The organism is Actinomadura latina NBRC 106108 (assembly GCF_001552195.1).
Classification (GTDB): Bacteria; Actinomycetota; Actinomycetes; order Streptosporangiales; family Streptosporangiaceae; genus Spirillospora; species Spirillospora latina.
Genome location: NZ_BCQS01000028.1, coordinates 56577 through 111710 on the forward strand (window position 1 = coordinate 56577; position 55134 = coordinate 111710).

The 55134-nt window shown below is 72.3% G+C and carries 61 protein-coding genes (2 of these 61 running past the window's edge); 22 read left to right on the plus strand and 39 right to left on the minus strand.

The window, feature by feature from the left end; genetic code table 11:
• The 14 genes from secD to pgsA all read right to left on the minus strand — a co-directional run.
• A protein-coding gene (gene secD, locus AL2_RS29045; protein ID WP_210747908.1) for a protein translocase subunit SecD crosses the window boundary here: on the minus strand, positions 1-416 show its 5' end (the start). 1315 nt of this gene lie to the left of the window's left edge; 416 of the gene's 1731 nt are visible here — the first part of the coding sequence; the start codon lies at positions 414-416; its stop codon lies off the left edge, out of view.
• 86 nt (positions 417-502) lie between these two features.
• Positions 503-991 carry a preprotein translocase subunit YajC gene (gene yajC, locus AL2_RS29050; RefSeq protein WP_067639174.1) on the minus strand — a complete coding sequence of 163 codons (489 nt, stop codon included), beginning with the start codon at positions 989-991 and terminating at the stop codon, positions 503-505.
• A 177-nt stretch (positions 992-1168) separates the two neighbouring features.
• Positions 1169-2287, minus strand: a complete 1119-nt coding sequence (gene ruvB / locus AL2_RS29055) for a Holliday junction branch migration DNA helicase RuvB (RefSeq protein ID WP_067639176.1) — start codon at positions 2285-2287, stop codon at positions 1169-1171.
• Positions 2284-2886 carry a Holliday junction branch migration protein RuvA gene (gene ruvA / locus AL2_RS29060; protein WP_067639178.1) on the minus strand — a complete coding sequence of 201 codons (603 nt, stop codon included), beginning with the start codon at positions 2884-2886 and terminating at the stop codon, positions 2284-2286. The genes ruvB and ruvA overlap by 4 nt, the downstream gene beginning before the upstream one ends.
• The gene (gene ruvC / locus AL2_RS29065) at positions 2883-3476 is read right to left on the minus strand and encodes a crossover junction endodeoxyribonuclease RuvC (protein ID WP_245667016.1); all 594 of its coding nucleotides are present in this window, start codon (positions 3474-3476) and stop codon (positions 2883-2885) included. The genes ruvA and ruvC overlap by 4 nt, the downstream gene beginning before the upstream one ends.
• A 155-nt stretch (positions 3477-3631) precedes the next feature.
• Positions 3632-4387 carry a YebC/PmpR family DNA-binding transcriptional regulator gene (locus tag AL2_RS29070; protein ID WP_067639182.1) on the minus strand — a complete coding sequence of 252 codons (756 nt, stop codon included), beginning with the start codon at positions 4385-4387 and terminating at the stop codon, positions 3632-3634.
• Between the two features lie 3 nt (positions 4388-4390).
• Complete coding sequence (gene pdxT, locus AL2_RS29075; RefSeq protein ID WP_067639184.1) at positions 4391-5008, minus strand: pyridoxal 5'-phosphate synthase glutaminase subunit PdxT; 618 nt, start codon at positions 5006-5008, stop codon at positions 4391-4393.
• An 86-nt stretch (positions 5009-5094) separates the two neighbouring features.
• Positions 5095-5709, minus strand: coding sequence for a DUF6928 family protein (locus AL2_RS29080; RefSeq protein WP_067639186.1), 615 nt, complete (start codon positions 5707-5709; stop codon positions 5095-5097).
• Between the two features lie 93 nt (positions 5710-5802).
• Entirely contained in the window at positions 5803-6726 is a 924-nt protein-coding gene (gene pdxS / locus AL2_RS29085; protein WP_067639188.1) for a pyridoxal 5'-phosphate synthase lyase subunit PdxS, read from the minus strand.
• A gap of 133 nt (positions 6727-6859) precedes the next feature.
• Complete coding sequence (locus AL2_RS29090; protein ID WP_067639190.1) at positions 6860-7897, minus strand: DUF3048 domain-containing protein; 1038 nt, start codon at positions 7895-7897, stop codon at positions 6860-6862.
• 109 nt (positions 7898-8006) lie between these two features.
• Complete coding sequence (locus AL2_RS29095; protein WP_067639192.1) at positions 8007-8549, minus strand: LemA family protein; 543 nt, start codon at positions 8547-8549, stop codon at positions 8007-8009.
• Positions 8550-8560: 11 nt separating this feature from the next.
• Positions 8561-9718, minus strand: a complete 1158-nt coding sequence (locus tag AL2_RS29100) for a glycosyltransferase family 4 protein (protein WP_067639194.1) — start codon at positions 9716-9718, stop codon at positions 8561-8563.
• A 10-nt stretch (positions 9719-9728) separates the two neighbouring features.
• Entirely contained in the window at positions 9729-10670 is a 942-nt protein-coding gene (locus AL2_RS29105) for a phosphatidylinositol mannoside acyltransferase (RefSeq protein ID WP_067639196.1), read from the minus strand.
• The gene (gene pgsA / locus AL2_RS29110; RefSeq protein ID WP_067639198.1) at positions 10667-11320 is read right to left on the minus strand and encodes a phosphatidylinositol phosphate synthase; all 654 of its coding nucleotides are present in this window, start codon (positions 11318-11320) and stop codon (positions 10667-10669) included. Before pgsA ends, AL2_RS29105 begins: the two co-directional genes overlap by 4 nt.
• Positions 11321-11753: 433 nt before the next feature.
• Here pgsA and AL2_RS29115 point away from each other — a divergent pair, with 433 nt between their 5' ends.
• Genes AL2_RS29115 through AL2_RS29125 form a run of 3 tightly spaced genes read left to right on the plus strand, consistent with a single transcriptional unit; the run spans position 11754 to position 15360 of the window.
• Positions 11754-13919, plus strand: a complete 2166-nt coding sequence (locus tag AL2_RS29115) for an elongation factor G-like protein EF-G2 (protein WP_067639200.1) — start codon at positions 11754-11756, stop codon at positions 13917-13919.
• 59 nt (positions 13920-13978) lie between these two features.
• Positions 13979-14434: a hypothetical protein gene (locus AL2_RS29120; protein ID WP_067639202.1), complete on the plus strand. Its 456-nt coding sequence runs from the start codon at positions 13979-13981 to the stop codon at positions 14432-14434.
• Positions 14431-15360 carry a hypothetical protein gene (locus tag AL2_RS29125; protein WP_083947013.1) on the plus strand — a complete coding sequence of 310 codons (930 nt, stop codon included), beginning with the start codon at positions 14431-14433 and terminating at the stop codon, positions 15358-15360. The genes AL2_RS29120 and AL2_RS29125 overlap by 4 nt, the downstream gene beginning before the upstream one ends.
• Positions 15361-15366: 6 nt before the next feature.
• Here the strand turns inward: AL2_RS29125 and AL2_RS29130 are convergent, their stop codons facing one another.
• Together AL2_RS29130 and AL2_RS29135 are read right to left on the minus strand one after the other, a co-directional pair.
• On the minus strand, positions 15367-15780 hold the full coding sequence (locus tag AL2_RS29130) for a thiol-disulfide oxidoreductase DCC family protein (RefSeq protein WP_245667019.1): 414 nt from the start codon (positions 15778-15780) through the stop codon (positions 15367-15369).
• On the minus strand, positions 15765-16391 hold the full coding sequence (locus tag AL2_RS29135) for an HIT family protein (protein WP_067639204.1): 627 nt from the start codon (positions 16389-16391) through the stop codon (positions 15765-15767). Before AL2_RS29135 ends, AL2_RS29130 begins: the two co-directional genes overlap by 16 nt.
• A gap of 166 nt (positions 16392-16557) precedes the next feature.
• On the opposite strand from AL2_RS29135, the gene AL2_RS29140 reads away from it, so the two are divergent.
• A complete protein-coding gene (locus tag AL2_RS29140; RefSeq protein WP_067639206.1) occupies positions 16558-17100 on the plus strand; it encodes an Asp23/Gls24 family envelope stress response protein in 543 nt (180 codons plus the stop codon).
• On the opposite strand, the gene AL2_RS29145 is transcribed toward AL2_RS29140, so the two are convergent.
• From AL2_RS29145 to AL2_RS29160, 4 genes are all read right to left on the minus strand, one after another.
• Positions 17082-17681 carry a hypothetical protein gene (locus AL2_RS29145; RefSeq protein ID WP_067639208.1) on the minus strand — a complete coding sequence of 200 codons (600 nt, stop codon included), beginning with the start codon at positions 17679-17681 and terminating at the stop codon, positions 17082-17084. The two genes, AL2_RS29140 and AL2_RS29145, sit on opposite strands and share 19 nt — an antisense overlap.
• 212 nt (positions 17682-17893) lie before the next feature.
• On the minus strand, positions 17894-19879 hold the full coding sequence (gene thrS / locus AL2_RS29150) for a threonine--tRNA ligase (RefSeq protein ID WP_067639210.1): 1986 nt from the start codon (positions 19877-19879) through the stop codon (positions 17894-17896).
• A 289-nt stretch (positions 19880-20168) separates the two neighbouring features.
• On the minus strand, positions 20169-21641 hold the full coding sequence (locus tag AL2_RS29155; RefSeq protein ID WP_067639212.1) for a sugar porter family MFS transporter: 1473 nt from the start codon (positions 21639-21641) through the stop codon (positions 20169-20171).
• A gap of 52 nt (positions 21642-21693) precedes the next feature.
• On the minus strand, positions 21694-22326 hold the full coding sequence (locus tag AL2_RS29160) for a class I SAM-dependent methyltransferase (protein ID WP_067639215.1): 633 nt from the start codon (positions 22324-22326) through the stop codon (positions 21694-21696).
• A gap of 142 nt (positions 22327-22468) precedes the next feature.
• Here AL2_RS29160 and AL2_RS29165 point away from each other — a divergent pair, with 142 nt between their 5' ends.
• Entirely contained in the window at positions 22469-23719 is a 1251-nt protein-coding gene (locus AL2_RS29165; protein WP_067639217.1) for a sensor histidine kinase, read from the plus strand.
• Between the two features lie 25 nt (positions 23720-23744).
• Entirely contained in the window at positions 23745-24431 is a 687-nt protein-coding gene (locus AL2_RS29170) for a response regulator (RefSeq protein WP_083947014.1), read from the plus strand.
• Between the two features lie 9 nt (positions 24432-24440).
• Here AL2_RS29170 and AL2_RS29175 read toward each other — a convergent pair whose 3' ends face one another.
• Both AL2_RS29175 and AL2_RS29180 read right to left on the minus strand, forming a co-directional pair.
• Positions 24441-25397, minus strand: a complete 957-nt coding sequence (locus AL2_RS29175) for a quinone oxidoreductase family protein (protein ID WP_067639220.1) — start codon at positions 25395-25397, stop codon at positions 24441-24443.
• Positions 25398-25426: 29 nt separating this feature from the next.
• Entirely contained in the window at positions 25427-26188 is a 762-nt protein-coding gene (locus tag AL2_RS29180) for an SDR family oxidoreductase (protein ID WP_067639222.1), read from the minus strand.
• A 46-nt stretch (positions 26189-26234) separates the two neighbouring features.
• Between AL2_RS29180 and AL2_RS29185 the strand changes: the two genes are divergently transcribed.
• Positions 26235-27458: an acyl-CoA dehydrogenase family protein gene (locus AL2_RS29185; protein WP_067639224.1), complete on the plus strand. Its 1224-nt coding sequence runs from the start codon at positions 26235-26237 to the stop codon at positions 27456-27458.
• Complete coding sequence (locus AL2_RS29190; RefSeq protein ID WP_067639226.1) at positions 27455-28117, plus strand: TetR/AcrR family transcriptional regulator; 663 nt, start codon at positions 27455-27457, stop codon at positions 28115-28117. The genes AL2_RS29185 and AL2_RS29190 overlap by 4 nt, the downstream gene beginning before the upstream one ends.
• Before the next feature lie 104 nt (positions 28118-28221).
• On the opposite strand, the gene AL2_RS29195 is transcribed toward AL2_RS29190, so the two are convergent.
• The 8 genes from AL2_RS29195 to AL2_RS29230 all read right to left on the minus strand — a co-directional run bounded on the left by AL2_RS29195 (position 28222) and on the right by AL2_RS29230 (position 34939).
• On the minus strand, positions 28222-28425 hold the full coding sequence (locus AL2_RS29195; RefSeq protein WP_067639228.1) for a cold-shock protein: 204 nt from the start codon (positions 28423-28425) through the stop codon (positions 28222-28224).
• A 188-nt stretch (positions 28426-28613) separates the two neighbouring features.
• A complete protein-coding gene (gene kynU, locus AL2_RS29200) occupies positions 28614-29918 on the minus strand; it encodes a kynureninase (protein ID WP_245667020.1) in 1305 nt (434 codons plus the stop codon).
• The gene (locus tag AL2_RS29205) at positions 29915-30943 is read right to left on the minus strand and encodes an amidohydrolase family protein (protein ID WP_067639230.1); all 1029 of its coding nucleotides are present in this window, start codon (positions 30941-30943) and stop codon (positions 29915-29917) included. Before AL2_RS29205 ends, kynU begins: the two co-directional genes overlap by 4 nt.
• Position 30944: 1 nt before the next feature.
• The gene (locus AL2_RS29210) at positions 30945-31517 is read right to left on the minus strand and encodes a 3-hydroxyanthranilate 3,4-dioxygenase (RefSeq protein ID WP_067639232.1); all 573 of its coding nucleotides are present in this window, start codon (positions 31515-31517) and stop codon (positions 30945-30947) included.
• Positions 31514-31951 carry a RidA family protein gene (locus AL2_RS29215; protein WP_210747910.1) on the minus strand — a complete coding sequence of 146 codons (438 nt, stop codon included), beginning with the start codon at positions 31949-31951 and terminating at the stop codon, positions 31514-31516. Before AL2_RS29215 ends, AL2_RS29210 begins: the two co-directional genes overlap by 4 nt.
• Entirely contained in the window at positions 31948-32691 is a 744-nt protein-coding gene (locus tag AL2_RS29220; RefSeq protein WP_067639235.1) for a 2-keto-4-pentenoate hydratase, read from the minus strand. Before AL2_RS29220 ends, AL2_RS29215 begins: the two co-directional genes overlap by 4 nt.
• Positions 32691-33491, minus strand: coding sequence for a 2-keto-4-pentenoate hydratase (locus AL2_RS29225; protein ID WP_281181625.1), 801 nt, complete (start codon positions 33489-33491; stop codon positions 32691-32693). The genes AL2_RS29220 and AL2_RS29225 overlap by 1 nt, the downstream gene beginning before the upstream one ends.
• An 11-nt stretch (positions 33492-33502) precedes the next feature.
• Positions 33503-34939 carry a 2-hydroxymuconic semialdehyde dehydrogenase gene (locus AL2_RS29230; RefSeq protein ID WP_157438436.1) on the minus strand — a complete coding sequence of 479 codons (1437 nt, stop codon included), beginning with the start codon at positions 34937-34939 and terminating at the stop codon, positions 33503-33505.
• A gap of 84 nt (positions 34940-35023) precedes the next feature.
• Here AL2_RS29230 and AL2_RS29235 point away from each other — a divergent pair, with 84 nt between their 5' ends.
• Positions 35024-35950 (plus strand): LysR substrate-binding domain-containing protein, encoded by a 927-nt coding sequence (locus AL2_RS29235; protein WP_067639239.1) that lies wholly within the window; start codon positions 35024-35026, stop codon positions 35948-35950.
• On the opposite strand, the gene AL2_RS29240 is transcribed toward AL2_RS29235, so the two are convergent.
• The 5 genes from AL2_RS29240 to AL2_RS29260 all read right to left on the minus strand — a co-directional run bounded on the left by AL2_RS29240 (position 35940) and on the right by AL2_RS29260 (position 40113).
• Entirely contained in the window at positions 35940-36809 is an 870-nt protein-coding gene (locus AL2_RS29240) for an alpha/beta hydrolase (RefSeq protein WP_245667021.1), read from the minus strand. The two genes, AL2_RS29235 and AL2_RS29240, sit on opposite strands and share 11 nt — an antisense overlap.
• A gap of 68 nt (positions 36810-36877) precedes the next feature.
• Positions 36878-37090 (minus strand): ATP-binding protein, encoded by a 213-nt coding sequence (locus AL2_RS29245; protein ID WP_067639242.1) that lies wholly within the window; start codon positions 37088-37090, stop codon positions 36878-36880.
• A 101-nt stretch (positions 37091-37191) separates the two neighbouring features.
• Entirely contained in the window at positions 37192-38949 is a 1758-nt protein-coding gene (gene ltrA / locus AL2_RS29250; protein ID WP_067639244.1) for a group II intron reverse transcriptase/maturase, read from the minus strand.
• Positions 38950-39568: 619 nt separating this feature from the next.
• The gene (locus AL2_RS29255) at positions 39569-39799 is read right to left on the minus strand and encodes a hypothetical protein (RefSeq protein WP_067639246.1); all 231 of its coding nucleotides are present in this window, start codon (positions 39797-39799) and stop codon (positions 39569-39571) included.
• Positions 39796-40113, minus strand: coding sequence for a hypothetical protein (locus AL2_RS29260; RefSeq protein ID WP_067639248.1), 318 nt, complete (start codon positions 40111-40113; stop codon positions 39796-39798). Before AL2_RS29260 ends, AL2_RS29255 begins: the two co-directional genes overlap by 4 nt.
• 183 nt (positions 40114-40296) lie before the next feature.
• On the opposite strand from AL2_RS29260, the gene AL2_RS29265 reads away from it, so the two are divergent.
• The 3 genes from AL2_RS29265 (at position 40297) to AL2_RS36825 (ending at position 41662) form a co-directional block, all read left to right on the plus strand.
• On the plus strand, positions 40297-41166 hold the full coding sequence (locus AL2_RS29265; RefSeq protein WP_067639250.1) for a helix-turn-helix domain-containing protein: 870 nt from the start codon (positions 40297-40299) through the stop codon (positions 41164-41166).
• A 23-nt stretch (positions 41167-41189) separates the two neighbouring features.
• On the plus strand, positions 41190-41384 hold the full coding sequence (locus tag AL2_RS36820; RefSeq protein ID WP_083947018.1) for a DUF397 domain-containing protein: 195 nt from the start codon (positions 41190-41192) through the stop codon (positions 41382-41384).
• Positions 41385-41488: 104 nt separating this feature from the next.
• Positions 41489-41662 carry a DUF397 domain-containing protein gene (locus AL2_RS36825; protein ID WP_312032860.1) on the plus strand — a complete coding sequence of 58 codons (174 nt, stop codon included), beginning with the start codon at positions 41489-41491 and terminating at the stop codon, positions 41660-41662.
• An 18-nt stretch (positions 41663-41680) separates the two neighbouring features.
• Here the strand turns inward: AL2_RS36825 and AL2_RS29270 are convergent, their stop codons facing one another.
• Entirely contained in the window at positions 41681-42250 is a 570-nt protein-coding gene (locus AL2_RS29270; protein WP_067639252.1) for a hypothetical protein, read from the minus strand.
• Between the two features lie 98 nt (positions 42251-42348).
• On the opposite strand from AL2_RS29270, the gene AL2_RS29275 reads away from it, so the two are divergent.
• Complete coding sequence (locus AL2_RS29275; protein ID WP_067639254.1) at positions 42349-43185, plus strand: alpha/beta fold hydrolase; 837 nt, start codon at positions 42349-42351, stop codon at positions 43183-43185.
• Positions 43178-43741 (plus strand): TetR/AcrR family transcriptional regulator, encoded by a 564-nt coding sequence (locus AL2_RS29280; protein WP_210747911.1) that lies wholly within the window; start codon positions 43178-43180, stop codon positions 43739-43741. The genes AL2_RS29275 and AL2_RS29280 overlap by 8 nt, the downstream gene beginning before the upstream one ends.
• Before the next feature lie 103 nt (positions 43742-43844).
• On the opposite strand, the gene AL2_RS29285 is transcribed toward AL2_RS29280, so the two are convergent.
• A complete protein-coding gene (locus AL2_RS29285) occupies positions 43845-46181 on the minus strand; it encodes a penicillin acylase family protein (protein ID WP_067639256.1) in 2337 nt (778 codons plus the stop codon).
• A 61-nt stretch (positions 46182-46242) separates the two neighbouring features.
• On the minus strand, positions 46243-46704 hold the full coding sequence (locus AL2_RS29290) for an NUDIX hydrolase (RefSeq protein ID WP_067639258.1): 462 nt from the start codon (positions 46702-46704) through the stop codon (positions 46243-46245).
• Between the two features lie 198 nt (positions 46705-46902).
• Here AL2_RS29290 and AL2_RS29295 point away from each other — a divergent pair, with 198 nt between their 5' ends.
• The 8 genes from AL2_RS29295 to AL2_RS29330 all read left to right on the plus strand — a co-directional run bounded on the left by AL2_RS29295 (position 46903) and on the right by AL2_RS29330 (position 55085).
• A complete protein-coding gene (locus AL2_RS29295; RefSeq protein ID WP_067639260.1) occupies positions 46903-47742 on the plus strand; it encodes a DUF4253 domain-containing protein in 840 nt (279 codons plus the stop codon).
• 194 nt (positions 47743-47936) lie between these two features.
• Complete coding sequence (locus AL2_RS29300; RefSeq protein WP_067639262.1) at positions 47937-48770, plus strand: STAS domain-containing protein; 834 nt, start codon at positions 47937-47939, stop codon at positions 48768-48770.
• Complete coding sequence (locus AL2_RS29305; protein ID WP_067639265.1) at positions 48770-49132, plus strand: STAS domain-containing protein; 363 nt, start codon at positions 48770-48772, stop codon at positions 49130-49132. The genes AL2_RS29300 and AL2_RS29305 overlap by 1 nt, the downstream gene beginning before the upstream one ends.
• Entirely contained in the window at positions 49129-49539 is a 411-nt protein-coding gene (locus AL2_RS29310; RefSeq protein WP_376741310.1) for an anti-sigma regulatory factor, read from the plus strand. The genes AL2_RS29305 and AL2_RS29310 overlap by 4 nt, the downstream gene beginning before the upstream one ends.
• Positions 49527-50585, plus strand: a complete 1059-nt coding sequence (locus AL2_RS29315; RefSeq protein WP_067639266.1) for an ATP-binding SpoIIE family protein phosphatase — start codon at positions 49527-49529, stop codon at positions 50583-50585. The genes AL2_RS29310 and AL2_RS29315 overlap by 13 nt, the downstream gene beginning before the upstream one ends.
• Positions 50586-50588: 3 nt before the next feature.
• The gene (locus AL2_RS29320) at positions 50589-52295 is read left to right on the plus strand and encodes an ATP-binding response regulator (protein WP_067639268.1); all 1707 of its coding nucleotides are present in this window, start codon (positions 50589-50591) and stop codon (positions 52293-52295) included.
• The gene (locus AL2_RS29325) at positions 52292-53878 is read left to right on the plus strand and encodes a fused response regulator/phosphatase (RefSeq protein WP_067639270.1); all 1587 of its coding nucleotides are present in this window, start codon (positions 52292-52294) and stop codon (positions 53876-53878) included. Before AL2_RS29320 ends, AL2_RS29325 begins: the two co-directional genes overlap by 4 nt.
• A 61-nt stretch (positions 53879-53939) precedes the next feature.
• Positions 53940-55085 carry a VldE C-terminal domain-containing protein gene (locus tag AL2_RS29330; protein ID WP_067639272.1) on the plus strand — a complete coding sequence of 382 codons (1146 nt, stop codon included), beginning with the start codon at positions 53940-53942 and terminating at the stop codon, positions 55083-55085.
• Positions 55086-55109: 24 nt separating this feature from the next.
• On the opposite strand, the gene AL2_RS29335 is transcribed toward AL2_RS29330, so the two are convergent.
• A protein-coding gene (locus AL2_RS29335; RefSeq protein ID WP_067639274.1) for an ATP-binding SpoIIE family protein phosphatase crosses the window boundary here: on the minus strand, positions 55110-55134 show its final stretch. 2009 nt of this gene lie beyond the right edge of the window; 25 of the gene's 2034 nt are visible here — the last part of the coding sequence; its start codon lies off the right edge, out of view — the gene reads right to left on this strand; its stop codon occupies positions 55110-55112.

Genomic DNA, 55134 nt, shown 5'->3' on the forward strand with positions numbered 1-55134 from the left:
GACGGCGAAGCGCTCTTCCCGCCGTCCTTGCCCTTGGCGGAGTCACTCGGCGACGGGGCCGGTGTGGCCCCGCCCGCCGGACGGCCGTCCGTCGTCGCGAACACCTGGCGGAACTGCAGTTTCGCCGTGGTGCCGATCAGGTTGACGACGCGGCTCTGCCCCTCACCGGGGACGTTCACCACGATGTTGCTGCTGCCCTGCTTCGCGACCTCGGCGTCCGAGACCCCCAGGCCGTTGACCCGCTCCGTCATGATCTTGACGGCCTGGTTCATCTGCTCGGCGGGGGGATCCCCGCCGCCGGGGGTCTTGGCGGTGAGCGTCACGGTCGTCCCGCCGGCCAGGTCGAGGCCGAGCTTGGGCGTCGTGCGCCCCTGCCAGACCGCCAGACCGGCGAGGACGACCAGGATCGCGAACAATGCGAGGAGAGTGCGCCCGGGCTTGGGAGCGGTTCTGGGCGAGGCCACTTGTCGTCGTACTTCCCGTCTTTGTCGTCGCCGTGGGGTCAGGCGGAGGGCTTGTCCGCCGCCTTGACCTTCGTCTTCCCCTTCGGCTCGGACTCGGGCTCGCCGTCCTCGTCCGCCGCGGTGTCCCCGGCCTCCGTGCCGCCGTCCTTGGACAGGTCGACGGCGTCGTCCTCGTCCTCGTCCTGCTCGTCGGCGTCCTCGTCGAGCTCGTCGTCGAGGTCCTCCGGCTCGGGGTCCTTGAGGATCTGCATGACGGCCTGCTTGACGAAGCGCACCTCGATCCCGTCGGCGATCTCCAGGACGAGCCCGTCGTCGTCGACCGCCACGACGACGGCGCGCATTCCGCTGGTCGTCAGCACGCGCACGCCTGGCTGAAGGTCGGTCTGCATCTGCGTCTGCTCTTTGCGGCGCTTGCTCTGCGGCCGGATGAGCAGAAGGTAGAAGACCACAGGAATGGCGAGGAGCAGGAGCACATTGAAGGCTCCGCTCCCGCCGGAGTCCGCCGCGAGAATCATGTCGCTGCCCATTACCGGGGCATCCTTCCGATGTCGATTGCCCAGCCTGTGACCGGATCGGCCACGCGCACGGGACCGCCGGCTGGAGACGGTGAACCAAGTCCCGGAGTCTAGAGAGTACGCGAGGCCCCGGCAACGACGCGACGAGCGGCGACGCCGGGAAGTTCCCAACCCGTTACCGGATGATCACTATTGCGGCCGGTCCGCGTCCTCGTCCACGTCGAACAGGGTCCCCGCCAGCGGCGCCGTGGGCGGCTGGGCGAGGCCCAGATGCGCCCACGCGGCGGCCGTGGCGACCCTGCCGCGCGGCGTCCTCGCCAGCAGCCCCTGCCGGACGAGGAACGGCTCGGCCACGACCTCCACGGTCTCGGGCTCCTCCCCCACCGACACGGCGAGGGTGGAGAGCCCCACCGGACCGCCGCCGAACTTGCGCATCAGCGACTCCAGGACGGACCGGTCGAGCCGGTCCAGTCCCCGTTCGTCCACCTCGTACAACGCGAGGGCTGCCCGCGCTGATTCCTGTGTGATGACGCCGTCGGCGCGGACCTCGGCGTAGTCGCGGACGCGGCGCAGCAGCCGGTTGGCGATGCGGGGCGTGCCGCGGGACCGCCCGGCGACCTCGGCGGCGGCGTCGTCGGAGATCTCCACGTCCAGCAGGGTCGCCGACCGCCGGACGATGACCTCCAGCTCGGCGGGCTCGTAGAAGTCCATGTGCGCGACGAAGCCGAACCGGTCGCGCAGCGGCCCGGGCAGCATGCCGGCCCGGGTGGTGGCCCCGACCAGCGTGAACGGCGCGATGTCCAGCGGGATGGCGGTCGCGCCCGGCCCCTTGCCCACGACGACGTCGACCCGGAAGTCCTCCATCGCCATGTAGAGCATCTCCTCGGCGGGACGCGCCAGCCGGTGGATCTCGTCCAGGAACAGCACCTCGCCCTCGGCGAGGGTGGACAGCACCGCCGCGAGGTCGCCGGCCCGCTCGATCGCGGGCCCGGAGGAGATCCGCAGCGGCTGCCCCAGCTCCGCCGCGATGATCATGGCGAGGGTGGTCTTGCCGAGGCCGGGGCCGCCCGACAGCAGCACGTGGTCGGGCGTCCGGCCGCGCCGCAGCGCGCTGTGCAGCACCAGCGAGAGCTGCTCGCGGACCCGTTCCTGCCCGACGAAGTCGTCGAGCTTCTTCGGCCGCAGCGCGGCCTCGATGCGCTGCTCCTCGGTCCCGTCGGCGTCCGCGGAGACCAGCCGCTCGAACTCCCCGCCCGCTCCTCCCGCGGAGGGACGGCCGCCGGCACCCCCCGGTTCGCCGCTCGTCATTTGCTCAGCTTCTTCAGCGCGGACCTCAGCAGAGCGGCGACGGGCGGCGTCTCACCGCCGTCGAGGTCGGCGGCGACCGCGTCCACGGCGGCGTCGGCGTCCCTGGCGGACCAGCCGAGGTTGATCAGGCCCATCTGCACCTGGTCGCGCCACGCCTCGGCACGGGCGGGGGCGCGCACCTCGCCGGCGTCGCCGACCGGCCCGCCGAGCCGGTCCCGGAGCTCCAGGACGATCCGCTGGGCGCCCTTCTTGCCGATGCCGGGGACCTTGGTGAGGGCGGTGACGTCCTCGGTGGCCACGGCGCGGCGCAGCGCGTTCGGCGGGTGGACGGCGAGCATCGCCAGGGCGAGCCGGGGGCCGATGCCGCTCGCGGTCTGCAGCAGCTCGAACACCGTCCGCTCGTCGTCGTCGGCGAACCCGAACAGGGTCAGGGAGTCCTCGCGGACGACGAGGGACGTCGGCACGTTCGCCTGGTCGCCGACCCGCAGCCCGGCGAGGGTCGCGGGCGTGCACTGCACCGAGAGGCCGACGCCGTGCACGTCGATCACCGCGCCGTCGGGCCCGGCGGCGGCCACCCGGCCGCTGACGAAGGCGATCACTGGACACTTCCTCCTCTGCTGCGGGCGGCGAGCCGGGCGCGTTCGGCCCGGGCCGCCTCCTCGATGCGCGACCGCTGCGCGTGTGCGAGCCGCTGCTGCGCTCCCCCGCGCCACACGTGGCAGATGGCGAGCGCGAGCGCGTCGGCCGCGTCCGCCGGCCTGGGGGCCGTCTCCAGGGACAGCAGCCGGGTCACCATCCGGGTCACCTGCGCCTTGTCGGCGCGCCCGTTGCCGGTTACGGCGGCCTTGGCCTCGCTCGGCGTGTGCAGCGCGACGGGCAGCCCGCGCCGGGCCGCGGCCAGCATCGCGATGCCGGCCGCCTGCGCGGTGCCCATCACCGTCCGGACGTTGTGCTGGGAGAACACGCGCTCGACGGCGACGGCGTCCGGCCGGAACTCCTCCATCAGCGCCTCGATGCCGGCCTCGATGCCGACCAGGCGCAGGGCGTGGTCTTCGTCCGCGTCGGTCCGCACGACCGACACGTGCACGAGATGGAGCCGCTTGCCGGGATCGCCCTCGACGACCCCCACCCCGCACCGGGTGAGCCCGGGGTCCACCCCCATCACCCGCACGGCCGCTCCTTCGATCATGTGTTCGGCCGCCAACGCTACCAATCCGGCGGCTCCCCGTGGAGGGCGCGCAGGCGTGTCCCCAGAAGAAATGCAGGGCGAACGGGACCGCAGTCCGACGCGGACGTGCGGCACCGCCGCGTCCGGGCGGGAGCGCGGCGGCGCGGGCGGAGGGCTCAGGCGTCGAGGGAGGCCATGACCTCGTCGGGGACGTCGAAGTTGGCGTAGACGTCCTGGACGTCGTCGGAGTCCTCCAGGGCGTCCAAGAGGCGGAAGACCTTCTTGGCGTTGTCCTCGTCGAGGGGGACGGTGACGCTCGGCAGGAACTTGCTCTCGGCCGACTCGTAGTCGATCCCGGCGTCGACCAGGGCGCTGCGGACGGCGACCAGGTCGCCGGCCTCGCTGACGACCTCGAAGTTCTCCTCGTCGAGTTCGTTGACCTCCTCGGCGCCGGCGTCGAGGACGGCCATCATCACCTCGTCCTCGCTGGTGTTCGCCTTGGGGACGATCACGACGCCCTTGCGGTTGAACATGTACGACACCGAGCCCGGGTCGGCGAGGGAGCCGCCGTTGCGGGTGAGGGCGACGCGGACCTCGGAGGCGGCCCGGTTGCGGTTGTCGGTGAGGCACTCGATGAGCACGGCGACGCCACCGGGCGCGTAGCCCTCGTAGGTGATGTTCTGCCAGTCCGCGCCCCCGGCCTCCTCACCGGCTCCGCGCTTGCGCGCGCGCTCGATGTTGTCGTTGGGGACGGAGTTCTTCTTCGCCTTGTAGATGGCGTCGTAGAGGGTGGGGTTGGCGTCGGGGTCGCCGCCGCCGGTGCGCGCCGCCACCTCGATGTTCTTGATCAGCTTCGCGAAGAGCTTGCCCCGCTTGGCGTCGAGGGCCGCCTTCTTGTGCTTGGTCGTCGCCCACTTGGAATGGCCGGACATCTGTCACTCCTCCTCTGTCGTCCGGCGCACCAGATCGGCGAAGTAGTGGTGCACGCGGAAATCGCCTGTCAGCTCCGGATGGAACGAGGTCGCCATGAGGCGCCCCTGACGAACGGCGACGATCCTACCGGCGTTCGGGCCGCTCTCGGCGCGTCCGAGGACCTCGACGGCGTCGCCGACGGACTCCACCCAGGGTGCGCGGATGAAAACGGCGTGGTACGGCGTGTCCCCCATGCCGGTCAGCGGCACCGCGGCCTCGAAGGAGTCGACCTGCCGGCCGAACGCGTTGCGCCGCACCGTCATGTCGATCCCGCCGACGGTCTCCTGGCCCGCCGCGCCGTCCCGGATGCGGTCGGCCAGCATGATCATGCCGGCGCAGGAGCCGTACACGGGCAGGCCCGCCTCGATCCGCTTGCGCAGCGGGTCGAGCAGCTCGAACGAGCGCGCCAGCCGCCACATCGTGGTGGACTCCCCGCCGGGCAGGACGAGGCCGCCGACGCGTTCGAGCTCCTCGGGGCGGCGCACGGTCAGGGCGCGCGCCCCCGCGGCCTCCAGCGCGCGGACGTGCTCGCGCACGTCACCCTGCAGGGCGAGGACGCCGATCGTCGGCACAGTCGTCACGTGGAAACCTTCCGGGAATGCGCGGGGGTCGTGTCAACCCTAGACGTTCCTTACAACGTGCCGCGACCTGGCCGATCTTCCCGGGATCAGGCGTGCTTGAAGCGGCGCAAGGGGAGTTCCAGGGGCAGGAAGCCGTCCTTGCCGCGGTCGGCTATGCCGCGGCCGAACATGTGCGCCTCGGCGAGCGCGAGGCCGAAGTCCTCGGGGTCGAACGGGAGCGGGACGTCCGGCGCGCCCGCGTCGATGGCGCGCCAGAACGGCCGCTCGGCGGGCAGCCGGTCGCCCTGGTCGACGACGACGCCGTCCTCGGCGGTGACGAACACGTCGCGGAGCAGCTCGCCGGACTCGTACCAGCGGAACCAGCAGCCCCGGATCACGTTGTGCAGGACGAGGACGCCGCAGTGCGAGCCCGGCAGCGCCGCCGCGGCGGTGTCGGCGATCCGGCGGGCGTCGTCGTCGAGGCAGAACAGCCGCCGGTCGCACAGCAGCAGCGCCCGCTCGAACGCCCCGACGAACAGCTCGTCCTCGTACGGCCAGAGCGCGAAGTCCAGGACCGTGTCACCGGTCTCGGTCAGGGTGTCCGCCGGGTAGAGGCCGCGCGCGATGGCCGCCGCGGCGTCCGGGTCGGGCACCAGGCCCGGCCGGAACACCTCGGTGGGTTCACCCGCGCTCGCGCACGCCAGCGCGACCGACCAAGCCATGCTCTCCCCTCCCGCGGCCGGACACCGCCCTCCGGCCACGCCGTCAGGTTAACCCTGTCGGGCCGCGGTGTGGAGCCCCGGGTCCCCGATCGCCTACCAGCCGCGGCCCGCGAACCTCTGGTCCTCGCCGAGGGAGGCGGCGCTGATGCCGACCATCGCCTCGCCGAGCCCGCGGGACACCTTGGCGATCACGTCCGGGTCGTCGTGGAAGGTGGTGGCCTTCACGATGGCCTCGGCGCGCTGCGCCGGGTTGCCGGACTTGAAGATCCCCGAGCCGACGAAGACGCCCTCGGCGCCGAGCTGCATCATCATCGCGGCGTCGGCGGGGGTGGCGATGCCGCCTGCGGTGAACAGCACGACGGGCAGCTTGCCGGCCTTCGCGACCTCCTTGACCAGCTCGTAGGGGGCCTGGAGCTCCTTGGCTGCGACGAACAGCTCGTCCTCGGGCAGCGACTGGAGGCGGCGGATCTCCTGCCGGATCCGCCGCATGTGGGTGGTCGCGTTGGACACGTCGCCGGTGCCGGCCTCGCCCTTGGAGCGGATCATCGCGGCGCCCTCGGTGATGCGGCGCAGCGCCTCCCCGAGGCTGGTCGCGCCGCACACGAACGGGACGGTGAACGCCCACTTGTCGATGTGGTTCTCGTAGTCGGCCGGGGTGAGCACCTCGGACTCGTCGACGTAGTCGACGCCGAGGGCCTGCAGCACCCGCGCCTCGACGAAGTGGCCGATGCGGGCCTTGGCCATGACCGGGATGGAGACCGCGGCGATGATCCCGTCGATCATGTCGGGGTCGCTCATCCGGGAGATGCCGCCCTCGGCGCGGATGTCGGCCGGCACCCGCTCCAGGGCCATGACGGCGACGGCGCCGGCGTCTTCGGCGATCTTCGCCTGATCGGGCGTGACGACGTCCATGATCACGCCGCCCTTGAGCATCTCCGCCATGCCGCGCTTGACGCGGGCGGTCCCGGTCTCGGGCGCGGCGTTGTCAGTGGCGGGAGTGGAAGTGGACACGGGCATTCCTCACGTGGACGGACGACAAATCACTTTCCATGATATTGCCTGCTCGTGCGACTGTTCGACCCGGCAGAGTGTCACCGCACACGTCCCGCCGCTTACGGAGTGACCGCACACGGCCCGTCCGGGGAGGCGGTCAAGGCGTGTAGGGCTTGCCGTCGTTGACGAGCAGCACCCAGACCTGGCCCGGCGCGAACGTCATCGGCTTGCCGTCGGCGGTGGTGAAAGTCGTCCCCTTGCCCTCGGACGGCCGCGACCACTTGGCCTTGTAGGACTTGCCGTCCCGCAGGACGACGGCTCGCCCGGTCCCGGTGGTGTGGATCAGCGGCGTGTAGCTGCCGAGGAAGTCGTGGAACTTCGACCGGGTGGTCTTGGCGTACTGGACGACGACGGTCCTGCCGCCCAGCCGCCCGCCCTCGGCGGCGCGGTCGGGGCGCCCGCCCCAGCTGGCCAGCCACCGCTTCTCCTTGGCCGACCAGGTGAAGCCCATGGTCGCGGCGGGCCAGCGGGCGGTGAACGACTTGGCGGGCTTGCCGCCCTCGGGGGCGTCCCCGAACCGGAATCCGATGTCGCGCGGCTTCGCGGCCTTCGGCGCCCGCTTGAGCAGGTCCTTCGGGGTCGCGTACAGGTTGTAGGGGATGCGCTTGGCGCTGGACCGGAAGTAGGCGCCGCCCGCCTTCTCCTGGGAGAGGTCGTACACCGGCGCCTTGCGGACGTACTTCTTCATCTTGCTCTGGACGCCGGAGAACGCGAACGCGGGCCGGCCGAACTGGGGCAGGATGTGCAGGTCGGAGATGCGGGCGCTGCGGACGGGCCCGACCTTCCCCGGCAGCTTGGACGAGTAGACCGCCATCAGCCGCGTCTCGCCGCCCTCGACCTGCTCGACGTAGACGATGTCGGCGGCCTTCACCCCGCTCTGCGGCAGCGCCGGCGCGGTGTTCTCGATCTTGACGGCCAGGACCGGGTTGTCCAGCCCCTTCGTGCCGCCGTTGAACGGGTGCGTCGCCGGCTCGGGCGTCCCGCTCGGCGCCGGCGCGCCCGTGCTGCTCGGCGGCGGCGCGCTCGTCCGGCCGCCGCCGTCCGAGCAGGCCGCCAGGGCGGCGGCACCGAGGACGAGGGCGCCGAGCCCCGCGGCCGCGCGGCCCCGGACGGCGGTGTCCCATGCGGATCGCACGATGTACCCCTCCCTTGGACGGTCTGCCAGAGAGTAGCGAACGTGATCGGATGTGCTCGCCCGTCCAGCGGTACGGCCCCGGACCCCGGCTGTGGTCAACCACGCCCGGTCAGATCCGGGGCGGGTCGTCATCGATCTCGAAGAAGTCCGGCAGCGGGGCGCGCCCGGCGAGCGGCAGGACGCGGATGAGCAGCTTGCGGCGCGCGATGCGGGCCTGGGAGACGGCGTCGTTGTAGAAGTTGCGGGCGTAGGCGACCTTCGCGGCGGCGGAGGACAGCTCGTCCAGGACCTCCGCGCCGTCGCCCGCGCCGCGCGCGGTGATGGTGCCGACGAACTCGGGCTGGTCGACGACCGCGCGCAGCGCCCGGGACAGGTCGCTCTCGGCGAACTCGCGGCGCTCGGCGTCGGCGGTGCGCGCCTCGTGCGCGGCGGTCGCCAGCACCAGGCTGGTGGCCGGGTCCAGCAGCCGGGACGCGGCCAGCTCCAGCGCGGCGGCGGCCCGCCGGACGAGCGCGGCGTCCAGCGCGGCGCGGGCGGTCTCGACGCGGACGTGCAGCCGGTCGAGCCGGGTGGCGCGCCACGACACGTACACGCCGCCCAGGAAGACGACGGCGATCCAGAACAGGACGTCGATGATCCAGTCGTAGGACATCCGGAGCGCTCCTACAGCCCGAGGCCGGACTCGACGACGCGGGCGCCGCCGTCCGTGACCGTCTCGTACACCCTCAGCACGTCGCGGGCGACGGCCGACCAGTCGTAGGCGCGGACGGCCGCGCGGGCCTCCGCGGACAGCTGCTTGCGCCGCGCCGGGTCGTCCAGCAGGTCCCCGGCCGCCGCCGCGAGCGCCGCGTGGTCGCCGGCCGGGAACAGCGCCCCGGCCCGGCCGCCGAGCAGCACCCGGTCGAACGCCTCGATGTCGCTGGCGAGGATCGGGGCGCCCGCCGACATCGCCTCGGCCAGCACGATGCCGAAGCTCTCGCCGCCGAGGTTCGGCGCGACGAAGACGTCCACCGAGTGGTAGGCGCGGACCTTGTCCTCCTCGCTGACCAGGCCGAGGACGACGACGCGGTCGCGCAGCCCGGGCGAGACCCGGGCGATCACGTCGTCGGCGTCGCCGGGCCCGGCGAGCAGCAGCCGCAGCCCGGGCCGGCGGCGGCCGAGGATCTCGAAGGCGCGCAGCAGCACGGGCAGGCCCTTGCGCGGCTCGTCCATCCGGCCGAGGAACCCGAGCGCCTCCCCGTCGCCGGGCGGCGCCTCGGCGCGGCCGCGCCACCCGGGCAGCGGCTCGGCCATCGCGTACCGCTCGGTCGCGACGCCGTTCGGGATGAGCACGGCGTCGCCGCCGAGGTGCTCGACGAGCGTGGTGCGGGCTGCCTCCGACACCGCGATCCGGCCGGTGATCTTCTCCAGGGCGCTCTGCAGGATCGGCGCGGTCACCGACACCACCCGCGACTTCTCGTAGGACGCGTGGAAGGTGCCGACGATGGGGCCGTCGGCCGCCCAGCAGGCCAGCAGGCCGAGGGAGGGCGCGGCGGGCTCGTGGACGTGCAGGACGTCGAAGCCGCCCTCGTGGATCCAGCGCCGGACGCGGCCGGCCGACAGGAACCCGAACGCCAGCCTGGCCACGGAGCCGTTGTAGGGGACGGGGACGGCGCGCCCGGCGGACACGGCGTAGGGCGGCAGCTCGGCGTCGTCGTCGGCCGGCGTGATCACCGACACGTCGTGGCCGAGCCCGATCAGCGCCTCGGCGAGGTCGCCGATGTGCTGCTGCACGCCGCCCGGGACGTTCCACGTGTACGGGCAGACGATTCCGATCCTCATCGGGCGGCTCTCATCCGCTGCCGCCCGCCGGGCCGTCCGCCAGGTCGTCCAGCCAGACCTTCTGCAGCATGTGCCAGTCCTCGGGGTGCGCGGCGATGCCCTCCTCGAACACGCGCGCGAGCTGCTGGGTCATGGCCTGGATCTTCTCCTGTCTGCCGCCGTCGTCCGGGACCGGGACCTCTTCGTGGACGCGGGCCGCCCAGTACTCGCCCTCGTACCAGAGTGTCACGGGGATGAGGGCGGCGCCGGTCTGCATCGCGAGCGCGGCGGAAACGGCCGGCATCCGGGCGGTGGCGCCGAAGAACTCGACGTCGACGCCGCTCTCGGTCAGGTCGCGGTCGACGACGAGGCACACCGGGCGCCCGGCGCGGAGCCGCTGCGCCATCCGCCCGTAGGCGGAGGCGCCCCGGTGCGCGAGCACCTCCATGCCGAGGCTCTCGCGGAACTCCACGAACCGGTCGAACAGCGACGCCGGCTCCAGCCGCTCGGCGACGGTGGTGAACGGGTAGCCGCAGTGCACCAGCCACGCGCCGGCGTGCTCGTAGTTGCCCATGTGCGGCAGGGCGAGGATGACGCCGCGGCCCGAGTCGAGGTTGCTGAAGATCTTCTTCTCGCCGGTGACGCGCATCCGGCCGAGGATCCGCTCCCGGTCGTACTCGGGCAGCCGGAACACCTCCAGCCAGTAGCGCAGGTAGGAGCGCAGCACCTTCTTGCTGAGGATGCGGACCTCGTCGTCGACCGCGTCCTTGCCGAGGACGCGGCACAGGTTCCGCTCCAGCTGCCGCACCCCGGAGCCGTACCGGTGCCAGGTGCGGTCGGCGATGGCGGCGAAGGCCAGCCGCGCCATGCTCTCCGGCATCTTGCGGACGACCGTCCAGCCCAGGGCGTAGACGGCGTCGGTCACCTCATCGCGGAGCGACGGCGCGTCGTCTCCGCGGCGGGGCGTCGTCATGGCCGCGGCTCCGCCGTCCTCTCCTGCGCCCGGTCGCCGCTCGCCTCGCCCGCTCCCTCCCTGGCCTGCGCGTACACGGTGGCGAACCGCTGCCCGACGGTGACGGTGCTGAGCGCGGTGAGCGCCCACAGGGCGATGGCGAGGATGTAGGGGACGCCGAGGCCGTCGAGCCCGGCGGCGACCAGCGCGACGATGAGGCGCTCCGCCCGCTCGGCGATGCCCACGTTGCAGGTGAAGCCGAGCCCCTCGGCGCGGGCCTTGGCGTACGACACCACGACGCCGGCGACCAGGCAGTACAGCGCGACGCCGGCGAGCGGCTCCTGGCCGCCCCGGTAGAGGCCGATCGTCAGCCCGGTGAAGATCGCGGCATCGGCGACCCGGTCCATGGTGGAGTCCAGGAAGGCGCCGAACCTGGAGATCTTGCCGGTGACCCGGGCGACCGCGCCGTCCAGCATGTCGAACAGCACGAACGCGGTGATGACCATCGTGCCCCAGAAGAACTCGCCGCGGGGGAAGAGGACGAGCGCGCCGGCGGCGACGCCGGCCGTGCCGATGACGGTGATGGCGTTGGGGGAGACTCCGGTCCGCGCGACCGCCTTTCCGACGGGGGTGAGGACGCGCCCCAGCGCGGGCCTGATCTTGTTGAGCATCGCCGTCCGTTCTCGTGTCGGTCCCCTGCCCGGGCACCGGGCGCGCCCATCGTAGTGCGGCCGCGGCGCGGGCGCGCTCGGCGCCGGGTTTGGGAGCTTCGCGGCCCGGACAGATCACGGTTGAACGCCATTCACCCCTTGTGGTCCCGGCCATCACGGGAAAAGGTGGTGAGCACGAGTGTGACGCCGGTCACGCACGTCAGGAGTGGTGGGCCGAGCGCCGCACTCGGACGTCAGGCCCGGGCCGCGGCGGCCCGGGCGCGCACTACGTCCGAGGAGGTAGTCGTGACTCCGCTCTCCCCGCGTGCGAGGGGAGCTTCCAACCCCAAGGTTGCGGTCCGGCTCGAACCGGTCTCGGAGAGACGCGGAGAGTTGAGGGCGAGCCACGCACCGCAACGATGATCAAAGCGATTTCTCATCGCTAGGAGGCATCATGGCGGACAAGCACAACCCGGGAGCCCCCGGCAGGGCACCGGAGGCCGGCGGGTGCGACAGGGTGCGCAATGTCGCGCTGGTCGGCCATTCCGGGGCCGGCAAGACCACGCTCGTGGAGGCGCTGCTCGCCGCGACGGGCACCGTGCAGCGGGCGGGGAAGGTCGAGGACGGCACCACGGTCAGCGACTTCGACGAGGTGGAGGTGCGCCAGCAGCGCTCGGTGAACCTCTCGCTCGCGCCGCTGATGCACGGGGACGTCAAGGTCAATCTCATCGACACGCCCGGCTACGCCGACTTCGTCGGCGACCTGCGGGCCGGGCTCCGTGCCGCCGACGCGGCGCTGTTCGTGATCTCCGCGGTGGACGGCATCGACGGCCTCACCCGGATGCTGTGGGAGGAGTGCGCGGCGGTGCAGATGCCCCGCGCGGTCGTCATCACCAAGATCGACCAGCAGCGCGGCGACTACGACGACGTCGTGCTGACCTGCCAGGACGTGTTCGGCGAGGGCGTCGCACCGCTGTACTTCCCCGCGGCCGGGGAGGACGGGCTGAAGGGCCTGGTCGGGCTGCTGTCGCAGCGCTGCCTCGACTACTCCACCGGCGGCCGCACCGAATGCGACCCCGACCCCGCGTACCTGGAGCAGATCGCCGAGCAGCGCGCGGCGCTGATCGAGGGGATCATCCAGGAGAGCGAGGACGAGACCCTCATGGACAGGTACCTGTCCGGCGAGGACATCGACGTGAAGGCGCTCATCGAGGACCTGGAGACCGCGGTGGCACGCGGCAGCTTCTATCCCGTCCTCGCCACCTCGGTGCCGCACGGTGACCACCCCGGCCCGGTCGTCGGGATGCTGGAACTGCTGGAGGTCATCACCCAGGCGTTCCCCTCGCCCCTCGAACACGGCATCCCCCCGGTGACGCCGGTGAGCGGCGGGCCGCCGAAGGAGATCTCCTGCGACCCGGCGGGCCCGCTGGTCGCCGAGGTCGTCAAGACCACGTCCGACCCGTACGTGGGGCGGATCTCGCTGGTCCGGGTGTTCTCCGGGACGCTGCGCCCCGACACCACGGTGCACGTGTCCGGGCACGGCATGGCCGACCGCGGGCACGAGGACCACGACCTCGACGAGCGGGTCGGCGCGCTGACCTCCCCGCTGGGCAAGGCGCAGCGGACCATGGCGTCCTGCGGCGCGGGCGACATCTGCGCGGTGGCGAAGCTGAGCCGCGCCGAGACGGGCGACACCCTGTCCGACCCCGGTACGCCGATGGTGATGGCGCCCTGGTCGATGCCCGACCCGCTGCTGCCCGTCGCGATCCGGGCGAGGTCCAAGGCCGACGACGACAAGCTCAGCCAGTCGCTCGGCCGGCTCGTCGCCGAGGACCCGACGCTGCGGCTGGAGAACAACGCCGAGACGCGGCAGCTGGTGCTGTGGTGCATGGGCGAGGCCCACGCCGACGTGCTCATCGACCGGCTCAAGGCCCGGTACGGCGTCGAGGTCGACCGGGTCGACCTGCGCGTCCCGCTGCGGGAGACGTTCGGCGGGACGGCCAGGGGCCTCGGCCGGCACGTCAAGCAGAGCGGCGGGCACGGCCAGTACGGCATCTGCCACATCGACGTGGAGCCGCTGCCGTCCGGCGAGGGCTTCGAGTTCGTCGACAAGATCGTCGGCGGGGTGGTGCCGCGGCAGTTCATCCCGTCGGTCGAGAAGGGCGTCCGGCAGCAGATGGAGCGCGGCGTGTCCGCCGGGTACCCGCTGGTCGACATCAAGGTCACCCTGCACGACGGCAAGGCGCACTCGGTCGACTCGTCCGACATGGCGTTCCAGGCCGCGGGGGCGCTCGCCCTCAAGGACGCGGCGAGCCAGGTGCCGGTCCTGCTGCTGGAACCGGTCGACGAGGTCGCCGTGCTGATCGCCGACGAGTACGTGGGGCCGATCATGTCCGACCTCACCTCGCGGCGCGGCCGGGTCCTCGGCTCCCAGGCGGTGCCCGGCGGCCGCACCATGATCAAGGCCGAGGTGCCGCAGCTGGAGATCGTGCGGTACGCGATCGACCTGCGGTCGATGTCGCAGGGCACCGGCACGTTCAGCCGCACGTTCCTGCGCTACGAGCCGCTCCCGACGCACCTGGCCGACAAGGTCGCCGCCGAGTCCCGGGACGGCGGGTAGCCGCACCGCGTCCCCGAAGCCCCGCCCGCGCCCGCCGGGCGGGGCTCTAGGCTTGCCGCGTGGATCTTCCCGCCCTCCGGCTGGGGCCGCGCGCGCGGCTCTGGCGATCACTCGCCGGCACCGCGGTCGTCGGCGCCCTCTTCTACACCAGCGCGTACGGGAGCAACGACGACTTCCCGCTCGGGCCGATGACGCAGTTCGCGTTCTCGGTGAAGGACGACGGCGGCACGATCAGCTCGTACTGGCTGGAGGCCGACACCGCGGCGGGCACGCATGTGGCGCTGTCGTTCGACGCCGTCGGGACGGGCATGAAGCGCGCCGAGATCGAGGGGCAGATGTCGCGCATCGTCCGTGATCCGTCGCTGCTGCAGGGGATCGCCGACGGGCAGCGCAGGCTGCATCCGGACCAGCCCAGGCTGACCAGGGTCTACGTCGTCCAGGAGATCAAGAAGCTGAAGCGGGGCAAGGTCGTGTCCACACTGCGGCAGAACCGCGTCGTCTGGGACGTGAAATGACGGCCGCGGCGACGCCGGAGGCGCCCCGTCCCGTCCGGCCGGACGAGGACGCGCCCGAGCCGGCGCGCACCGCGTGGGGCCGCTGGTGGTTCGGGCCGGTGCCGCGCGCCAGGATCGCCTGGTTGCGGATCATCGGCTACGTGTTCCTGCCGTTCGACATGCTGCTGCTCACCAGCAGCTCGCTGGCGCACGCGCGGCTGCCCGCCGACCTGTACCAGCCGGTGCTGCTCGGCCGGCTGCTGCACCTGCCCGCGCCCACGCCGGGGGCGATGTACGCGCTGCTCGTGGTGACGATCGCGGCCGGGCTCGTCGCCATGACCGGCCGCGTGCTGCCCCGCGCGAGCGGCTACCTCGCCGCGTGCGGGTACCTGTGGTGGGTCACGATCAGCATGTCGTACGGCAAGGTCGACCACGACCACCTGGCGCTCGTCGTGGCGCTGTTCGTCCTGCCGAGCGCCGGCCGCGCCGGGATCGGCGACACGCGGCGCTGCGAGGCGTCGGCATGGTCGGTCCGCTGCGTCCAGCTCGGGGTGGTCGCGGGGTACTTCCTGTCCGCGTGGGCGAAGGTGCGCATCGGCGGGTTCCCGGCGTGGCCGAACGGGTCGACCGTCCAGTGGGCGCTGAGCCGGCGCGGGACGCCGCTCGGGCGCGGCCTCATCGACTACCCGGTGATGCTGAAGGCCAGCCAGTGGATCATGTTCCTCGCGGAGGCGCTCTCCCCCGTGATGCTGTTCCTGCGCGGGCGGCCGCTGTTCGCGCTGGTGCTGTTCTTCGCCGGCTTCCACGCCGTCACCTACGCGCTGATGACGATCCACTTCCTGCCGCACGCCATCTGGCTCGCCGCGTTCCTGCCGCTGGAGCGGCTCACCGGGCTGCTCCCCGAGCGCCTGCGCGGTCCGGCGGCGCCGGAGGAGGCCGCCGCCTGAGCCGGGTCAGCCCTGGGCGCCGGGACGCCGGTCGGCGGGCAGCATGCACGCGGCGGTGCCGCCCGGCATCCGGTGCCGGTTGTCGGCGACCAGCCGGTACACGCCGTGCGCGACCCAGCTCACCGGCGGGACGCGCATGACCACGCCGGGCGCCCGCCAGAGGCCGCCGGCGGCCGTCAGCATCCGCCCGATGGCCTCGGCGCCGCCGCTGACCCGCCCGGCGCGGTCGATCCACAGCACTTCGCGGCTCGCCCGCTCCGCCGTGGTGCCGAGCGCGTCCAGATCGGCGAACTGGAACGCGACGACCGCGGCCTGGACGGGCACATGCCGTTCCAGGAACCGCACCGAGGACGTGCAGAACCCGCAGTCGCCGTCGTAGACCAGGACCGGCCTCTCCGCGGCGCTCACGAGACCGGCCACGCGTCGGCGAGCATCTGGCGGGTGTCGCGCAGCAGCTGGGGCAGCACCCGGGTGTGCCCGACGACCGGCATGAAGTTGGTGTCGCCGCCCCAGCGGGGGACGACGTGCTGGTGCAGATGCGCCGCGATGCCCGCGCCGGCGACCAGGCCGAGGTTCATGCCGACGTTGAAGCCCTGCGCCCCGCTGGCCTTGCGCAGCGCGGTGAGGGAGCGCCGGGTGAACACCGCCAGTTCGACGTACTCCGGCTCCTCCAGCTCGGTGTAGTCGGCGACGTGCCGGTAGGGGACGACCATCAGGTGCCCGGAGTTGTACGGGTAGAGATTGAGCACCGTGAACACCGACTCGCCGCGGGCCACGACGAGGCCCTCCTCGTCGGTCATCTTCGGGATGTCGCAGAACGGGCAGCCGTCGCCCGAGCCCGCACCCGTCGGCCTGCCCTCCCCCTTGATGTAGGCCATCCGGTGCGGTGTCCAGAGCCGCTGGAAGTTGTCGGGCGCGCCCGCGCCGCCTCTCTCCTCCTCGAAGCGCGGCGTGCGCGCGTTCCCGGTGCCGGCTGCGGGCGCGTCCTCGCGCCCCTGCCGCACCGCGGACTCCTCCGGCTCTGCGGTCAAGGCGGTGGTCTCCTTTGTTCACGACCTGACCAGCAGCATAGAGAGAGAAGCGGCCGGGGCTGTAGCCGGGATGCCCTCCCGGACGCACCGGCCGGAACCGCCCCCGCATGGCGTTTCCGGGACGACTCCGCCACCATGGTCGTCAACCGAACCATGGGGAGCGATCATGACCGGGCCCGACAGGCGGCAGACCGAAGGCGGCGGGCCGAGGCCCGACCCCGGCTCCATGCCGTACTTCCCCGGGATGCCCGGACGGCACGGGACGACCCCGCCGCGGGGCGCTCCGCTGCCGGCGCCGCCCGCGCAGCCGGCGGCCGGGGCCGGCGCGGTGCCGATGACGCTGCGCGGCTCCCCCGGCGACGTCACCGTGGCGGTGGAGGGCCGCATCACCATCGACGACGCGGTGCTGGAGAAGATCGCCTCGCTGGCCGCGCTGGAGGTGGCCGGGGTCACCGGCCCCGCCCCGGCGGGCACCCGCGTCGCCGTGGACCAGGACGACGACGAGGTCACGGTCGACCTCACCATCGCGGTCGAGTACGGCAGCGTGGTCAAGGACGTGGCGCAGGCCGTGCAGCAGAACGTGGCGCGCGTCACGGGCCTGATGCTCGGGATGCGGGTCGCCGCGGTCAACGTTTCCGTCGAGGACGTCCGGATGCCCGCCGCGCCGCCCCGGCCCCGTGAAGCCGCAGGTCAGACGCCGCGCGCGTAGCAGCTCTGCATGCCGCCGCCCACGGACACCGTGGTGACCCTGACGCGCTCCACCAGGCGCGGCGAGACGCCCGTGAAGTGGAAGGTGTGCGGCCTGCCGCCCTTAACACTGGCCTGCTGCGACTTGGGGCCCTGCCCCTGCAGGACGAGTTCGGTCCGGATCAGGCCGCTCGCGGAGACGGTGACGAGGACGTCCACGCCGGTCACCGTTGCGCGGTAGAACGCCGTCCCGTTCGGGCACCAGTCGGTGGAGCCGCCGCCGGTCGGCTGCGGGATCTGCGGGCCGCCGCCCTGCCCGCCGGACCCGCCGGACGGGTACGGCTGGCCGCCGCCGTTCTGCTGCGGCACCGGGTTGGTCGGGGTCGCCGGGAGCGCCCCGCCGCCGGGCGGGCCGGGCAGGCCGGACGCGGACGGGCTCGCCTGGCCCTGCGCGCCGGCCGTGCCCTTCTTCCCGTCGTCCGCCAGCGGCATGAGGAGCACGATGACGGCGGCGGCGACGAGCAGCAGGGTGCCGCCGTAGCCGGCGATCCGGCCCCAGAGCCGGGCCCGCCGGCCCCGCCGCGCGGGCCTCCTGGTCTTCATCTCCGCTGACTCCCCGTCGTGGCACGTGATCGATGAGGCTACCAACTCCGGGCGGCGCTCATCCCGCCATCGCGTCCCCGGCACGGGCACCGTGTGGGCCGTCGGCGTCAGGGACGGCGCGGACCCGCTGGTCCTCTCCACGGAGTGAGCCGATCCGGACCGGGGCCGTACCCGCGCGGGGCGGGCACGGCCCCCTCCTGTTCGGCGGCGCCTCAGATCTGCACGCGCGCCTCGACGGCCTTGACGATCTCGTCGACCGCGTCGTCGATCGGGACGGCGTTCTTCTGCTCGCCGCTGCGGTACCGGAACGACACGGCGTCCTTGGCCACGTCGTCGTCGCCCGCCAGCAGCATGTAGGGGATCTTCTGCTTCTGCGCGTTGCGGATCTTCTTCTGCATCCGGTCGGAGGAGGTGTCGACCTCGCCGCGGACGCCGCGCTCGCGCAGCCGCGCCGCGACCTTCTCCAGGTGCGGGACGTGCGCGTCGCCGATCGGGATGCCGACCGCCTGCACCGGCGACAGCCACGGCGGCATCGCGCCCGCGTAGTGCTCGACGAGCACGCCGAGGAAGCGCTCGACCGACCCGAACAGCGCGCGGTGGATCATCGCCGGGGTCTGCCGGGTGCCGTCGGCGGCCTGGTACTCCAGCCCGAACCGCTTCGGCTGGTTGAAGTCGAGCTGGATGGTGGACAGCTGCCAGGTCCGGCCGATGGCGTCCTTGGCCTGGACGGAGATCTTCGGCCCGTAGAACGCGGCGCCGCCCGGGTCGTCCACGAGGTCGAGCCCGGACTCCTCGGCCGCCTGGCGCAGCGCCGCGGTGGCCTCCGCCCAGTCGGCCTCGTCGCCGATGAACTTGTCGGAGTCGTCGCGGGTGGACAGCTCCAGGTAGAACTCCGCGAGGCCGAAGTCGCGCAGGACGCTGAGCACGAAGCCCAGCAGTGACTTGATCTCCTCGCCCATCTGCTCCTTGGTGGTGTAGATGTGCGAGTCGTCCTGGGTCATGCCGCGCACGCGGGTGAGCCCGTGCACCACGCCCGACTTCTCGTACCGGTAGACCGAGCCGAACTCGCAGAGCCGCAGCGGCAGCTCCCGGTAGGACCGCCCGCGCGCCCGGTAGATCAGGTTGTGCATCGGGCAGTTCATCGGCTTGACCCGGTACTCGACCTCGTCCACCTCGAAGGGCGGGAACATGTCCTCGCCGTAGTACGGCAGGTGGCCGGATATCTCGAACAGCGACGACTTGGTGATGTGCGGGGTGTTGACGAACTCGTAGCCGGCCTCCTGCTGCCGGCGGCGCATGTAGTCCTCCATCTCCTTGCGGATGATGCCGCCCTTGGGGTGGAAGACCGGCAGGCCGCTGCCGAGCTCGGGCGGGAAGGAGAACAGGTCGAGCTCGGCGCCGAGCCGGCGGTGGTCGCGCTTCTCGGCCTCCTCCAGGAACTTCAGGTACTCGTCCTGCTTGTCGCGGGACTCCCAGGCGGTGCCGTAGATCCGCTGGAGCTGCGGGTTCTTCTCGCTGCCGCGCCAGTAGGCGCCGCCGGAGCGCATCAGCTTGAACGCGGGGATCACGCGGGTGGACGGCAGGTGCGGGCCGCGGCACAGGTCCTTCCAGCGCAGCTCGCCGGACTTGGCGTCGAGGTTGTCGTAGATGGTCAGCTCGCCGGCGCCGACCTCGACGTTCGCGCCGTCCGCGGCGTCCTCGACGGGGCCGGAGCCCTTCAGCCCGATCAGCTCCAGCTTGTAGGGCTCGGCGGCCAGCTCGGCGCGGGCGCCGTCGTCGGAGACGGGGCGCCGGGAGAACCGCTGGCCCTGCTTGACGATCTCGCGCATCCGCTTCTCGATGCGCTTGAGGTCGTCGGGGGTGAACGGCTCGGCGACGTCGAAGTCGTAGTAGAAGCCGTTCTCCACGGGCGGGCCGATGCCGAGCCTGGCCTCGGGGAACAGCTCCTGCACGGCCTGCGCCATCACGTGCGCCGCGGAGTGGCGCATGATCGCGCGGCCGTCGTCCGAGCCGATCTCGACGGGCTCGACGGCGTCGCCGTCGCGCAGCTCGCCGGCGAGGTCGCGCAGCTCTCCGTTGACCCGGGCGGCGATCACGGTGCGGCCGTCGGCGTCCAGCGCCTCGCCCGCGGTGGTGCCCGCCGGGACCGCCCGCTCGCCGCCGTCGAGGGTGATGCGCAGTTCGGGCACGGTGGACACGGGTACTCCTCGCGATGGTGGGCTGGAATCAGCGGGTTCCGATGCTATCGACTCGGGGTCGGCCCCGGACGCATCCGGCTCCATCGTGTGCTCCTCTCATCAGGGAGGGCCCGCAGCGGTCCCCGGAAAGCGGAAAGGCCCCGGGGATCGCTCCCGGGGCCCTTCCGCATGCAATGTCAGGACATGCCGCGTTCGCGCCGGGAGAGACCCGGCGTCGTCGTCTCGGCGGACGCGTACGGCATGACACCACTGTAACCGGCCGGGCCAGGCGGCGCACACGGCCGGACGGTCACCCGCGCGCCCGCGGGGCGGTGAGCTGGTCCATGTCCTCCAGCTCGCGCCCCTTCGTCTCGGGGACGGCGCGCAGCACGAACAGGAACGCGAGGACGGAGAACGCCGTGTAGATGCCGTAGGCGAGGGCGAGGGAGAAGCCCGAGATGCCGGGGAAGGTGGTGGTGACGATCCAGTTGGCTATCCACTGCGCGGCCGCGGCGACGGCGAGCGCGGAGGCGCGGAGGAAGTTGTTGAACATCTCGCCGAGCATCACCCAGACGACCGGCCCCCAGGTCGCGGCGAACGAGGCGACGAAGACGTTGGCCGCGACGAGCGCGACGGGCCCCGCGACGCTGCCGAGGCTCGGCTCCCCGTCCACCACGGGCGCGGTGCCGAAGCAGACCGCCAGGGCACCGAGCGAGACGGCCATCCCGGCGGCACCGGAGAGCAGCAGCGGGCGCCGCCCGATCCGGTCCACCAGCGCGATCGCGACCAGCGTGAACGCCACGTTCACCACCGAGTTGATCACCGAGGTGAGCATCGCGTCGTTCTCGGAGAACCCGACCGCCTGCCACAGCGAGGTCGAGTAGTAGAAGATCACGTTGATGCCGACGAACTGCTGGAAGACCGACAGCAGGATCCCCACCCAGACGATCGGCAGCAGGCCGAGCCGGCTTCCGCGCAGGTCCCCGAGCCGGACCGGCCGGTCCTCGGCGACCGACCTGACGATGTCCCGGATCTTGGCGTCCACGTCCCCGTGGCCCATGACCCGGCGCAGCACGTGCCGGGCGTCGGACGTCCGCCGCTTCTTGACCAGGTAGCGCGGCGACTCGGGGATCGTCAGGGCGATCGCCCCGTACAGGGCCGCGGGCACGACGGCGCTGGCGAACATCCAGCGCCACGCGGTCCCGCCCCAGGGGAACGCGCCGGACGCGCCGCCGTCGGACACGCGGGCGATGACGTAGTCGACCACCAGGGCCGCGAAGATGCCGAGGACGATCGCCATCTGCTGCAGCGAGCCGAGCCGGCCGCGCAGCGCGGCGGGGGCGATCTCGGCGATGTAGGCGGGCGCGATCACGGACGCCGCGCCGATGGCGAGGCCGCCGACCAGCCGCCAGGCGGTCAGGTCGGCCGCGTTGAACGCCAGCGCCGAGCCGATCGAGCTGATCACGAACAGCGCCGACGCGATGAGCATCACCCGGACCCGGCCGATCCGGTCGCCGAGCGGCCCGGCGAACCAGGCGCCGGCGGCGCAGCCGAGCAGCGCGGACGACACGACGAAGCCGACGGCGAAGCCGCTCAGCCGGAACTCGTCCTTGAGGGCGTCGACGGTCCCGTTGATCACCGAGGAGTCGTAGCCGAACAGGAAGCCGCCGAGGGCGGCGGCTCCGGCGAGCAGCACGGCGGTGGCCGTGGCGTGCGAGGGGCGGTCCCGCTCCGGGTCGTCCGGATCGTCCGGTGGTCGCGGCACGCTGCCCGAGGTCGTCATGGGCCCTGATCTTCCCCGGGAGGCGGACCTTATGCGGGGGTCCGGGCGCCCCTCAGTCGCGGACGGCGACTCCGAGCACGTGCGGCGAGGCGGGGTTCCCGCGGCCGGGTTCCGGGAAGTCGAAACGCCGCTCGGTCCGCACGGTGAAGCCCGATCCGGCGATCCACTCGTCCGTCGGGCGGGACACGTGGCAGCCGGCCGCGAAGAACCACCACACGGCGTCGGCGTACCGCTGGAACCGCACCTTCCCCGGCGTGCTCCCCCGGACGTGCTCGTAGTAGCGCAGCTCGCCGCCCGGCTTGAGGACGCGCCTCAGCTCGGCCAGGGCGCGGACGGGGTCGCGCACCGAGCACAGCACGAGCGACGCGACCGCGACGTCGAACGACGCGTCGTCCACGTCGAGGTCCTCGGCGACGCCGGGACGCACCGTGACGGGGACGGGCGCGCGGCCGGCGGCATGGTCGGCCTTGGCGCGCAGCCGCGGCTCGGGTTCGATGGCGACGACCTCCGTGACCTCCGGCGGGTAGTGCGCGAAGTTGGCCCCGTATCCGGCGCCCACCTCCAGCACGCGGCCGGACGCCCCGGCGAGCAGCTCGGCGCGGTGCGCGTCGCCGCCCGCCCGGGCGCAGCCGGCGTCCAGCCGCGGGTAGAACCGGGCGAAGATCGGATGGTTCAGGTCGGTCATCCACGCAGTCTCCGCCGCCGTCCCGGCCACCGCAAGATCGCCGCGCGGCGGCGCTGCTCAGCGGTGATACCCGAGGGGCGGGTCGGATCTCCCTCCTCCGGGTCAGGCCGTCCGGCCGCCGCGGGTTCTAGGCTCCGAGTCGATGAACGATCCAGACCGCGCCGCGGCGGCCGGCCGCACCCGGCTGCTCGCCGGCGTCCACTCCGCCCTGCTGCCCGGCGGGGACGGCCCGCCCGTCACCCTGCTGCCCGGGCGCCTGGTGCTGCGCGTCCCGATCCTGCTGCTGCTCGCCGGGATGACGATCGGCTTCACCGCGGGATCCATCGCCATCGCGATCCAGCAGGACCGCATGGCGTCCGGGCTGGCCTGGCCGCTCGGCGTGCTGCAGGCGACGCCGCTGATCTTCGCGGTCCGGTGGCCGCTCGCCGCCTGGCGGGTCGCGTCGTTCGGCCTGCTGCTCACGGTGCTCGTCCGGCACGGCGAGGGCTTCATGCCGTGGCCGGTCACCGCGATCCTGGCCCTGGTCGTCATCCTGTTCTTCACCGGCGTCGGCTCGGACCGGCAGACCACCGTCGGGGTCGGCGCGGTCACCGTGGCCGGGGTGCTGCTGCCCGCCGTGCTGTTCGGCACGCCCGGCTGGTTCGCCATGATCCTCGCGGGGATCGCGGCGGTCGCGCTGACGTTCGGCGACGCGGTCGGCGGGCGGCACTCCGCGGTGGAGGAGCTGCGCCGCCGCGAGGAGCAGCACCGGCAGGACCTGGCCCGGCAGGCGGTGCTGGAGGAGCGCGCCCGCATCGCCCGCGAGCTCCACGACGTGGTCGCGCACCACATGTCGGTGATCGCGATGCAGGCGGAGGCCGCCCCCTACAAGATCCCCGACCTGCCGGACGCCGCCCTGCGGACGTTCGGGGTGGTGCGGGACGCGGCGCGCGAGGCGCTCACCGAGACGCGCCGCGTCGTGGGGCTGCTGCGCTCCGACGACGAGGGCGCCGAGCGGGCCCCGCAGCCGGGCCTGGACCGGCTGGACGACCTGGTCGCCGCCGCCCGCCGCTCCGGGCTGTCGGTCGCGACCGTCGTGGTCGGCATGCCGCGTCCGCTGAACGCCGGCGTGGACCTGTCGGCGTACCGGATCGTCCAGGAGTCGCTGAGCAACGCGTCCCGGTACGCGCCCGGGTCGCGCGTCCACGTCGAGGTGAAGTACGGGCCGGAGGCGCTGTCGGTGTCGGTCACCGACGACGGCGCCCGCGGCGCGCCGGAGGAGTCGCAGGGCGGCGGCCACGGCCTGGTCGGGATGCGCGAGCGCGTCTCGATGCTGGGCGGCCGCCTCGACGCCGGCCCGCACGGCCAGGGGTGGTCGGTGGCGGCCGAGTTGCCCTATGGAGACGCGGACTGATCTTCGCCGCCGTAGGGTTGGCATCGTGACGATTCGGGTGCTGATCGCCGACGACCAGGTGATGATCCGCGACGGGCTCGCGGCGCTGCTGTCCTCCGACCCGGAGATCGAGGTGGTCGGGCAGGCGGGCAACGGCCGCGAGGCCGTGGAGATGGGCCGCCGGCTCGACCCGGACGTGATCGTGATGGACATCCGGATGCCGGAGATGGACGGCCTCGCCGCCACCGCCGAGCTGGTGGGCGACCCCGGCGCGAGCCGCGCCACCGGCGCCGACCCGGCCGGTGCGCGGCCGAAGGTGCTCGTCCTCACCACGTTCGACCTGGACGAGTACGTCTACGAGGCGCTCGGCTCGGGCGCCAGCGGGTTCCTGCTGAAGGACGCCTCGGCGGCCGACCTGGTGAACGGCGTGCGGATCGTGGCGGCGGGCGACGCGCTGCTCGCCCCGTCCATCACCCGGCGGCTGATCGGCGACTTCGCGCGCCGGCGCCGGCACCAGCGGCCGAGCCCGAAGGCGACCGCGGGGCTGACGCCGCGCGAGCTGGACGTGCTGCGGCTGATCGCGCGCGGGCTGTCGAACGCCGAGATCGCCGCCGAGCTGGTGCTGGCCGAGCAGACGATCAAGACGCACGTCGGGCACGTGCTGACCAAGCTGGCGCTGCGCGACCGCACCCAGGCCGTCGTGTACGCCTACGAGAACGGCCTCGTCGGTTAGCGGGGCGGGTCAGCGCGAGGGGTCCAGGACGAGCTTGCCGGCGGTGCGGCGCGCCCGCATGTCCTCGTGCGCGCGCCTCGCCTCGGTGAGCCCGTACTCGCCGCCGCCGATGACGCGGAGCCGGCCGCCGGCGGCGAGGCCGAACAGCTCCTCCAGCGCGGTGCGCATCACGTCGCCGGGAAGCTGGAAGACGTGCGCCAGCCACATGCCGGAGATCGTCGTGGAGTGCGCCATCAGCGTGGCCGGCCGGACGGGCGACGGCTCCTTCCGCGATGCCATGCCGTAGAAGGCGAGGCGCCCGAACGGGGCGAGGGCGCGCAGGCTCTGGTCGGTGACCGCGCCGCCCGTCATCTCCAGGACGATGTCGACCCGCTTCCCGCCGTTGGCGTCGATCAGCGCGTCCTTCAGGTCGGGCTCGTTGGCGTCGATCGCGGCGTCGGCGCCGAGGTCGAGGGCGAGGTCGCGCTTCTCCTCGGAGGAGGCGGTGGCGATGACGCGCCCGGCGCCCCACGCCTTGGCGAGCTGGACGGCGAGCGTCCCGACCCCGCCGGCGGCGGCGTGCACGACGACGGACTCGCCCGGCGCGAGGTGCGTGCTGCGGCGCAGCAGCACCCACGCGGACGCGCCCTGCACGATCATGCCGAGCGCGGTGACGTCGTCGATGGCGTCGGGGACGTCCCAGGCCAGCGCCTCGGGCGCGACGGCCTTCTCGGCGTAGCCGCCGGTGCCGACGAGCGCGACGACGCGGCGGCCGTCCGCGGTGGTGCCGACGACCTCGCCGCCCGGCACCATCGGCAGCGTGGACGCCGACAGGTAGCTGTTCTCGGCCTGGTGGGTGTCGGCGTAGTTGACACCGGCCCGGGAGACGTCCACGAGCAGGTGCCCGGGCCCGGCGGACGGGTCGGGCAGCTCGGTGACGGTCAGGACCTCGGGCCCGCCGAACTCGGTGATCTGGATCGCGCGCATGTCTCTCCTGTCGGTCTCGGGCGGACGGCTCAGCGGGGGCCGGGGACGCCGCGGAACTTGAACGGCTCGGACGTGCGGCCCGGCACGACGTACCACGCCTCGCCCGCCCCGTCGGCCCCCAGGATGCCCATGAACGCCTCGACGACGTCGTCCACGTGCAGGATCGGGAAGCCGGTCTCCTGGAGGTGCCCCTTCAGCGGGGTGAGGATGTCGGTGTCGGCGAACGAGGGGCACAGGGCGTTCACCCGGATGCCCTCCGCGGCGAACGTGGGGCCGAGCGCGCGGACGAGGCCGACGACGGCGGCCTTGTTGGCGCCGTAGACGGGGTCGAACGGCGTCGCGGTGAGCGCCGCCATGCTGGCGGTGCAGACGATGTCGCCGCCGCCGCGGGCGCGCAGCGCGGGCAGCGCGGCGTGCGCGCCGAACACGACGCCGTCGAGGTTGATGCCCATGGCCCGCCGGTAGGCCGCGAGGTCGAAGTCGTCGCCCACTCCCCCGCCGCCGGCGACGCCCGCGTTGAGGAACGCGACGTCCAGGCCGCCGAAGCGCTCGACGGCGGCCGCGACGGCGGCCTCGCTGTCGGCGGGCTCGCGCACGTCGCAGCGGACGAACACCGCGTCCAGCTCCTTCGCGAGCGCGTCCCCCGCCTCCACGTCGACGTCGGCGAGCACCACGCGGGCGCCCTCGCGGGCGAGCCGGCGCGCCACCGCGGCCCCGATGCCGTTGGATCCGCCCGTGATCAGCGCGACCTTGCCCGTGCCGTCGAAGCCCGTGCCGTCGAAGGCTGCCATGGGGACTCCCTCCCGAAGTAACTGACTCGTCAGTTACTCTAGCGGAATGGACTTCGGTTTGAGCGAGCGGGCCCAGGAGTACCTCGGCCGCCTCCAGGAATTCATGGACTCCCACGTCTACCCCGCTGAGCCGGTCTACGCGGCCCAGCGGGCCGAGTTGCACGCGGCGGGCCGCGAGCACCACGTCCCCCAGATCGTCGAGGACCTCAAGGTCGAGGCCCGCAAGCGCGGCCTGTGGAACCTGTTCCTCCCCGACGCCGACGACCCCGCCCACGGCCTGTCGGTCACCGACTACGCGTCCCTCGCCGAGGTGACGGGACGCTCCCCCGGCCTGGCGCCCGAGGCGACCAACTGCGCGGCGCCCGACACCGGGAACATGGAGGTCCTGCACCTGTTCGGCACGCCCGAGCAGAAGGAGAGGTGGCTGCGGCCGCTGCTGGACGGCGAGATCCGCAGCGCGTTCGCGATGACCGAGCCGGACGTCGCCAGCTCCGACGCCACCAACATCTCCACCCGCGTCGAGCGGGACGGCGACCACTACGTCGTCAACGGCCGCAAGTGGTGGACGAGCGGCGCCGCCGACCCCCGCTGCAAGGTCATGATCCTCATGGGCAAGACCGACCCGGACGGGCACCCGTACCGGCAGCAGTCGATGGTCCTCGTGCCCTTCGACACGCCCGGCGTGGAGGTCGTCCGGTCGCTGCCCGTGTTCGGCTACCAGGACCAGCACGGCCACTGCGAGATCACCTTCACCGACGTCCGCGTGCCGGTGGAGAACCTCATCGGTGAGGAGGGCGGCGGCTTCGCGATCGCGCAGGCCCGGCTCGGCCCCGGCCGCATCCACCACTGCATGCGCGCGATCGGGATGGCCGAGCGGGCACTGGAGCTGATGTGCGAGCGCGCGGTGTCGCGGGTGGCGTTCGGCGGCCCGCTGGCCAAGCAGGGCGTCGTCCGCCAGCAGATCGCCGAGTCGCGGATGGCGATCGAGCAGGCCCGGCTGCTCACCCTGAAGGCGGCCTGGATGATCGACAAGCTCGGCGTGCAGGCGGCCCGGTCCGAGGTCGCGGCGATCAAGGTGATCGCACCGCGCGTCGCGCTGGACGTCGTCGACCGCGCGATCCAGGTGCACGGCGGCGCCGGCGTCAGCGGCGACACCCCGCTCGCCGCGATGTGGGCGGGCCTGCGCACGCTGCGTCTCGCGGACGGCCCGGACGAGGTGCACGTGCGCTCCGTGGCCCGCGCCGAGCTGGGCACGTACCTCGGCACATGACCAATGACACGGGGGAGGCGGGCGTGCGGCGGCGGATGCCGTACGCCCGGCGGCGCGAGCAGCTGCTGCAGGTCGCGCTCGCCGAGTTCGGCCGCCGCGGCTACCACCTGACCCAGATGGAGCACGTGGCGGTGGCGGCGCGGGTGTCCAAGGCGCTGCTGTACCAGCATTTCGCGTCCAAGGAGGAGCTGTTCGCCGAGGTCACCGAGGCGATCGTCGGCGAGCTCACCGCGCGGCTGAACGAGGGGGTGCTCGCCGCGCACGGCTCGGCGGACGGGATCCGGGCGATGATCCGGGTGCTGTTCGACTACGCCACCGCGGAGCCGGACGCGTGGGCACTGGTCGTCCGGCATCTGGACAAGCCGGAGGTGGGGCTGGAGCTGCGGGAGCTGCGCGACCGGCTCGGCACCGCGTTCGCCGACCTGCTGCTGCGCCGCCGCCGCGCCGACCCGGCGTTGTCCCCGGCCGCGCTGGAGGTCAACGAGCACCGCGCCCGGCTGCTCGTCCCGCTGATGTACGGGTCGATGCTGTCGATGGTGTCGTGGTGGCTGGAGCACCCCGACACCCCGCGCGAGCGCGCCGAGCAGATGGCGGTGGAGTTCATCTGGCTCGGCCTCGACCGGCTCCGGGCGGGCGAGCGCCTGGCCAGGGAGCCCTAGCCGGACACGGCGTCGCGGACGAGGCCGAGGGCGGCCGGCGCCCGCGCATGCGAAAGGCCGGGGACGGCGAGCGTCCCCGGCCTGACGTGGGTCAGATCAGTGCCTTAGAGCGGGTAGACGCCCTCGGCCTGCGGGCCCTTCTGGCCCTGGGTGATCTCGAACCCGACGCGCTGGTTCTCGTCCAGGCTGCGGTATCCGTTGGTGGTGATCGCGGAGTAGTGGACGAACACGTCCGGGCCGCCGCCGTCAGGCGCGATGAACCCGAAGCCCTTCTCGGCGTTGAACCACTTCACGGTGCCTTCGGCCATGCTGTTTTTCCTTCTGGTGTAACCTCACCGGCCCGCCGGGCGGCGGACCGGGCTGCAAGCGGACTCATCCCACGTCCGCCGGTCACCCGGAAAAACGCTTCGAGACTGCCCGACGCCGGCGTGGCCGACGTCATCGTGCAACGGGTCCGAACCTACCCGATACCGGCCCGACTTATGCACCGACACACCTAAACAAGATCTGCCAGGGCCTCGGCGGCGCGGTGGCAGTCGTGGAACGTGCAGTACAGCGGGACGGGCGCGAGCCGGACGACATCGGGTTCCCGCGCGTCGGCGAGCACGCCGTGGGCCCGCGCGAGCCGCCGGACGAGCCCGCCGGCGTCCGCGACCCGCAGCGACAGCTGGGTGCCGCGCGCCGCCGGGTCGGCCGGGGTGATGATCTCCACACCGCCGGCCGGGGCGAGCCGGGACGCCAGGTAGCCGGTGAGCCGCTCGCTCTTGGCGCGCAGCGCGTCCATCCCGACCCGGTCGAAGATCTCCAGCGAGGCGAGGACGGGCGCGAGCGCCATGATCGGCGGGTTGGACAGCTGCCAGGCGTCGGCGGACGCGGGCGCCGCGATGCCGGGGTCCATCCGGAAGCGGACGGACGGGTCGGTCCCCCACCAGCCGGACAGCTTCGGCACGGACGCGTCCCGCACATGCCGCTCGTGGACGAAGCAGCCCGCGACCGCGCCGGGCCCGCCGTTGAGGTACTTGTAGGTGCACCAGGCGGCGAAGTCGACGTCCCAGTCGTGCAGCCGCAGCGGAACGTTCCCGGCGGCGTGCGCGAGGTCCCAGCCGACGACGGCGCCGGCGGCGCGGCCCGCCTTGGTGATCGCGGGCATGTCCATGAGCTGGCCGGTCAGGTAGTTGACGCCGCCGAGCAGGACGAGCGCGACCGTGCCGCCCTCGCGTTCGAGGAAGCCGAGGACGTCCTCGGTGCGCAGGTTGTCCTCGCCGGGGCGGGGCTTCAGCCGCACGACCGCCTCGGCCGGGTCGAGCCCGTGGTGGACGGCCTGGCTGGCGACCGCGTAGGAGTCGGACGGGAACGCCGCGTCCTCGATGACGATGCGGGTGCGGGTGCCCGCGGGCCGGTAGAAGCTCGCCATCATCAGGTGCAGGTTGACGGTGAGCGAGTTCATCGCGACGACCTCGTGCGGCCGCGCGCCGACGAGCCGGGCAGCGGGCTCGCGGAGCAGCTCGTGGTAGTCCACCCACGGCCGGCGGGCCCGCGTGTGGCCCTCGACGGCGAGCCGCGCCCAGTCGTCCAGCTCCTCCTGGAGCCGCCCCGCCACGCTGCGCGGCTGGAGGCCGAGGGAGTTGCCGGCGAAGTACGCGGCCTCCCCGTACGCTCCGCCGGGGGCGGGCGGGACGAGGAACTCGCCGCGCAGCGTGGGCAGCGGGTCGGCCTCGTCGAGCCGCCGCGCCTCGTCCTCCCGGCTCACGGCGTCCTCCCGGCTCACGGCGGCCTCCGGGCTCGGGTCCTGCGAGCTCACTGGGCCATTCCTTCGGTGGTCACGAGGTCGTGGGCGGGCGCGAAGAACGCCTCCGCGTTGCCTCCGAGCAGCCGGGCCCGGTCGGCGTCGTCCAGCCCGGGGCAGGCCCGGATCGTCGCGCCCGGCTCCATCTCGCCGAGCGGGAACGGGTAGTCGGTGCCGAGCATGACGCGCTCGGGGCCCATCACGTCCACGAGCAGCCGCAGGGCGCGCGGGTCGAACACGGCGGAGTCGACGTGGAATCGGTCGGTGTACTCCGACGGCGGGCGCGGCGAGTCGGCGCGGACGATGTCGCGGCGGTGCCAGGCGTTGTCGGCCCGTCCGAGCAGGAACGCGAAGCTGCCGCCGCCGTGGCAGAAGCACAGCCGCAGCGACGCCGGGATGCGCTCGAACGCGCCGGACAGCATCAGCCCGAGGATGCTCAGCTGCGTCTCGGCGGGCATCCCGGACAGCCACGGCAGCATGTGGCCGCGCATCCGGTCGGCGCCGAGCATGTCCCACGGGTGCGCCAGCACGGGCAGGCCGAGCGTCGCGCAGTGCGCGAGGAACGCGGTGATGCCGTCGTCGTGGAGGTTGCGGTCGCCGACGTGGTTGCCGATGTGGACGCCGCGGTGCCCGGCCGCCTTCGCGCGCGTCGCCACCTGGCAGGCGAGCGCCGGGTCCTGCAGCGGGACCTGGCAGAGCGGCAGGAGCCGGTCGGGGGCGTACGCGCAGAAGGCGAGGATGCGCTCGTTGACGAGGTCGCACCAGTCGGCGGCGCGGGACGGCTCGGCCGTGTACCCGAACATGAGCGGGGTGGACGAGACGGCCTGGGCGTCCACGCCCGCCGCGTCCATGTCGGCGACGCGGCGCGCGGGGTCCCAGAGCGCCTCGCCGACCGGCCGGTACTCGTCGCCGCCGCACATCATCATGCCGGTACCGCCGCCGTCGACGCGGAGCCAGGGCTGGCCCTCGTCGGCGAGGACGCGGCCCTCGGCGCGGCCGAGCCGCGGGAAGACGTGGGCGTGGACGTCGATGACGGTCATGTCAGACCCGCGGCGCGGTGGTCGGGGTCATGGTCCGCGGCCACGTCCGGCCCGGGTGGACGGCACCGCAGTTCGGGCACTTGCGGTCGCCGCCGTAGAACCGCTCGAAGGCGGGCGGCAGGTCGTCCACGATCGAGCGGACCTGCAGCTCGGCGCGGTGGACGAGGTGGTGGCACTCGGTGCAGTACCACTCGAACGCCTCCTTGAGCCCCTCCGGCCGCGGGACCTCCACGACGAGGCCGATCGACCCGGCCTCGGGCCGCTGCGGCGAGTGCCGGACGTGCGGCGGCAGCAGGAAGACGTCGCCCTCGTTGATCTGCACGTCGGCCGGCGGGCGGCCCTCCTCCTCCATGACGCGCAGCACCATGTTGCCCTTGAGCTGGTAGAAGAACTCCTCGATCGGGTCGTCGTGGAAGTCGGTGCGCTGGTTCGGGCCGCCGACGACCATGATGATCAGCCCGGCCTCGTCGAACACCTGGACGTTGCCGACCGGCGGCTTCAGCAGGTCGCGGTGCTCGTCGATCCAGGCCTCGAAGTTGAACGGCCGTCCGTACGACAGCTGCGGGAGGGTCATGCTCCGGCCTCCTTGCCGTTGCGGGGAATGTGGGCGACGCACGAGATCTCGATGAGCAGGTGCGGGTGCGGGAGCTGGTGGACGGCGACGGTCGTGCGGGCCGGCCCGGTCTCGTCGAAGTACTCGCCGTAGACCTCGTTGTAGCCGCCGAAGTCGTTCATGCTCACCAGGTAGGCGGTGATGTTCACGAGGTCGCGCAGGTCTCCGCCGGCGGCCCCGAGCAGGTCGCGGACGTTCTCGATGACGGCGCGGGTCTGCGCGCGGATGTCGAGGTCGGTGACGCCCATCGGGTCGGCGCTCGCCCCGACGAACGTCCCGTCGGGGCGGCGCGAGCTCGTCCCGGACACGAACACGAAGTCGCCCGCCCGCTTGACGTGCGGGAACCGTCCTCGCGGCTTGGCCTTGCCGTCCACGAGGAACGCGTCGCCCATCATGTCGTCACCTCCACGCTGCCGAGGCCGGCGCCGGTGACGCGGACGTGCGCGTCCCCCGGCAGCGGGACGGCGGCCGTCGCGGCGCCGGCGAGGACGACCCAGCCGGGTTCGAGCGCGATCCCGGCGGCGAGCGCGAGGCGCGCGGCCGCGCGCAGCGACCGCGCCGGGTCGCCGAGGATCGCGGCGGACGAGCCCGCCTGCACGGGCCGCCCGTCGATCTCCATCAGCAGCCCGGCGTTCGACAGGTCGCGCGGCGGATGCCAGGCCCCGTACCCGAACCGCGCCGCGGACGCGTTGTCGGCGATGACGTCGGGGAGGGTGAACTTGAAGTCCTCGTAGCGGGAGTCGAGCACCTCGAACCCGACCGCGACGCCGGCCACGGCCGACTCGACCTCCGCGGCCGAGCGGACCTCCCGTCCGATCAGGTAGGCGATCTCGGGCTCGATGCGCGGGTGGATGAGGCGCGAGACGTCCACGGAGGCCCCGGCGAGCATCCCGTCGGTGAGCAGGCCCCAGATGACGTCGTCCACGCCCATCTGCACCATCTTGGCGCGGCTGGTGAACCCCATCTTCACCCCGGCGAGGCGTTCGCCCCTCCGGCGGCGGCGCTCGATCCCGGCCCGCTGGACCGCGTAGGCGGCGGGCACGTCGAAGGGCGTCTTCCCGGTCAGCTTCGGGATCGCCCGGACGTTGCGGGCGGCGTCGTCCAGCGTCGCCGCCAGAGCGTGCACGTCCACCATCAGGACTCCTCCCTGCCCGGCTCGACGCGGCCGAACGCGACGCGGACGTCGCCGAGCCCGTCGATGCGGGCCTCGAACACGTCACCGGGCGCGGCCGGGACGACCGGGCCGAGCGCGCCGGTCAGCACGGTGTCGCCGGCGCGGAGCGGGCGGCCGACGCGGACCAGCGTGTCGGCGAGCCACAGCGCCGCGTTCAGCGGGTGCCCGAGGCAGGCCGCGCCGTTGCCGGTGGAGACCTGCTGGCCGCGCCGCTCCATGACCATGCCGCAGAGGCGCAGGTCCGCGTCCTTGAGCGGGACCGGGCGGTTGCCGAGCGCGTACATGCCGGACGAGGCGTTGTCGGCGACGGTGTCGGCGAGCGTGATGTCCCAGTCGCGGACGCGGCTGCCGACCACCTCGATCGCGGGCAGCGCGAACGCGGTCGCGCGGATGACGTCGGCGGCGGTGTGCCGCTCGTGGGTCAGATCGTGTTCGAGGACGAGCGCGACCTCGGCCTCGGCGCGCGGCTGCAGGACGGCCCCGGCGGGGATCTCGTCGCCGTCCGGGACGGCCATGTCGGCGAACAGCATCCCGAAGTCGGGGCTGTCGACGCCGATCTGCCGCTGGACCGCCCTGGAGGTCAGGCCGATCTTGCGTCCGGCGAGCCGGCGGCCCTCGCCGAGCCACCGCTCGGTGACCCTGTCCTGGACGGCGTAGGCGTCGTCCGCCGTCGTGATGAGATCGCGGACGGGCGCGCACGGCGCGCCGCTCGCGTAGGCGCCGAGGAGCCGCTCGGCCGCCGCGTCGATGTTGGTTGTCACTGGGCTCGCTCTCAGATCTGGATGCAGACGTTGACGGGTTCGGAGAAGAAGTCCAAGGAGTACTCTCCCCCTTCCCTCCCGATCCCGGACGCCTTCACACCCCCGAACGGGGTGCGCAGGTCGCGCAGGTTCCAGCAGTTCACCCAGACGATGCCCGTCTCGATGCGCGGCGCCACCCGGTGGGCCCGCGACAGGTTCGCAGTCCAGAGCGTGGAGGCGAGGCCGTAGGGGCTGTCGTTGGCGAGCGCCAGGGCCTCGTCCTCGGTGTCGAACGGCGCGATGTGGCAGACGGGCCCGAAGATCTCCTCCCGGACCGTGCGGGCCGTCTCGGGGAGGCCGGTGAGGACGGTGGGCTCGACGTGGAAGCCGCCGTCCCTCGCGTCGCCGAAGGTCGGGGCGCCGCCGCCGGCGACGACCGTGGCGCCTTCCTCTTCGGCGAGCCGGTAGTAGGAGAGCACCTTGTCGCGATGCTCCGCCGAGATCATCGGACCGTAGCCGTCGAGTTCCTTCGCCCGCGCGGCGAGTTTCCCGACGAACTCGTCGAAGACGGGCCACTCCACGTAGACGCGCTCGGTGCAGAGGCAGATCTGGCCGGAGTGGGTGAAGGACGAGCGGACCGTCCCGTCCACGGCGGCGTCGAGATCGGCGTCGGCGAAGACCAGCGCGGGGTTCTTGCCGCCGAGCTCGAACGAGACCGGCGTGACGTGGTCGGCGGCGTTGCGCATGATCGCGGCACCGGTCGCGGACTCGCCGGTGAACGCGATCGCGTCCACGCCCTCGTGCCCGGTGAGGAACTCGCCCGCCGCGCCCGCGCCGTGCCCGTGCAGCAGGTTGAACACGCCGTCCGGCAGGCCGGCCTCGTCGATGACCTGGGCGAGGAGCGTCGCGGTGGACGGCGTCTCCTCCGACGGCTTGAAGGCGACCGTGTTGCCGCAAGCGAGCGCCGGGGCGATCTTCCAGGTCGACAGCAGCAGCGGGAGATTCCACGGCGAGACGATCGCCACCACGCCGAGCGGGCGGCGCACCGTGTAGTTGAGGGCCTGCCCGGTCCCCGCGCTCCATCCCGGGACCTGTGTCGTGTAGGCCCGCTCGGGACGTCCGTACAGCAGGTCGGCGTACGCGCGGAAGTTGCCGGCCGCGCGCGGGACGTCGACGGTCTCGGCGAACGCCCGGGGCCTCCCGGTGTCGGCGATCTCGGCCGCGACGAACTCCTCGAACCGCGCCTGGATGCCGTCCGCGACACGCCTCAGCGCGGCGGCGCGCTCTTCGGCGCCCATCGAGCCCCAAGGGCCCTTGAGCGCGGCCCGCGCCGCCGCCACGGCATCGTCCACGACCTCCCGTGTGGCCTCGGGGACGGTGCCCAGCTCGGTGCCGTCCACGGGATCGATCAGCGGGAACCCCTGCCCGTCCGCGCGGAAGACGCCGCCGACGTAGTGCTGAGCCTTCATGCCTCGATCCTGTGCCCCGCGAGCTATGCCTGGCAAATACCAATCGACCATGGAGCTATGACGGCCCCGTGATAGTAAGGCGGCATGCGCGCCATCGACCTGCTCAACGGACGGCTGAAGCTCCGGCACCTGGTCCTCGTCGTCGCCATCGCCGACCACGGCAGCGTCCTGCGCGCCGCCGAGCACCTCCATCTGGCGCAGCCCGCCGTCACCCGCAGCCTGCGCGAGGTGGAGAACGTCCTCGGCGTCGACCTGTTCATCCGCGGCCCGCGCGGCGTCACACCGACCCTGTTCGGGGACGCGTTCATCGAGCACGCCCGCGCCGTCCTGGCCGAACTGCGCCGCGCCGGCGAACGCATCACGGGCCTGGCGGACGGCGACGTCGGCACGGTCACCATCGGCACGCTCCTGGCCGGCTCCAACGTCCTGCTCCCCCGCGCGATCGCCGCGCTGAAGAAGGACCGCCCCGGCATCACGGTGATCGTCCAGGAGGCCACCTTCGACGCGCAGGTCCCCCGCCTCCTGGACGGCGAGATCGACCTGATCCTCGGCCGCCTCAACCCGATCGGCGACCTGCGCGGCCTCCGCCAGCTCACCCTCTACGGCGAACCCGTCCTCCTGGTCGCCCGCCACGGCCATCCGGCCCGATCCGTCCCGGACCTCGGCCTGGCCGACCTCCTGGCCTACCCGTGGGTGCTCCCCCTGGAGCAGACGGCCCTGCGCACGGAACTGGAGCAGGTCTTCCGCGCTTCGGGCCTCACGCTCCCCGGCAACCTGGTCGAGTGCACCTCGGTCCTGACCGTCCGGACCCTCGTCCGCGACACTGACATGATCGCCGCACTCCCCGAACTGGTCGCCCGCACCGACGCCGACATGGCGCCGCTGCCGATACCGCTGGAGACCGTCCGCCGCCAGGTCGGTGTGACACTCCCGGCGCACCGCACCCCGACGCCCTCGGCCCGCCTGATGCTCGACCATCTCCAGCACGAGGCGGCCGCGCTCACGGCCTGATCAACCCGGTCAGCGCCTTGCCGATCACCGACCCGGCATCGCCCAGATCGAGGACGACGTCGAAGTGGTCCCGGTCGGGCACGATCATCAACTCGGCGCCGTCCCACATCGGCTGGAACATCCGCGACTGGGTCACGAACCCGTCGCCATCGTTCTCCGCGACCACCAGGACCACCGGACACTTGTGCTCGGCCGGCAGCAAGGCGGGGCTCAACGCCGCCGCCCGCTCCAGATCCAGCTTCACGTAATCGTTCACATAGATACGAGTGACCGGCCGGATGTCGAACAGCCCGCTGATCGGCATCGCGGCCTTGACGGCGTCCTCCGGAACCCCGAACTCGTCCTGCCACCCGCCGACGATCGTCATCGCGGCCAGATGCCCGCCCGCCGAACTGCCGCCGACCACGATGCGCTCGGGATCGAGCCCGTACTCGCGCCCATGCCGGTGAATCCACGCGATCGAGGCCCGCGCCTGCCGGACGATCTCCTCCAGCGTCGCCTTCGGCGCGAGGGTGTAGTCGGGCACCACAGTGGCGATGCCCTGCTCATGGAGAGCCCGCGCCATGAACGACGACTCTTCCTTCGACAACGCGAACCAGTAGCCGCCGTGAAAGAAGACGAACACGGGCCTGAGCCCATGTTCGTCCACTCCCCAGACGTCCAGCCGCTCGCCGCTCACGTCGTCGAAGACGACCCCGCGATGCCCCGGCAGCCCTTCGACGGCCCGCGCGGACTCCTCCCGGTACCGGGCCAGGTACCGGTCAAGAAGTTCATGCCCGGCCTTCCGCCGCACGTTGTAGGCGACGTCCAGCTCTTCATCGCTCAGCCCGCTGCCCGGCCACTCGTCCACATCGCTCACGCCCTCACCCTCCCCCGCCCCGCGCCGCCGGACAAATACCGATTCCCCCGGCGGCTATCACCACTCTGCTATCCGCTCGCCACCTCGAACCACACGGAGACCCCGTCCTTGCCGTCGACGATCCCCCACCGGTCGGCGAGCCCGTCCACGATCATGAGTCCCCGCCCGGACTCGCTCAGCCCGTCCCGCTGAGGCGGCACGATCGGCCGTCCCCGCGCACCGCCCTCGTCCCGAACCTCCACGCGCAGCCGCGCGGCCGAGACCAGCACGCACACCCGCACCCCGCCTCCCGGCAGCCCGCTGTCGGTGTCGGGTAGCCCCGGCGCATTTCTGCGCCGGGGCCCCCTCAGAACCGGACGTGCCAGTTGTCCCGGCATCCGGCTCAAGCGGGTCTCTTGGGCTTGGCAAATCGGCCTGCGGTGTTCCTGTGTCGGCTTGCGATGAGCCTTCGGCGGCAGGAGTCGTGCACGAGGCTGGTGGGAGTTCTGTCCGGCGGGCCTGATCCACCGTGGTGGGTGAGGTAGCTGGCGGCTATCGCCTTGCGGCTGATCTGTAGCCACCATCGTTCCCAGTCGCGAGGGGATTGTGGCGGCTGGTCGGCGCTGAGGAGTGGTTCCCGGCATAGCGGACAGCGGCCGTCCTGCCTGGTGAGCAGGTTCAATGTGTAGCCGTCCAGCGGGGGTGTGGTCCTCTTACGCCGTGTGGCCCAGTAGTCGGCCAGGGCCGGGTCATCGGGTGATGCGCCGCCCTGGACGGGGATGTGCCGGACGATCCGTGTCCAGGAGAATCTGACCATGTAGCGGCCGCTGGCCTGGTGGCCGAAGACCCATCGGTCGTTCCTGAACTTGTTGAACTTGCCGTAGTACTGGCGGTATAGCCAGTGTCTCGGCTTTCCCGGGTGGCTGTGGCGGGCCCACCGCCAGGTGAGCCACCACATGTAGTCGTCGAGGTCGTCGAAGACCTTCGACGACACCACCGTCCGGTAGTAGGCGGCCCATCCTCTGATGATGGGGTTGAGTTCCTGGATGACCGCTCGGGCATTGCTGCCGCGTAGTGCGAGCATCCTGGTTCTCAGCCGTTCCCGGAGCCTTTTGATGGCCGCCTTGCTTGGTTTGATCAGCAGTTTTCCGTGATACCGGCGGATGTTGAATCCCAGGAAGTCGAACCCGTCGGAGGCGTGGACGATACTCGTCTTGGCCTCGTTCAGGGCCAGACCTCTGGGTTTCAGCCAGTCGGCCAACTGTGCTCTGACTTGTTCGGCTTGCTGCCTGGAGTGGCAGCAGACGACGAAGTCGTCGGCGTATCTGACCAGTACCGGGGTGGTGCGTTTGGAGATCCCGGCGGATTTTCCGGAGGCCCGGTTTCGCACCCCGGCGGCGGCCTCCAGCCCGTGCAGCGCGACGTTCATCAGCAGCGGGCTGATCACTCCGCCTTGAGGGGAACCCTCGTCGGTGGGAGAGAAACCTTTGCCCGCCTCGAACACTCCCGCTTTCAGCCAGCCACGGATCATTTTCCTGGCGGGAAACGATCCGAGTTCTGCCAGTAGATGAGAATGGTCGATGTTGTCGAACGCCGCTGCCAGGTCCGCGTCCAGAATCCATACCCGCCGCGCGTTTCGCTTGCCGAGCACGGCGAACAGGTATCCGATCGCGTCGTGGCAGCCGCGGCCTGGCCTGAACCCATATGACCTGGGCTCGAACCGAGCTTCCCATTCGGGTTCCAGCGCGTTGCGGACCCGTGCCTGATGGCACCGGTCTGTGATCACTGGAATGCCGAGCGGGCGCAGCTTGGTGCTGCTACCGGCTTTTGGTATGTGCACCCGCCGCACCGGCAGGGGCTGCCAACTGCCCCGGGTGTGGTGGACCTCCACCGCAACCTGAGCCCTGGCCTTGGACGTCAGCGCGACCTGCTCGTCCACTCCCGCCGTGCGGCGGCCCGCGTTGTGCTGCGTCACCCGTCGCACGCTGGTCAGCGTGTTCGACCGGCTGCGCAGCATCAGCCTTTGCAGGTTCCTGACCTTGCGCCAGTCCTGCTCTCGCGTCGCCTTGAAGATTCTCTGCCGCAGCCGCCGTACTTCTTTCTCGCAGGCGCGCCAATCGACCGCATCCCACTCGAAGAAGCCCTCTGGTCCGTTCACCATATCTGGCGCCTAACTTGTCCGTCGGTACCGGCACCCAGCGTCGGGTCGTCTCCAACGACCCACCTGCCCACGTCAGCGCGCTTTCGCGTCCAGGCATCCGCGCATCGCCGCAGAGCCCGGTATCCGGCCGGTTATATGGGACCACCGCGGAGGACGGTGTCCGGTCCCACTTTCCCGTTCTCTTTCGAGCACCGGCATTAGCTTCTTGGGCATCCCAGTCCCGCCCGGGAATTCTGCATTCCTCACGGTCGGCTTACCGGCATCGGGAAACCGGACCCGGACGGGGTTTCCATGTTCCGCACACTTGAGACACGACCGGATTGGGTGCCCTCTATACCCCGGGGACAGCGGTGTTCCACGACCTCGCGCCACGCCTCGGTCGCCGCCTGCCGCTCCTCCACGGCCAGTCCCTCTGAATCCCGATCCAACCATTCCGCTCCGGGAAGTCGCTATAACGGGGCCTCATCAAGGGTTCACTTTCGTTCACCCGCCCGGTCTTCTCCTCACCTGTGGCCCCCGGCGGAAACGGGCACCCTTGGGCTTGAACCCCGAGCTTCGAACCCGGCCGTTACCAGCCACGCACGTCGGGGCGGAGACAGATCTCGAACACTGACCCGGGCTACGTCACCATCACAACCTCCGATCGACGCAGCCACTCAAAGTGTGCGACCTCATGTCGCACATGGCGGACGGCGTTCGTGGCGATCTCGCAGACCATCAGGTCGACGTCGTCCAGGTCGAACGAGTGGTCGGCCCCTTCCAGCGTCCCTCGCACGTAAGCACGAACGTCCCGCACGCCGAGCCCCGCGCTGGACGACAGCCGAGCGTCCCTCCGCTCCCAGACGATCACGACGGCATCCCCGCGATCCGCCGAGCGGCCAGCCGCACCGACTCCGCCGGCACCTTGCAGGCCGCGTCCCACAGGTAGGCCCATCGCCCGTCCCGCTCCTGGACGCCGAGCACCGCCAGCGACCGCCGCCGCGCGGCGAGAGGAACCGAGAGCACGGGCTCCGCCGTGGCATCCAGGTACAGCACGGACCCCTGCCCGACCTCACGAAGAGCCCACATGAGTCGCACGAGAACCCGGAACCGCTCCAGCGACAGCCCGTCCCGCTCTGGTCCGCCGAGCGCCGCGCCCTCCGGGGACTTCGGTAGATTGCCCACAGTCCGACTCCTTCCAGTCGGGCGAGGCCCCGGGTCTCGGTGTGCCCGCACCGACCGGGGCCGCTCTCTCTGTTCTCCTGCGCCATGCCTTCAGGCAGTGGCACTCTGTGTCCGCAAGAATGCACTACGTACATGCTCTGCGCAATACTGCATGTGAAATCCGGCTCACACAGGGAGAACCACGTGTCAGGCAAGCAAGACCGGAGCCACAGCCCGCTCCTCCGCGCCCGCCGCCTCGCGCTGGAGTTGACGAGGCGCCGCGAGTCCGCCGGCCTCACCCGTGACGAGGTGACGCGCCGCCTGGAGTGGGCGAACTCGACCTTGTTCCGCATAGAGACCGGCCGCACCAGGCCGCAGCCCCGCAGCGTCCGCGAGCTACTCGACCTCTACGGCGTCACGGGCCCCGAGAAGGAGGGGCTCATCCAACTCGCCCGCGAGGCCCGCCGGCCCGGCTGGTGGCACTCCTTCCGCGACGTCCTCCCCGATCCATATGAGGTCTATATCGGTCTGGAATCCGGTGCCGCAGTCATCCGCGCGTTCCAACCCCTCGTGGTGCCGGGCTTCCTCCAGACCCCTGATTACGCCCGCGCGGTGATCCGCGGTGGCCCTCAGGAACTGGAACCTGACGAGATCGACCGCAGAGTGCATGTGCGCATAGCACGACAGCAAATCCTCACTCAGCCGGACCGTCCACGCCTCTGGGTGGTCTTGGACGAAGCCGCGCTCCATCGCACGGTGGGCAGTACGGCGATCATGCGGGAGCAACTTGCGCACCTGGTCACGATGTCGGAACAAGGGAAGACGACCATCCAGATCGTTCCCTTCAAGTGCGGCGCCCACGCCGGCGCCACCGGTCCGTTCGTCATCCTCGGCTTTGCCGAACCGACCGACCCGAACGTGGTGTACCTCGAAACCATCCCAGATGGAATCTACCTGGAGCGTGCAAGTGACGTTGAGGCATATATGCTTGCATTTGACCATCTGCTCGCGGCTGCCCTACATCCTGACGACTCGGTAGCATTGATCAACCGCGTAGCGGATGCGATCAGCTGAGGACAACGACAAGGATGTGCACGATGGGCAACTCGGACGCGGCCCCTACCGTATGGCGCAAGAGCGCTCGGAGTGGTCAAAACGGCGAGTGTGTCGAGGTCGCGTCATTCTGCGGAGGAATAGGAGTCAGGGACAGCAAGAACCCTGACGGGCCGATACTGTTCATCTCCCGCATCGCATGGCAGCGACTCGACCAGCGCATCAAGCGAACCATCTAGCAACACCAGTGACGGAAGCCCAACATGGACAAGCCTGTCCGGTCCCACGCCGGATGCCGGAAGAACCACCGAGGCAGCAATGGCAGCAATTTCCCGCCCGCCACATGGCGCAAGAGCAGCTACAGCGGGGGACCGGGAACTGTGTCGAGGTAGCCGACCTGGCATTGAACGTCGGAGTGCGTGACAGCAAGACACCTAACGCTGGGCACCTTACGTTTGCCCTGGCCACTTGGGCGGCGTTCGTAGCCGAGGTCCGAGGCGGCCGGTACGACCGTTAGGCCACCATCGAAGGCGAGTTATGCACGGTCGGTCTGGGTCATTGCTTCGAGGAACCAGTCAAGCTCCCTGCTGGGATACTCGGGCGGGTTCCAGCCGTTGATGATCGAAAGCAGCTCGGAGTAGCGCACGAGGCGCGGATCGCGGGCGGCGCTCAGGTAGGCGGCGAGGCTTTCGCGCAAGGCGGCGTTGTCGGCCTTGCCCTGGACGGCGGCGTAGGCGGCGGTGATTCGCGTGACGACCTGAGCCGCTTCCGCCGAACCGGTGGTGGCGCCTGCGGCCAGCAGCGGGGCCACGGCCTCCGCGACGAGCACGACGATGTCCTTGCGCGGCGGAGCCGCCTCCGGAGCGGAGTACCCCGTGAACAGACCACGCATCAGTGTCCGGAACTCCGGGTCCTCGGCGAGTTCGGCCAACTCCACCCACGCCTCCAACTGCTCGGACGTGGGGTCGTCCGGCAGTCCGGGTGTCATGGACCGGTGCAGGACGCGCGAGAGCGGCTCCGCGTCCCGATCCCCGAAAGCGCTGTCCAGGAAGTCGTCGACGAGGGCGTCGCGCTCAGCGGCGGACAGTCGGGCGAGCCGGTGCATATGGCAGCGCCTCTTGCGGCCTGGAGGAAGCGCGGTTGACAGCACTGGCTAATTAGATTAGCTTTTAGCTAACATCATTAGCCACTTGGGGGGATGTCATGACCGAGTATCTGGCCGTCGAGGGCGGCACGATCGCTTATGAGGTGGCGGGGAACGGTCCGCTGATCGTTCTCGCGCACGGCATGGGCGACAGCCGGGCCGCGTACCGGGCCGTGATTCCGCCGCTGGTGGAGGCGGGGTATCGGGTCGCCGCGGTCGATCTGCGGGGTTGCGGCGAGTCGAGCGTCGACTGGCCGGAGTGGAGCCGCACCGCCATCGCCGGCGACCTGCTCGCCGTGATCCGCCACCTGGGCGGCCCGGCCGTGCTCGTCGGGCACTCGATCTCGGGCGGCGCCGCCACCATCGCGGCGGCGCAGCAGCCCTCGCTGGTCAGCGCGGTGGTCGAGCTGGCGCCGTTCACGCGCAAGCAGTCGATCAAGCTGGGCGACCTGAAGGTGAAGCGCTACCGGCAGGGCATGATGCGCCTCCTCGGCACGGCGATGTTCGGCAGCGTGCGGTTCTGGCGCTCCTACCTCGACGTCGCCTACCCCGGCGCGAAGCCGGACCACTGGGACGAGCGGATCGGCCGCATCGACTCCCTGATGCGCGAGCCGGGGCGGATGAAGGCCATGCAGGGCATGGGCCGCGGTGCCCCGACCGACGCCGGTGCTCAGCTCGGCAACGTCCGCTGCCCGGTCCTGGTCGTGGAGAGCGCGCTCGACCCCGACTGGGCCGACCCGCACGCCGAGGGGACCGCGATCGTCGACGCCCTGCCGTCCGGCCTCGGCCGCCTGGAGATGATCGAGGGGGCCGGGCACTACCCGCACGACCAATTCCCCGGCCAGGTCGTCTCCCTCGTCCTCGGCTTCCTCCGCTCGGACGCCGCGCGTGCCTAGGGCCGGACTCGACCCGGCGGCCGTGGTCGCGGCCGGAGCCGCTCTGGCGGACGAGGTGGGCCTGGCCAAGCTGACGATGGGTCTGCTGGCCGAACGGGTGGGCGTGCGCACCCCGTCCCTGTACAAGCATGTGGACGGCCTGGAAGACCTCAATCGGCGCATCGCGGTCCTGGCGATGGACGAGGCCGCCGACGCCGTCGGCGGCGCCGTCCAGGGGTACGCGGGCCGCGACGCCCTTGCGGCCGCTGCGCGCGCGTTCCGCGCCTTCGTCGTGACGCACCCCGGACGGTACGCCGCGACGATAGGTGCGGAGCCGTCCGCGCCGGATGATCCGCTGGTCGCCGCCGGTCAGCGGCTGCTGAGCGCGTTCACTGCCGTCCTGCGCGGCTACGAGGTCCCGGACTCCGACGTGGACCACGCTCTGCGCACGCTGCGCAGCCTGTGCCACGGCTTCGCCACGCTGGAGTCCGCCAACGGATTCCAGTGGAGCGCCGACATCGACGACAGCTTCGAGTGGCTGATCGCCTTCGCCGACCGCGGCCTGCGCGCCAGGTGATCGACCATTCCTGCGGCGCGAGCAGCGGCTCGCGCAGGGTGCCGCCCGCCTCGGTGGTGCGGTGAACGAGCGCCGGCCTGATCGAGGCCCCAACGTGAGGGGGTCACTTCCCCGTGAGGGTGACGACCTTCAAGCCAGGGGCCTCGTTGATCTCGCTGGTGCAGAAGCGTTCGGTGACCCACTGCTTCTTGGAGTAGAGGCGGGTCTGGTCCGCGTAGTGCGGGGACGTCGGGTCGGCCGACTGGGAGTAGGTGAGGAGGGTCCGGGTGTCGGGGCACGGGTCGCCGTCGAAGGAGACGACCTGGATGTAGCTGGAGCCCGTGTTCACTTCCGTGTAGCCCTTGCCGGGCGTCCAGGGGGCTTCGATCTTGTTGAGGACGCCGAGGTCCTCGGTGCCGCCGCCGAGGGGGATCTTCTCGCCGTTGCGCATGACGTACTGGTGGTCGCCGAGAGGCGCGTCGAGCGGGATGTTCGACTTCTTCAGCTCGTCGACCGCGTCGATCAGGGCCTTGCGGGCGGCCCAAGAACCCGGGTTGAAGTCGCGGGGCGTGTTGACCGGGTCGGAGGCGTCGAACGGCGTCTTCCACAGGTCCCACGCGGAGAGGGCCTTGCGCCAGTAGCGGTCGAAGAGAAGGGCGCCGCGGCTGTCGGCGTCGGCCGTCCTGTCCCACTCGGCCAGGACGTCGCAGGGCTCGCCGAGGCGCATGCCGCGGCACATCTCCACGGTCCCGGCGACGGCCAGTTCGCCCGCCTGGTCGCGGTTCGCGAAGACGAGGTCCTGCATGTCGGCGCGCGTGAATCTGCTCTTCGCGAGCTGGTCCTGGACGGAGACGATGCCGCTTCTCGTGCGGAGGCTGCGGGCGGTCTTCTCGTCGCCGATGATGCGGTCGTAGCCGGTCAGCGGCTCCTCCGGGTTCGACAGCCAGTAGCTGTCGTTGGAGTTGGCGACGTAGTCGCCCCGGTTCAGCACCGGATACCGGTCCGGGTCGAGGATGCCCGGCTGGACGGTGCCCGGGGCCTTGCCGGGGGCGCAGGACGATCGGGTGCCGTCCAGGATGGCGAGGCCCGCCTGGCGGAAGGTCAGGTGCCCGAGGAGCGAGTTGCAGCGGTCCGCGAACGCGTTCGTGACGTTGGGCAGCACCTGGATCTGGGCGAACAGCGCCCTCCCCCGCGAGTCTGCGGCGATGGTGTTGACCCACGGCAGGCCCTGGGTCTGCTTCAGCGCGCGGACGGCTTCGTCGGTGGTCCGGGCCCTGTCCAGGGCGAGCGAGGTGTTGGCCAGGCGCAGGTTGGTGGCGTTCGGATCGGAGATCGCGTAGGCGTTCCAGGTCGTCCACGGAAGCCCGATGGACGAGACGGACGTGACGATCGGGCCGTAGCGGCTCCGCCACTGCGTCCTGGTGACCGGCTTGAGCGAGCCGTCCGGCTGCCTGACCTCGACAGTGACCTTCCGCTGAGTCATCTTCTCGATCTTGCCGTCCACGAAGTAGGACGTCGGGTCGCCCGGCACCAGGCGCAGCTCGGTCAGGCTGAACGGGACGCCGGTCGCGACGGTGTGGCTCCACGCGAACGTCGAGGTGTGGCCGATGTTGACGGACGGCGCACCGAGCAGGGCGGCGCCGCTCACGTCCAGCTTGCCGGGGATCGTCTGCTGCATCTGCCAGAAGCGCCGCCCGTTGTGCCAGGGATAGTGCGGGTTGCCGAGCAGCAGGCCGCGCCCGTTCGCAGTGGCGTCGGCGCCCGCGGCGATGGCGTTGCTGCCCATGTCGGCGTTCGCCAGCAGCTTGCGGACGCCCTCGGCGCTCTTCTCCAGGGGCTGGGCCTTGGGCTGCGCATCGCCGGGCGGCGCCGCGTCCGTGATCTGGTCGGTGACCATGCCGGAACCGCCGAGCATGGCGAGGGCATAGCCGCGCCGGTAGACGTCCAGCTCGGTGATCGGCCGCAGCCACGCGGCGCCCTTGCACGCCGGGTCGGTGTTCTTCCCCTCGCGCAGGTAGCGGTTGTAGCCGGCGGCCCAGCCGCGGCTGAGTTCGCGCACCTCGCCGGTGGGGCCGTAGGGCGCGGGCGCGGCGGCCAGCCGCTCGACGATCCCGCTGTCGTTGATCCCGGTGAAGAAGACGTCGCCGGCCAGGTTGGTGGACGCCGACGACAGCGACCTGTCCGGCGAGGCGTCCGGGCCGAAGTACTTGGAGCGTTCCCCGCGAAGGGTGACGACGCCCTGCGCGATCAGGCAGAGGTCGTCCTTCGCCGCCGCGTAGCCGGTGCCGTATCCGAGGCCCGCGTAGTCCGGCGCGGTGATGTGGGGGATGCCGTACTCGGTGTAGCGGATGGTCGCCGACATGCCGCGTTCGCCGACGGTGTCCGCGGACGAGGACACGGGCGCCAGGACGGCGGCGGCGGCCACGGCGGTTCCCGCCACGCGCAGGCCGGTACGCGACATAGGGGCTCCTTGATCACAGAGGCGCAGCAAAATTCGCACATGCCGCCATTTATGGCAAGACCTAGGGGACGAGGCCGGGAAGGTCGGCGGCATGGTCCTGCAGGTAGGCGCCGAGGGTCTCGGGGATGAGGTCGAGGGGCGCCAGCGCGGCAGGGGCGCACTGGACGAGGTCCACGTCGTAGCGGCCCCTCGACGGGTCCTCGAACTCGGGGCCGTGGCGGCGCGATAGGTCCATCGTGAGCAGGCGGCAGACGTAGAAGGTGTTGAGGCGGTGAAGATCCGGCGACTGCTCGGCGCACGCGAAGACCTGCCGCACGGGACCCGCGGTCGCACCCAGTTCTTCGTCCAGTTCGCGGCGCAGGGCGGCCTCGGGGGACGCATCCGAAGGCTCGATCTTGCCGCCCGGGGTCGTCCAGTAGACGGGGCGGTCCGGGCGGGTGCGGCGGAGCAGGACGAGCGCGTCGCCGTCCAGCAGGAGGGCGCGGACGGCGCGGCGGACCGTCGCCTCCGCGCTGTGTTTCATTGCGCTTCTCATGTCACCTCGCAGAAACCGTAGACCACCCCGAGGAGCCGTGCGCCCAGGGCTGCCCTCCGTGGGCGGTGTGGCCCGCTCCGCCGATCGGCCCGGGGAGATCGCGCCGATCCGCACGGGTCGTCCCCCTGGGCGGCCTCACCGCCGTTACGATCGCCACTGGCATGCTCTGTACCGGAACGGCGTGAAATGGATGATGTGGAGGTCCGGCACCTGCCGGGCGACCTGCCGCAGCTGTTCGACGGCGGCGTCGGGGACGACGCCGCCGGGCGGACGCTGGCGGCGCCGCTGCCCGACGGGGATCTGGTCTGGCCCGATCCCGGCTACCCGCAGCGGCGGCCGCTCCTGCGGCCCGCGTTCTGGCTGAGCGACGACCCCGTCCGCGGCGACCTGTGGGCCGCGCTGCGCGCCGAGCACCACCGGTCGGGGCTCTGGCCGCTGCTGATGGACGAGACCGACCAGCCCTGGGCGGCCGGCCAGATCGCGCCCGAGCCGGTGAGCGAAGTCGCGAACTACCACCCGCACGCGTTCATGTACGAGGTCTGGGCGGACTTCGCCGAGCAGGCGGCCGACGAGGACCTGGACGACCTCGCCCCCTACGGCCGGCACTGCCCCGGCCCCGCCCCGGCCGGCGTGCCGCTCGACGACCCGGGCACGATGGCCGACCGCTACGCGCGCGTCCTCGCCGCCCGCGACCTGTCGCTGGGCCTGGTCGCGGTGGAGCGGGGCGCCGACTCGCTCGCCGCCGTCGGCTGGCAGGGCGCGCTCAACCACAACGAGTGGACGGCGCCGCTGTCGGCCGTCCTGCGCAGCTGGGAGGACCGGTTCGGCGCCCGCGTCGTCGGCCTCGGCTTCAACACGCTGGAGCTCAGCGTCGCCGCGCCTCCGGTCACCATCCGGCACGCCGTCCACGTCGCGGCGGAGCACTGGTCGTTCTGCCCCGACATCCTGTTCCAGGGCCCCGGCACCCTCGCCGGCTACGCGGAGGAGATCCGCGGCAAGACCTACTGGACGTTCTGGTGGGACTGACCCGCTGACCCAAAACGTGGTCATGGTGCGTGAACGTGCAGGTCATCCGGGGTGGCACGCACCCGATCGGCGGTTACGGTGGGGCGGGTGAGCACCGGGCGGCGCGGCCTGGACGGACGCCCCCGAGTGAGCGCGCGGGCGGCACCCCGCCGAGCGGCCGCCGTCCGGTCCGGTGGACGGATGGGGGCGCGGCCATGACCGAGGGATCCGGCGGCGGGCATATCGCCGAGCTGCTGCGCATCTGGCGGGAGCCGGTGCTGGGCCGCTGGATCGAACTCGTCGGGACCAGTGTCCGCACGCGGATGACCGAGCGGGAGATCCGTGCGGAGCTGACCGAGTTGTACGGCCTCATCGTGAGGGCCCTCGGCGGCGACGGCACGGCCGCCGGGGAGCTGCGGGCGGCGCTGGCGGAGATATCGCGCGGCCGGGCCCGGCAGGGGTTCAGCCCGACCGAGACCGCGATCGGCGTGTTCGCGCTGAAACAGGCGCTGTACGAGCAGATCCGGACCACCCGGGACGAGCGTGCCTACGGCGGGCTCATCCACTTCTCGGCCTATGTCGACGAGCTCGGGCTGGCGACGTTCGAGGACTACGCGGCCGCCCGCGAGCAGATCATCGCCGACCAGGCCGAGCAGCTGCTGGAGCTGTCGACGCCCGTGGTGAAGCTGTGGGACGGGATCCTCGGCGTCCCGCTCGTCGGCACCCTGGACTCGGCCCGCACCCAGGTGGTGATGGAGACGCTGCTGCAGTCGCTGGTGGACACCGGCTCGCGGTTCGCGGTGATCGACATCACCGGGGTCTCCGCCGTGGACACCGAGGTCGCCCAGCATCTGCTGAAGACCGTCATGGCGGCCCGGCTGATGGGCACCGAGTGCGTGATCTCCGGCGTCCGGCCGCAGATCGCGCAGACGATCGTGACGCTCGGCATCGAGTTCGGCGACATCGTCACGAAGGCGGACCTCGCCGACGCGCTGGCGTATACGCTGCGGCGCGCCGGCGTGCGCGCCGTCCGGGAGGCGGGGGCCTGATGGAGCGCGTGCCCATCCTCAAGATCGGGAACGTCCTGCTCGTGTCGATCCAGGTCGACCTGCAGGACCAGACCGTGCTGGCGCTGCAGGAGGACCTGGCGGAGCGGATCGTCGCCACCGGCGCCCACGGCCTGATCATCGACATCACGGCGGTGGACATCATCGACTCGTTCATCGGCCGGACGTTCGCCACCATCGCGTCCATGGCGGGGCTCATAGACGCCGAGACGGTGGTGGTCGGGATGCGTCCCGCCGTGGCGATCACGCTGGTGGAGCTCGGGCTGTCGCTCGGCGGGGTGCGCACCGCGCTGGACCTCGAGATGGGCATGCGGCTGCTCGGCGCCTCAGCGGACGGACCGTGACATTCCCGTCCGGCGAGGAGGTGCCGATCATGTCGGGCGATGACGTGGTGCGCGTCCGGCAGCTGGTGCGGGCCGCCGCGGCGGCGGCCGGGCTGTCCCTGGTCGACCAGACCAAGATCGTCACGGCGGCCAGCGAGCTGGCGCGCAACACCTACGCCTACGGCGGCGGCGGCACGATGCGCATCGAGCGGGCGACCGGCGAGCGGGCCCGCCCCGGTATCCGCATCGTCTTCCACGACGAGGGGCCCGGCATCGCGGACGTGGAGCAGGCCCTCACCGAGGGCTGGACGAGCGGCACCGGGCTCGGCCTCGGCCTGTCCGGCGCGCGGCGGCTGAGCGACGAGTTCAGCCTGACCAGCGAGCCCGGTAAGGGAACCACGGTGACGGTGGCCAAATGGCCGCGCTGACCGGGGACGGCTGGACGACCAGCCCGCCCGCCGGCGACTCGCTGCGGATGCGGGTGGAGGAGCAGAGCGCCGCGGCGGGGGTGCGCCGGCGCGTCACCGCGCTCGCCGAGCGGCTCGGGTTCGCCGGGGAACGCCTCGAACAGGTGCGGCTCGCGGCGACCGAGGCCGCGACGAACCTGGTCGCGCACGCGCGGCAGGGCGAGATGCTCGTCCGCATCGTGCGGGACGGCGGGGACGCCACGCTGGAGTTCGTCTCCATCGACCGCGGCCCCGGCATCGCCGACGTGCCGGTGTCCCTGCTGGACGGCTACTCGACCCGCGGGACGCTCGGCGTGGGACTGGGCTCGATCGAGCGGCTCTCCGACCGCTGCGGCCTGTACTCGCTGCCCCGGGCCGGCACCGTGCTGTACGCGCGGTTCCGGCCGCCGGACGCGACCGCCGACCCGGGCGCGGCGGGCCCGCCGTTCGCCGGCCTGGCGGTGCCGATCGAGGGCGAGACGGAGTGCGGCGACGCCTACACGGCCCGGCTGGTGGACGGGACGGTCTACGCGCTGCTCTGCGACGGGCTCGGGCACGGGCCGCTGGCCGCGCGCGCGGCCGGGGAGGCCGTCCGGACGGCGCACGAGACGGCCCTGCCCGCTGCTCCCGCCGAGATCCTGCGGCGCGTCCGGGACGGGATGACCGGCACCCGGGGCGGCGCCGTCGCGGTCGCCGCCGTCGAGCCGGCCGCCGGGCGGGTCCGGTTCGCCGGGATCGGCAACATCGCCGGCTGGATCATCGGGCCGGAGCGCCGGCACGGCATGATCTCCGTGCCCGGGATCGCCGGGACGCGCACCGGCCGGATCCACGAGCACACCTATCCGCTGCCGCCGGGCGCGGCGGTGGTCCTGCACTCCGACGGCCTGACCAGCCGCTGGAGCCTCTCCGACCGGCCGGGCCTGCTCGGCCGCGACCCGCTGCTGGTCGCGGCGACGCTGCTGCGCGACGCCGGGGTCCACCACGACGACCGGTCGGTGCTCGCCGTGGCGACGTCCGGCCGGGGGTGAGGCATGGCCGAGGATCTGCTGCGCATCGAGATCGCGGACGAGGAGGGCGTGTTCGCCGTCCGGCAGGCGGGCCGGCAGGTCGCCGCCGCCGTCGGCCTCGACCAGCAGGACCAGGTCCGGGTCGCCACCGCGCTCAGCGAGGTCGGCCGGGAGCTGTACGCCTGCGCCGACCGGATATCGGTCGTGTTCCGGCTCGACCGCCGCCGGCCGGCCCTGGTCATCGAGTTGGACCTCGAACCGCGGACGGGCGCGGAGCGGGGGACCGAGTACCGGGCCGCCGCCGCGCGCCTGATGAGCCTCGTCGAGGAGAAGACGGAGAAGGGCGCCCGCATCCTGCTCCGCAAGGATCTTCCGGCCGGCGCCGACCGGGCGGCCGGACTGGCGCTGGACGACATCCGCGCGCGGCTCGGGCGGCTGCGCCCCGCCCCCGCCCTCGAGGAGCTGCGCACGCAGAACGCCGAACTGCTGGCGGCGCTGGAGGACCTGCAGCGGCAGCGGGAGGAGCTGCGGACCCTGAACGCCGAACTGGAGGAGACCAACCACGGCGTCATGGCCCTCTACGGCGAGATCTCCGGAGAACTGGAGGAGACGAACCGGGGCGTCGTGGCGCTGTACGCCGAGCTGGAGGAGAAGTCCGACCAGCTGCGCGAGGCGGGCGAGGCGAAGAACCGGTTCTGGGCCAACATCAGCCACGAGTTGCGCACGCCGGTGAACGCCGTCATCGGGCTCACCCGGCTGCTGCTCGACCCCGCCGCCGACCCGCTCACCGGCGAGCAGCGGCAGCAGATCACGCTGATCCGCGACACCGGCGGCACGCTGCTGTCGCTGGTGAACGAGCTGCTGGACATGGCGAAGGCCGAACAGGGCAGGCTGGAGCCGCTCCCGGCGCCGACGGACGTGCCCGCGCTGCTCGGGGAGCTGGCGGAGCTGCTGAGCCCGATGGCGGAGCAGGCCGGGCTCACGTTCACCGTGGACGCCGCCGGAGCGCCGCCCGTCCTCGTCACCGACGCGGAGATGCTCTCCCGGATCCTGCGGAACCTGGTGGGCAACGGGCTGAAGTTCACCGAGAAGGGCGGAGTCCGGCTCTCCGTCCGGGCGGCCGCCGGGCAGGTGGAGTTCACCGTGGCCGACACCGGCCCGGGCATTCCGCCCGCCGAGCGGGAACGGGTCTTCGAGGAGTTCTACCGGGTGCCCGGCAGCGGGACCGGCGGCACGGGCCTCGGCCTGCCCTACGCCCGCCGGCTCGCCCGCGCACTCGGCGGCGACGTGGTGCTCGACAGCGTCATCGGCGAGGGCACGACCGTGGTCCTGCGGCTGCCGGCGCGGCACGGCCCGGCCCGGCTGGGACACGTCCTCATCGTGGACGACGATGAACCGGCCCGCCGCATCCTGCGCGGCCTGGTGGACGGGGCCGCCGACCGGATCGGCGAGGCGGCCGACGGGAGCGCCGCCCTGGCCGCGGTCGCCGCGGACCCGCCCGACCTCATCCTGCTGGACCTGCGCATGCCCGGCATGGACGGCTACGAGGTCCTCGCCCGGCTCCCGGCCGCCACACCGGTCGTGCTGGTCACCTCGGCGGACACCGCGGCCCTGGACGACCCGCGGCTGCGGCGCGCGGACGCCGTGGTGGGCAAGGACGTGCTCGGCCCGGAGACCCTGGCCGAAGCGGTGCGCGCCGCCCGGGCCCACCGCGCCCAGGAGGGGACATGACGAGCGCCGCGGCATGGAGGACGCTGGTGGTCGACGACAGCGACGCCAAGCGGTACATCGTCGGAAGCTGGCTGCGCCGCGCCGGGCACACGGTGGTGGAGGCCGCATCGGCGGCGGAGACCTGGGAGCGGCTCGCCGGGCACGACATCGACCTGGTGGTGCTGGACGTCAAGCTCCCGGACCTGAGCGGTATCGAAGTCTGCGAGCGGATCAAGTCCGAACCGGAGACGCGGTCGCTGCCCGTCATCCACATCTCGGCGCAGGCCGTGGACGTCGCCGCCCGCACCCACGGGCTGCGCCGGGGCGCCGACGCCTACATGACCGATCCCATCGACCCGGACGAGTTCCTCGCCACGGTGGAGGCGGTGCTGCGCTACTACCAGGCGCGGCGGCGGGCCGAGCGGCTGGTGCGCCGCATGTCCGACTTCACCCGCACGTCCCTGGCCATCAACGCGGCCGGGTCCTTCGACCGGCTGGCGGAGGTCGCCGCGGACGGCGCGTACACGATCTTCGAGGGGCCGGCCGCCGTGTTCATCGTGCCGCCGGGCGGCCGGCCGCGGCGGGTCATCGAGGCCGGCGGCGGGCCGCAGCAACGCGACTACCCGCCGGGCCTCATCGAGCAGCTGACCGGCCTGACCGCGCTGGGCGGCGACACCGGCACGGAGATCACGCGGGTGCCGCTGCGGGACTGGCGGGGACTGGTGCGCGACAGCGTGCTGCAGGACGACGTCCTGCTGGTGGTGTCGCGGCTGAAGCACGGCCACCCGCCCATCTGCATCGCGATCGAGGCCAGAGGCGCGCCGGAGGACGCCGAGACCAACCTGCTGCGCCAGCTGGGTCAGGCGGTGGCGCTCGCGCTCGCGGCGCTCCGGACCTACACCGAGGAGCACACGATCTCGCTGACGCTGCAGCGCAGCCTGCTGCCGGCGTCGCTGCCGCCGGTGCCGGGCTGGGAGTTCGCGGTCCGCTACGAGCCGGCCGGCGACCAGGCCGAGGTCGGCGGCGACTTCTACGAGGTCCTCGACCGGGGCGACCGGGTCCTGGTCGCCATCGGCGACGTGCAGGGGCACTCGCTGCGGGCCGCGACGGTGATGGCGGAGCTCCGGCACGCGCTGCGCGCCTTCGCGGCCGAGGGCCACGGCCCCGTCCGGATCCTCCGGCTGCTGAACGACGTGATGGAGCGCTACCACGACGATCAGACCGCGACCATGTGCCTGATGACGCTGGACCCTCGCAGCGGCCGGCTTCACATCGCCGGCGCCGGGCACCTCCCGCCGCTGCACATCTCCGGCGGCCGGGCCCACTACGGCCGGGGCGGCGGCGTGATCCTCGGCTTCCCGGTCGACGACGTCGCGGTCGAGGAGACCGAGGTCCCGCCGGGCGGCACCGTCGTGCTGCTGACAGACGGGCTGATCGAGGACCGCGGCATCCCGCTCGCCGACAACATGGAGCGGCTGCGGATCGTCGCGGCGGACGTCGACGACGATCTGGAGCGGTTCAGCGACCGCGTCCTCGCCGAGTTCGGGCACCGCGAGGACGACGTCGCCCTGGTCGTCGTCCGCCGCGCGGAGGACGGGCACTGATGCCGCACGGCGGCCCGCTCCCCTACGATGCGGCGGAGGACGGCGAGGGGATCGGGGTCGGATGCGACGGGGTGGGCGGGCTCTCTCCGCGTTCATCGGGGCGGGAATCGTCCTCACGCTCGCGGTCGACGTCACCGTGCTCATGTCGCGGGCGGGCGACGAGCCGGCCAAGGCCGGGAACCTCGTGTCGGTGGACCGGGGCGCCGCGCCGCAGGCGCCGGCGGTCGCGCCGCTGACCCGGCGGTACACGCCGCACCTGCTGGTCGCCGGGACGTCCCCGCTGCCGCCGGGGGTCGTGGAGCGGACGCGGCGCCTGCGGGGCGTCGCCGGCCTCACGGTCGTGGACGCCGCCCGGGCCAGCGTCGGCGGGCGCAGGATGGGGCTGCTCGGCGTCGACCCGTCGACGTTCCGGGCGTTCGCGCCCGAGGCGACCGCGGAGTCCGACCGGCTGTGGCAGACGGTCGCGTCCGGCGGGCTCGCCGTCTCCTTCGAGCAGAGCCGCGACGGCGGGCTGCCGCTCGGCGCGGTCGTCCCGGCGGGGCGCAGCACCGGCCCCGGGAAGGTGCGAGTCGGCGCCTACGCGTCGATGGGCATCGGCGACGTCGACGCCGTCGTGTCCCGCGAGCAGGCCCGCGCGCTGGGCCTGCCGGACGGGAACGGGCTACTGATCAGCGCCCCGAAGACCGACGCGGCGAAGCTGGCGAAGCGGCTGAGGAAGATCCTCCCGCGCGGGACGAAGGTGGCGGCGCTGGCGCCGCCCCGGACGTCCGGGACGTCCTCGAAGCGCAGGGGGCGCCCGCAGGTGACCGGCCGGCCGGACGGCGCGGCGGGCGACCGCACCCCCATCACCGGCAACATGATGACGCCCACGATGCGGACCGCCCTGCTGGAGATCGCGGGCATGTTCGGCCCGTTCCCGGTGATCGGCTGCTACCGCTCCACCGGCGACCCGCAGGACCACGGCGACGGCCGCGCCTGCGACTTCATGGAGAGCACCGGCGGGCGGATGCCGAGCGCCGGCGCGCAGCGGCACGGCGACCAGGTCGCCCGGTACGCGGTCGCGAACGCGCGGCGGCTCGGCATCTCCTACGTCATCTGGAAGCAGCACATCTGGAACGTGCGCGGCGGCGGGTGGCGGCCGATGGCGGACCGCGGCGGCCTCACCCAGAACCACTACGACCACGTGCACATCTCGGTGCTGCGCTGAGCCCGCCACATCCCCGGGACGGGATCAGGGCAGTTCCTGCTCGCACCAG

Coding starts and splice junctions, on each gene's coding strand:
- AL2_RS29290 (WP_067639258.1), bottom strand. CDS start 46,704: ATGAAACACAGCGCGGAGGCGACGGTCCGCCGCGCCGTCCGCGCCCTC.
- AL2_RS29220 (WP_067639235.1), bottom strand. CDS start 32,691: ATGGTGGACGTGCACGCTCTGGCGGCGACGCTGGACGACGCCGCCCGC.
- AL2_RS29100 (WP_067639194.1), bottom strand. CDS start 9,718: ATGAGGATCGGAATCGTCTGCCCGTACACGTGGAACGTCCCGGGCGGC.
- AL2_RS29195 (WP_067639228.1), bottom strand. CDS start 28,425: ATGGCCGAAGGCACCGTGAAGTGGTTCAACGCCGAGAAGGGCTTCGGG.
- AL2_RS29095 (WP_067639192.1), bottom strand. CDS start 8,549: ATGTCCTACGACTGGATCATCGACGTCCTGTTCTGGATCGCCGTCGTC.
- AL2_RS29295 (WP_067639260.1), top strand. CDS start 46,903: ATGGATGATGTGGAGGTCCGGCACCTGCCGGGCGACCTGCCGCAGCTG.
- AL2_RS29285 (WP_067639256.1), bottom strand. CDS start 46,181: ATGTCGCGTACCGGCCTGCGCGTGGCGGGAACCGCCGTGGCCGCCGCC.
- AL2_RS29115 (WP_067639200.1), top strand. CDS start 11,754: ATGGCGGACAAGCACAACCCGGGAGCCCCCGGCAGGGCACCGGAGGCC.
- AL2_RS29270 (WP_067639252.1), bottom strand. CDS start 42,250: ATGCACCGGCTCGCCCGACTGTCCGCCGCTGAGCGCGACGCCCTCGTC.
- ruvB (WP_067639176.1), bottom strand. CDS start 2,287: ATGACGAGCGGCGAACCGGGGGGTGCCGGCGGCCGTCCCTCCGCGGGA.
- AL2_RS29300 (WP_067639262.1), top strand. CDS start 47,937: ATGACCGAGGGATCCGGCGGCGGGCATATCGCCGAGCTGCTGCGCATC.
- AL2_RS36820 (WP_083947018.1), top strand. CDS start 41,190: ATGGGCAACTCGGACGCGGCCCCTACCGTATGGCGCAAGAGCGCTCGG.
- AL2_RS29080 (WP_067639186.1), bottom strand. CDS start 5,709: ATGGCTTGGTCGGTCGCGCTGGCGTGCGCGAGCGCGGGTGAACCCACC.
- AL2_RS29330 (WP_067639272.1), top strand. CDS start 53,940: ATGCGACGGGGTGGGCGGGCTCTCTCCGCGTTCATCGGGGCGGGAATC.
- pgsA (WP_067639198.1), bottom strand. CDS start 11,320: ATGCTCAACAAGATCAGGCCCGCGCTGGGGCGCGTCCTCACCCCCGTC.
- AL2_RS29210 (WP_067639232.1), bottom strand. CDS start 31,517: ATGACCCTCCCGCAGCTGTCGTACGGACGGCCGTTCAACTTCGAGGCC.
- AL2_RS29315 (WP_067639266.1), top strand. CDS start 49,527: ATGGCCGCGCTGACCGGGGACGGCTGGACGACCAGCCCGCCCGCCGGC.
- AL2_RS29275 (WP_067639254.1), top strand. CDS start 42,349: ATGACCGAGTATCTGGCCGTCGAGGGCGGCACGATCGCTTATGAGGTG.
- AL2_RS29155 (WP_067639212.1), bottom strand. CDS start 21,641: ATGACGACCTCGGGCAGCGTGCCGCGACCACCGGACGATCCGGACGAC.
- AL2_RS29305 (WP_067639265.1), top strand. CDS start 48,770: ATGGAGCGCGTGCCCATCCTCAAGATCGGGAACGTCCTGCTCGTGTCG.
- AL2_RS29185 (WP_067639224.1), top strand. CDS start 26,235: ATGGACTTCGGTTTGAGCGAGCGGGCCCAGGAGTACCTCGGCCGCCTC.
- pdxS (WP_067639188.1), bottom strand. CDS start 6,726: ATGCCCGTGTCCACTTCCACTCCCGCCACTGACAACGCCGCGCCCGAG.
- AL2_RS36825 (WP_312032860.1), top strand. CDS start 41,489: ATGGCGCAAGAGCAGCTACAGCGGGGGACCGGGAACTGTGTCGAGGTA.
- AL2_RS29190 (WP_067639226.1), top strand. CDS start 27,455: ATGACCAATGACACGGGGGAGGCGGGCGTGCGGCGGCGGATGCCGTAC.
- AL2_RS29140 (WP_067639206.1), top strand. CDS start 16,558: ATGACCGGGCCCGACAGGCGGCAGACCGAAGGCGGCGGGCCGAGGCCC.
- AL2_RS29320 (WP_067639268.1), top strand. CDS start 50,589: ATGGCCGAGGATCTGCTGCGCATCGAGATCGCGGACGAGGAGGGCGTG.
- AL2_RS29180 (WP_067639222.1), bottom strand. CDS start 26,188: ATGGCAGCCTTCGACGGCACGGGCTTCGACGGCACGGGCAAGGTCGCG.
- AL2_RS29175 (WP_067639220.1), bottom strand. CDS start 25,397: ATGCGCGCGATCCAGATCACCGAGTTCGGCGGGCCCGAGGTCCTGACC.
- AL2_RS29215 (WP_210747910.1), bottom strand. CDS start 31,951: ATGATGGGCGACGCGTTCCTCGTGGACGGCAAGGCCAAGCCGCGAGGA.
- AL2_RS29165 (WP_067639217.1), top strand. CDS start 22,469: ATGAACGATCCAGACCGCGCCGCGGCGGCCGGCCGCACCCGGCTGCTC.
- AL2_RS29070 (WP_067639182.1), bottom strand. CDS start 4,387: ATGTCCGGCCATTCCAAGTGGGCGACGACCAAGCACAAGAAGGCGGCC.
- AL2_RS29205 (WP_067639230.1), bottom strand. CDS start 30,943: ATGACCGTCATCGACGTCCACGCCCACGTCTTCCCGCGGCTCGGCCGC.
- AL2_RS29235 (WP_067639239.1), top strand. CDS start 35,024: ATGCGCGCCATCGACCTGCTCAACGGACGGCTGAAGCTCCGGCACCTG.
- AL2_RS29145 (WP_067639208.1), bottom strand. CDS start 17,681: ATGAAGACCAGGAGGCCCGCGCGGCGGGGCCGGCGGGCCCGGCTCTGG.
- ltrA (WP_067639244.1), bottom strand. CDS start 38,949: ATGGTGAACGGACCAGAGGGCTTCTTCGAGTGGGATGCGGTCGATTGG.
- AL2_RS29125 (WP_083947013.1), top strand. CDS start 14,431: ATGACGGCCGCGGCGACGCCGGAGGCGCCCCGTCCCGTCCGGCCGGAC.
- AL2_RS29230 (WP_157438436.1), bottom strand. CDS start 34,939: ATGAAGGCTCAGCACTACGTCGGCGGCGTCTTCCGCGCGGACGGGCAG.
- AL2_RS29325 (WP_067639270.1), top strand. CDS start 52,292: ATGACGAGCGCCGCGGCATGGAGGACGCTGGTGGTCGACGACAGCGAC.
- AL2_RS29105 (WP_067639196.1), bottom strand. CDS start 10,670: ATGACGACGCCCCGCCGCGGAGACGACGCGCCGTCGCTCCGCGATGAG.
- ruvC (WP_245667016.1), bottom strand. CDS start 3,476: ATGATCGAAGGAGCGGCCGTGCGGGTGATGGGGGTGGACCCCGGGCTC.
- yajC (WP_067639174.1), bottom strand. CDS start 991: ATGGGCAGCGACATGATTCTCGCGGCGGACTCCGGCGGGAGCGGAGCC.
- AL2_RS29160 (WP_067639215.1), bottom strand. CDS start 22,326: ATGACCGACCTGAACCATCCGATCTTCGCCCGGTTCTACCCGCGGCTG.